The following is a 54,598-nucleotide window of genomic DNA, read 5'->3' on the forward strand; positions in this document are numbered from 1 at the left end:
GCCTCCCGGGCGCCCCAGGACGCCGCCGTTGATGCCACCGCCGGCGCCCGGAGAGTCCTTGGCGGCCTTCGCGCAGAGATTGATGCAGGTGTTCAAGGCGTCCCGATTGGCCCACTCCTGGCTCTCATTGGAGCAGCCCTGCGCCGTATCGAAGTTGGCGACGGTGGGAGGTGGGCAGTGACATGGGGCGTAGACCGCCGTGTACTTGCAGGCCAGCTGGACCCACTTCGGAGGGCCGATGTGGCCTTGATACCCGACGCCGATGAGTCCACCGGGGATCCGTGCCTGCTGAGCCGACGCGCTCCAGGGGACGACGCTCAGGGCGACGAGGAGCGCGAGCAAGGGGAGCCTTGACGCGAAACGAATCAGGCCAGTCTGCGAGGGGAACATGTGTAACCTCCGTCAAAGAGTTGCACATGCAGACTGACTGTCTTGAATGGTGTTCACAATGGGTGCTGATTGACTTCTCGGTGAGTGGCGATCTGTGTCACGGGCTGAGTAGCGTTTCATGTCACACGTGCTGAGACGGGGACCTCAGCCCGATGACCGGCCGCTGGAATACCCCTTGCCTCGTCCACGGGCGAACCCAGCGAACGCCTGCGAGGTGTGCCTGCCCGCGACGTCGACGGCGCGGTGGTCGGCGCGCTTGCGCACCGCTACTGGCTGCCGGGGCGCTACAAGGTGACCCTCTCCCTGGGCTACGGCGCCAGTCGCTCCAGCACGACGGTCCACGTGGTGCCGTGAGCGGCACCCCGTGGAGCGACGTGTGACCTCCGTCTCACGAGACGGAGTCAGTGGATGCCGCGCTCGCGCAGCAGGGCCTCGCTGGTGGCGTCCCGGCCGCGGAACGCGCGGTAGCCCTCGAACGGGTCCACGGTGTTGCCCACGGAGAACACGTGCTGTCGCAGCCGCGCCGCCACCTTGGGGTCGTGCAGACGCCGCGCCTGTCTGAAGGCCGCGAACGCGTCGGCGGCCAACACGTCCGCCCAGAGGTACATGTAGTAGCCAGCGGCGTACGAGTCGCCCTCGAAGACATGGGTGAAGTGCGGCATCCGGAAGCGCATGCCGACCTCCGCAGGGGCCCCGAGCTGCTGGAGCGTGTCGCGCTCGAACGCGTCCGGGTCCAGGGGCTGTTCCTTCGCCAGGTGCAACTTCATCTCGACCAGCGCGGAGGTGAGGTAGTCGACCAGGTAGAAGCCCTGGTTGAACGTCGCGGCCTTCTGGATTTTCGCCAGCAGCGCCGGCGGCATCGGCTTGCCCGTCTTGTGGTGCATCGCGAAGCGTCCCAGCACCTCGGGCGTCGCCACCCAGCGCTCCAGCAGCTTGCCCGAGAACTCCCCGTAGTCGCGCACCACGCGTCCGCCGCTCAGCGAGGGATGGGACACGTTGGAGTTCAGCACGTGCAACGCGTGGCCGAACTCGTGGAAGAGCGTCAGCGCGTCGCGCCAGCCGACCAGGGCCGCCTCGCCGGGCCCTGGCTTCACGAAGGGCAGGTTGTTCGTCACGATGGGGGTGGCTTCCCCCCGGAACCGCTCCTGGACACGGTACGGGTCCGTCTGGCCGCCGTTGTACTTGCCCTGGCGCGCATAGGGGTCGAAGTACAGGAGCCCCACGTGACGCCCGCTGGCGCGCTCCTTCACCTCGAAGACGCGCACGTCGGGGTGGTAGACGGGCACGCGGGCCGCGGGCGCGAAGGTGTAGTCGAACAGCTCGCCGGCCACCCAGAACATGCCCTCCCTCAGCTTCTCCAACTGGAGGTAGGGCTTCACCTCGGTGTCGTCGAAGTCGTACTTCGCCTTGCGCACCTTCTCCGCGAAGTAGCGGTAGTCCCACGGCGCGAGGTCCCCCGTGAGCCCGGAGCGCCGCGCGAGCGCTCGCGTCGCGGTGACGTCCGCGCGCACCTGCGCGACGGAGGGGGCCCAGGTGTCCATCAGCAGCTTCATGGCGCGCTCGGGGGTGGCCATCATGGTCCCCTCGAGCTGCCGGTGCGCGTAGGTCGGGAATCCCAGCAGCCGGGCCTGCTCGGCGCGCAGGGTGAGGATTTCGCGGACGATGGCGTTGTTGTCGTGCGCGTCGCCGTGGTCACCCCGGCTGTCGTAGTTGCGCCACACCTTCTCCCGCAGCGCCCTGTCGTCCAGGTACGTGAGGAAGTCCGCCACGGCCGAGCGGGTATTGGACACCACCCACCGGCCCTTCAGGCCGCGTGCCTCGGCTTCGGTGGCCCCGGCCTTGCGCAGGGCCTCCGGCAGTCCCGCGAGGTCCGCCTCGTCGTCGATGACCACCGCGTTCGCCTCGTCGGCGAGCACGTTCTGCCGGAAGGAGGTGTAGAGGGCGGCGAAGCGCTGGTTGAGCTCGGCGATGCGCTTGCGGCCCGGGGCGTCGAGCTTCGCGCCGGAGCGGGCGAAGTCCCGGTAGTAGTACTGGACGAGGCGCCGCTGCTCGGGCGTCAGCCGCGCCATCTCGGGCGAGTCATGGACGGCCCGGACTCGCTGGAAGAGGGCGAGGTCTTGCGACTGCTCGTCCCAGAAGGCCGCCAGTCTGGGCGACATCGTGCGCTCGACCTGCTGGAAGTCGGGCGTGTTCATCACCTTGGACCAGGCGCTGTAGACCTCGTAGACGCGGGTGAACGTCCGCCCCGCGTCTTCCAATGCGGCGATGGTGTTCTCGAATGTCGGGGCCTCCTTCGTGTGGAGGATGGCGGCGAGCTCGCGCCGGTTCTCCTCCATCGCGACCTCGAACGCCGGCTCGAACTGCTCGACCTTCACCCGGTCGAAGGGCGGCACTCCGCCATGGGGGCCCGTCCATGGCTCCAGCAACGGGTTGGCGGGCGTGGCCGGGGCGGCGGAGGCCAGGCCCGCCACGAGGAAGACGAGCACGCCGATTCTGTTCTTTGGCATGGAGACAGAATATGAGTGCGGATTATCGTCCATCCATCGAATGGAATTCGTCCGGGAGACCTCGATGCCCCAGCTCGACCGAATCGATCGCGCGATTCTGACCGCCCTCCAGAACAATGCTCGGCTGTCCAACAAGGAGCTGGCCGCGCAGGTGGGGCTCGCGCCCTCGTCGTGCCTCACGCGGGTGCGGAAGCTGGAGGAGGAAGGCGTCATCAAGGGGTATCAGGCGGACCTGGACGCGAACTCATTGGGGCTCGGCCTGCAGGCGCTCATCGCCGTCCAGCTCCGCCTCCATGCCGGCGAGGCCTTCGGCAACATCGGAGACCACCTGCGCTCGCTGCCGGAGACGGTGGCCGTCTACTGCCTGGGCGGCACCACGGACTTCCTCGTCCACGTGGTGTGCCGGGACACCGACCACCTGCGGCGGCTGACCATCCTGTCCTTCACCAGCCGGCCGGAGGTGAGCCGCATCGAGACGTCGCTGGTGTTCTCATACACGCGCCTGGGATTGCCGGTGGACCACGCGCATGGCGACGGCATTCCACCGCGCTGACGTCGGCGCCGCGCGGAAGGTGAGGGGAGTGGGCCCTCCTGGATTCGAACCAGGGACCAATCGGTTATGAGCCGGGGTGGGACCGGTTGGCAGGGGCTCGCAGGCACTGGCACTGGCTCGCAACCTGCGGAAAAGACTGAGGCTCCCGAGGGCGCGGGGGCGGCGCCCGTTGGCACTATTCCCACGGTTTCGACTGGGCGTGGTGCGCCGGAGGTGCGGAACGTGGTGCGGCCTGTGGTCCCGCAGATGCTCACGGTGCGCGAGGTGGCGGAGGCGTTGGCCGTTTTGCCGGGCCACCGTCTACGCGCTCCTCGAACGCGGGGAACTGGAGTGGGTGTGGGTCGGGCGGGCCATCCGCATCCCGGCTGCGTTGCTGGAGGCTCTTCTCGCCCGGGAGCGGCGCTGATGTTCGGGCCGGCGGTTCCCGGTTCCCGGTTCCCGGCCTTATGGGGGAACCGGAGCCGGTTGAGTCCTCATCAGGCCGGCAGACATGGCCAGCGTTCAGCGGAGGTCACGCTCTCGTGGCTCCGTTGACCCGGCCCGGCGCGGTGCGGAAGGCTGCCCGTCCGCCAACAGCGCGCGAAATTTGCGCGCGACGGGAGACGGAGGGAGCAGGCGTGGAGATCACACTTGGGTTAGCCGCGCTATTGGCGGTTTGGTGGGTTCGGAGCGCCATGCGCGCGAAGAGATTCCAGCGCGCGATGGCCCTCCGTCGCATGACAGTCCACAAGCGCCAAGATGTGTTCTCGGACACGTGGGAGTTCGATTTCGTCGAGATGGCGATGCTGTACGAGTACCGCGTCTTCGACTGGCCCCCAATTGAGTCAGATAGCCTCTATGCGTTGCGCAGGTGCGGCGACTCACATTGGGAGGTGCAGCTCTCACCAGATAGTGCTGAGGAGCGGCTGCGAGAGATCGAGCGTGATGCCCAAACATCCGCGACGATGAGCGCAGAGGACGTGAGCCGCCTTCGGGAGTCGATTCTCAAGCATCGCGACGGGTGGAGGCGACTGGATGACCACATGGCCGCGCAGCTCGACACGCATTTCAAGTTGTTCATCGCTGGCTACGAGCCGGTGACCCCGGACTTCAGCCTTGAAGTCCTGTGGAGGAGGATGCTCGCCCTCAAGCGCGAAAAGGAGAAACGGGGGTCCCTGAGACAGGTGAGGGCGGCGTAGGACGTAAGCGCCGCTGGGCTTTCGTGGTTGGTGCTCTATTCCATCGCGTAGTGGAGTGTCCGCGAAGTAATTAAACCGGGCGCAGGCAGCAGCGGCGCCACGTGCTGCCAGAAGGCGTCGAGAACGGGGTTGCGGACCATGCTCCTCAAATTGGAGATGGCCCACACTCCTAACCAGTCCGGCTTCCACTCTCGTTAGGTGTTGTAGGCACTGGGATGGCAAAAGGGCGGTGTTTGACAAAGGGCAGGAAGCCTGCGTAGCCCGCTGTCAGCACTATCACCACTGCAACGACGGCGGCGAAGCCGGACTGATCGTCCGATAGCCCGAGCACGACTGCCAGAACAAACGCGGCCACCAAAGTAATGACCGCGTAGACGCTTGTCAGCACGACTACCAGTGCGATGTTTCCCGGCTGAGCGCGCGAAGGAACGTAGCGGTGGTAAGCGAAGGCCGCTCTCACGCCGGAGACAGAGACCGCAACGAGCGCGAGTCCCAACCAGACATTGCGGCCCCCTGGAAAGGCCGCACCCATCCGGTTGAGCACCGTCGTCGCCAGCTCGGCCGACGCGAGCAGCAGCCCCCCAATAGCAAGGGCGCGACTCCGACGACGCGGCAGGAAGTAGGCCACGACTGCGAGTATTAGGGCGTCAGTGAGACCGTTGATGTGCCTCGCGGAATCACCCTCCGCCAAGAAGGCCAAGACCAGCAGAATGAGCGTCTGTAGTCCGGCAACGAACCAGAGCGCCTTTGATGCTTCCTTGAGTACCTTATCCGCGTCCTCCGCCGAGGAAATGGGGGAGGTGAAGCTGGCGATCAAGTCTTGCATTGGCCCTCCTTACCGCACGTGTCGCTAAGAATAGCCTGCCTGTAAAAGGTGGTCCACACAGTGAGGCCGGGTACTTGTCGGTGCTTCCCCGACGCCCCAGGAAATCGCCGAGGGGAGGCTGAACTTCGCAATCGCTATCCTTGCGATGAGGCGAGAAGGAGGCACATGCGTCGTGCCAATCGCCTGGAGCAGAGACCGCTGGAGCATCCGCGCCCGGCGGTCCCTTCGTCAGCCAAGCCGCGCGCCATCCGCTTCCACGACCTGCGCAACACCACGGCAACGTTGCTGCTCAAGGCGCGGGTGTAGCGTAACTCCTCGCCGGAGCCCGTCGTGACAAGTGAGGCATGAGGTGAGGAGGTTGTCGCTCCCCGGCAGAGGAGCGAGTGAATGGACATGGAGCAGATGAGGGAGACGTTGCGAGCGCAGGCGAAGGCGCGAGCGGGAGTGGGAGTGAAGCTGCGGTTCGACGAGGCCTTCCGCGCGCAGGCGGTGGAGTACGTGAGGGGCCGGCAAGCGCAAGGGGTGACACAGGAGGCGGCGGCCAAGGAGTTGGGGATGTCGTCCTGGACGTTGTCGAGGTGGCACCAGCAGGTGCGGCGAGGAGGGGTGAGTCCCGAGGGAGGCAAGGAGACGTCGCGGGTGTTCCGCCCCGTCGCGGTGAAGCGCGAGGCAGAGCAGGAGCGCCCGGTGGTGCACGCTGCCGGGGGCGTGCGAGTGGAAGGATTGACGCTGAAGCAGGTGGCGCGGTTGCTGCGGGAGTTGGGGGGATGATTGGCTCCACCCGGCGGCTGGCGGTGTACGCGTATGGACAGCCGTGCGACATGCGCAAGAGCTTCGACACGCTGGCCACGCTGGTGACGGGCCACATGGGCCGCGACTTGCTGTCGGGTGACGTCTTCCTCTTCGTGGGGAGGAGTCGTCGCCGGGCCAAGGCCCTCTTCTTCGATGGTACGGGGCTGTGCCTGTTCTCCAAGCGCTTGGAGCGAGGCCGTTTCGCGGCCCTCTGGAAACACGAGGCACCGGGCTCGCCCGTGCAGTTGGCGCTCTCCGAGCTCGCGCTCTTCTTCGAGGGCAGCGAGCTCGTCGGGCGCGCTCCCGCCTCGGCGACACCGCTGTCCCTCTTCGCGCGAGCGCGTGGCCAGCGCGCAGGCGCGGATGCCGACAGCGCGCCCTTCGTCGGCACCGGGCGCTGACGCTTGCCTCCGGACGCACCGCCATGGCACATGCACGTAAGTCATGGCGGTGCACCTCGCACAGGAGAAGGACGTGGAGCGGCTGCGACAGGCCGCCCTCCTGCTCGAAGCGGAGAATGCCCGGCTGGTGCGGCGCAACGTGGAACTCACCCGCGCGCTGCTGACGGCGCAGGGCACTGACGCCAGGCACCTCCAGCTACGACTGGCCGAGTTGGAGCGCCAGTTGGACAATGCGCGCGCCGCGCTCTTCGCGCCCTCCAGCGAGAAGCGCCCGGCCCCCAGGCCCGAGGCCGCATGCGCCCCCGAAGCGGTGCGGCGCGGCCATGGCCCGCGTGTGCAGCAGGCCCTCCCGCTGGTAGAGGTGGTGCACGTGCTGGACGAGGCCGACACGCAATGCCCCTCCTGCGGCGGGCAGCTGGCGCCCATGGAGGGCTGCTTCGAGGAGTCGGAGGAAGTCGACGTCCTCGAGCGCCGCTTCGTCCTCAAGCGCCACCGCCGGCAGAAGTACCGCTGCGCGTGCAACGCGTGCGTCGAGACGGCCCCTGGCCCCCAGAAGCTGCAGCCCGGCGGCCGCTACTCCCTCGACTTCGCCGTCGAGGTGGCCGCCTCCAAGTACCTGGACCACCTGCCGCTGGAGAGGCAGGTGCGCGCCATGGCGCGCGAGGGCCTCACCTGCGACAGCCAGACGCTGTGGGACCAGCTGGCGGCGCTGGTGCGTCTGCTGCTGCCCACCTACGACGCGCTGTGGGCCTACCAACTGCTGCAAGGCGTGCTGGGCTCGGACGAGACGCGCTGGCCGCTGCTGGGCAGCCAGGGCCAGGCGAAGTGGCACCTGTGGGCGCTCGCCTCGTCCACCGCCGTTGTCTACCGCGTGGCCGAGGGCCGCGGCGCCCAGGCGGCGCGCGAGCTGCTGAAGGGGTACTCTGGCCTGCTCATGACGGACGGCTACGCGGTGTACGACGCGCTGGCCGCCGCCAGCCAGGGGCGTTTCGGTGTCGCGCACTGCTGGGCCCACGCGCGAAGGAAGTTCCTGGAATGCGGGGCGCCCGAGGCCGACGTCGCACTCCACCTCATCGGCGAGCTGTACCGAATCGAGCGGGAGTACCGCACCGGGCCACCCGACGAAGCCCGCCTGCTGGCCCTCCGGCAGCAGCACAGCCGCCCTCTGCTGGAGCGCCTGCACGCGTGGGCCCTCGCGCAGACCGCGCTCCCCGAGTCGGGCTTCGGACGCGCGCTCGCGTACCTGGGCAAGCTGTGGCCAGGCCTCACCTGCTTCGTCAACGACGCGCGCGTGTCCCTGGACAACAACTCCACCGAGCGCGCCCTGCGGGGGCCCGTGGTGGGACGCAAGAATCACTACGGCAGCAGAAGCCGTCGTGGCACCCAGGCCGCCGCCCTCTTCTACTCACTGCTGGAGTCCGCGAAGCTGTGCGGCCTCGAGCCGAAAGCCTACCTGCGCGCCGCCGCGCTCGCCGCCCTGCGCGGGCAGCCGCCACTACTACCCCATCAGATGATGGCCCACTGAGGAGCTCCTCCATGGAGACGAAGATTTCGGCAACCCTCCTGGACTACGCCTCGCCGCTCTTCGAAGGCATGCCCCCCAGCGTGCCCCTCGAGCAACGTCGCAGCATCCTCCAGGTGGCCATCACCGCCTGGAATGCGCTCGTCACCGCGGCCTGGGGCGGGGAAGACTTGCTGCCGGACCTCTACCGCCGGCTCGACGCGCTACCAGAACCGGGCCGCTCCACCATGCGCGCTACCATCGACATGCTGGTGGCCCGCAAGCGCCAGCTCTTCGCCCGTGACTTGCGTGGCATCGGCGCCTGGGAACTCCGCCAGGCGCCGAACGGTGACGTCTCCCTTTGGGCAGAAGCTCGCGCCCCTCGCCGCTGATTCCCGCGCCGCCCCTTTCACGAATCTCCTCGCCGCACCAGACGGGGCGCGGCGAGGAGTTACTGCGGAACTCGGCGGAGGCGGCTCAACGCGCAGACGCCGCCGGGGAGATTCCCGAGGTTCTGGGCGGGGTTGAGGGGAGTGGGCCCTCCTGGATTCGAACCAGGGACCAATCGGTTATGAGCCGACAGCTCTAACCGCTGAGCTAAGGGCCCTCATGCGTGTGCAACCCGCGTGGGCCTGGGCATAACTCCGCGCACCGGGTCTGGCAAGCGCCACCCGGCCCTGTGTCAGCGTCTGGCCTTGGGCGCCGCGTCCTCGTCCCGTTTGACGCGGAACGTCTGCCCTCGCTGCTCCACCACGACGCCCTCGGCGCGCAGCCGCTTCGCCTGCTCCTGGGCCACCATGGGCGCGAGCACCCCTCCCGCGCGCGTCACCCGCCACCAGGGCACTTCCTTCCCCGTGGGCAGCATCGCCATCTCCCGCCCCACGCCGCGCGCCGCGCCGGGCCGCCCCGCATAGAGGGCCACCTGGGAGTAGGTGCGGACCTCTCCGCGCGGAATCGAGCGCACCGTGCGCCACACCGCCTCCGTGAAGGGCGCACGCTTCGGCGCTGTCTGCGCCTGCTTCACCCGCGTCTTCGTCCTCGGTCTCAAGAGCGCCATGCCGCGCGGGACTCTAGAAACACGAAGGCCCCCGGTCCACGAATGGGAGCGGGGGCCTTCTTGCTTCAGGCCTTGGGGCCTGTCGTCCGCGTCAGCTCTCCACGAAGGAGCGCAGACGCTTGGAGCGGCTCGGGTGGCGCAGCTTGCGCAGCGCCTTGGCTTCAATCTGACGGATGCGCTCGCGCGTCACCTCGAAGTCCTGGCCGACCTCTTCCAGCGTGTGGTCGCTCTTCTCGCCGATGCCGAAGCGCATGCGCAGCACCTTCTCCTCGCGCGGCGTCAGCGTGGCGAGCACCTTGCGGGTCTGCTCCGCCAGGTTCATGTTGATGACCGCGTCCGCGGGCGACACGAGGCTCTTGTCCTCGATGAAGTCGCCCAGGTGGCTGTCCTCCTCCTCGCCGATCGGCGTCTCCAGGGAGATGGGCTCCTTGGCGATCTTGAGGACCTTGCGGACCTTGTCGAGCGGCAGCTCCATCTTCTCCGCGATCTCCTCCGGCGTCGGCTCGCGGCCAATCTCCTGCACCAGGTAGCGGCTGGTGCGGATGAGCTTGTTGATGGTCTCGATCATGTGCACCGGGATGCGGATGGTGCGGGCCTGGTCCGCGATGGCGCGGGTGATGGCCTGACGAATCCACCAGGTGGCGTAGGTCGAGAACTTGTAGCCGCGCTTGTACTCGAACTTGTCCACGGCCTTCATCAGGCCGATGTTGCCCTCCTGGATGAGGTCCAGGAACTGCAGGCCGCGGTTCGTGTACTTCTTCGCGATGGAGACGACGAGGCGCAGGTTGGCCTCCACCAGCTCGCTCTTGGCGCGCTCGGCGCGCTTCTCGCCCAGGCGGATGGCGTCGTAGTTGCGGCGCAGCGCATCCACGGGGAGGTTGGCCTCCTCCTCGACCTTCTTGATCTTCCGCACCGCGGTGCGCACGTCGCGGTCCAGCACCTCGAGCTGCTCGGGCGTGAGGTTGAGCTGCTTCTGCAGCTTCTTGCCGATGTTGGGGTTCTCCCGCGACTCCTTCAGCTGCGGGCGAAGCTCCTTCATGGAGATGCCGTAGCGGCGCTCCAGGTCGCGCAGCTCGTCCTCGGCCTTCTCGACGCGCTCGATGAGCGACTTGAGATTCAGGACGATGCGGTCGACCTGCTTCTTGTTCAGCCGCATCTCCTCCAGGACCTCCATCATCTTGGTCCGGAGGTCCTTCATCTCCTGCTTGAGCTCCTTCTTGCGCACCTCGGTCAGCTTCTTCTTCGAGGCGAGCTCCTCCTCGAGGACGTCGCAGTCCTTGGCGAACTTGCGGAAGCGCTCGATCTGCTTGCAGATCTGCTCGATCTTGTTGAGCTCGCTCTGCGCCAGCTGCGCCGGGGCGTCACCCTCGCCGACCTCCTCGGGAGCCTCCTCGGCACCCTCGGACTGGGCCTCCTCGGGAGCGTCCTTGATGACGTCGCGCACGCGCAGCTTGGCCGTCTTCAGCTTGTTGCCGATGTCGAGGATCTCCTCGACGGCGACCTTGCAGGCGAGCAGGGCGCGCAGGACCTCCTTCTCGCCCTCCTCGATGCGCTTGGCGATCTCCACCTCGCCCTCGCGCGTGAGCAGGCTGACGCTGCCCATCTTGCGCAGGTACAGGCGCACCGGGTCGTTCGACTTGCCGCCCGGCTCGTCGTCCTCGTCCTTCTCGTCCTCGTCGACGTCTTCCTTCTCCTCCTCGACGGTGACGGTGGGCTTGATCTCGTTGTTCTGCGCGGCCTTCTGCGCGTCGACGATCTCGATGTCGTTGTCGCCGAACATGCTCATCACGTCGTCGATCTGATCGGACGACACGATGTCGGCGGGCAGCGCGTCATTCACCTCGTCGTAGGTGAGGAAGCCCTTCTCGCGGCCCTGGGCGAGCAGGTCCTTGACCTCCTTGCGCTCGGCGACGGGGTCCTCCTCGACGTCGTCCTCGACGGCGTCCGGGTCCACCTCGACGGCGGCGGCGGCCTCCTCGGCGGCCTCCTCGGGGTCCACGTCCTCCGAGACGGCGGCGACGCCCTTCTTCTTCTTCTTCTCGACGACGGCCTCGGCGGGGGCCTCCTTCGCCTCGAGGACTTCCTTCTCCTCCTCGCCCGCCTTCACCCCAGCGCCCTTCGCCGCGGGACTGTCCGGAGCCTTCTTCTTGCGGATCACCGGATCCACCTTCTTCTTGGTGGGCTTCACGGACGCCTTCGAGGGCTTCTGCGTCGGCATTCGGGTACTTCTCCTTAAGAAATTCAGGGGCTTGAGGCCTGGGGCGAGCCGGCCGATCTACCGCAAAGTCAGGGTTTCTTACAAACGCGAACTCAAACCGGTTGCATGGGCGCCTTTGTTCCCGCGGAGGCCGGCTTGAGCTCCTCCAGGACACGCTTCTTGAGCGCCAGCAGTTCCACCCGCTCCGCCTGGAGCTGGCGCGTCTCCTCCGTGAGGTCGAACGCGCCCAGCGTCTGCTCCGTCGCACGGGTTATATAAGCAAGACGCTCGTTGATGCGCCGCACCATGATCTCCTGGCAGATGGTGGAGAACGCCTGCTCCAGCTCCTGTCCTTCCGAGGGGAGCTGGCGCCAGGAGGTCTCGATGGCCCGCTTCACGCCCTCGGAGGCCTCATAGAGGGCGTCGTTGGAGCCCCGCCCGGAGGTGGCGTGCATGAGCGTCATTCGAAGGCCGGTGTGCGACAGCTCGTCACACACGCGGAAGAGGTCGCGGCCGAGCAGCCGGGGCTCCCTCAGCACGGCCGCCACGTAGAGCGCCTCCATGGGCGGCGGCGGCTTCTCGGGGAGCGGGCGGGCAGGCGCGGCGTCCTGGGCACCCAGGTGGGAGGAGGCGGGCTTGGGCGTGGGGACCTTGCTGCGCAGGGCGGCCTCCACGTCCGGGGCGCGCCAGCCGAAGTGCTCGGCCAGGGCGGCGAAGAGCGAGGAGCGCACCAGCCCCACCGGCACCTGCGCCGCCACGGGCTTGAGTCGCTCCAGAGCCGCCATCTTCTCCTCGAACGTCGCCGCCTTTCCCTGCGGGAGCAGGGTGGCGAACAGGTACGTGGTGAGGGATTGCGCCCCGTCGATGAGCGACTCCACACCGTCCTGCCCCACACGACGCGCGAAGGTGTCTGGATCATCCCCTTGCGGAAGCAGCGCCACACGAGCGGTCGCTCCCGCGGCGAGCAGGGGGCCCGCGAGCCGCTCCACGGCCGCGAGCCCCGCGGAGTCTCCGTCGAGCAGCAGCACCAGCTCCCGCGCCTCGGCCCGCTTGAGCAGCTGCATGTGGCCGGCGGTGAGGTTGGTGGAGCACAGCGCCACGGCGTGGCGCACCCCCACCTGGTGCAGGCCGATGCAGTCGAAGTAGCCCTCGACGAGGATGGCGGCCTTGCGCTTGCGCAGCTCGTCGCGCGCCAGGTCCATGCCGAACAGCGTCTCGCTCTTGTTGTAGAGCCGCGACTCGCGCGAGTTGAGGTACTTGGGGCCCTCGTCGGCGCCCACCAGCCGGCCACCGAAGGCGATGGGCCTGCCCTCCGGCGCGCGGATGGGCACCATCAGCCGGCTGCGGAAGAAGTCGAAGCAGCCATCCCCCGTGTTGCGCTTGAGCACGAGCCCGGCCTTCATGGCCCACTCCAGCATGCCCGACTTCTGGCAGCGCTCCGCGAGCAGGCTCCACGCGTGGGGCGCCCAGCCCAGCCCGAAGGCCTGCGCGGTTTCATCCGACACCCCGCGGCTGGCGATGTAGGCCCGCGCGGAGCGGCCTTCCTCCTGGTGCCACAACAGCGAGCGGAAGTGCTCGGCGGCCAGGTCCGTGGCCTCCTTGATCTGCTGCCGCTCCCGCATCCCGGGGTCCTGCTGCGCCTCCAGGTCGATGCCCAGCTCGCGCGCCAGGTCCCGCACGGCGTCCAGGAACGTCTTGCCCAGGTAGCGCTGGACGAAGGAGACCGCGTCGCCGCTGGCCCGGCAGCCATGGCAGAAATAGAAGCGCTTCTCCGGCACCACGTAGAACGAAGGCGTCTTCTCCTGGTGGAAGGGACAGCGCCCCTTCCACTCCCGGCCCGCCTTCTTCAGCTCCACGTGCCGGGAGATGAGGCCCACCAGGTCCACCCGCTCGAGGATTTCCTGGATCTTGTGCTCCGGGATCATGTCGCCCACCCCTGGGCCCGCGTCAGGGCGGGCGCACCGCCGGCATCCTGCCAGCCGGGCCTGACGTCGCCCGTCCGGCCGCCAACCCGGTGGCTCTCCCCGCCCACGAGGGCGGAGGACCGGAGGCGCGAGGCGTCGTGAGGGTGTGGGGACACGTTGGGGCTCCTACGGCCCGCTGGGTACCTCCCCTGGACAGGGGCGGTACGCCATGGGCTGGCCCAGGCACTTAATGACGGGGGGCCGGGGGAGCAAGTTTCCGCTCACCCCGGGCCTTCCACCCCAGGGGGTCACCGCCTGCGCCGGGTGGCCTCCAGAGGGGTGGGACAGGGGACTTCAGGCGAGCTTCGCGAGCTCCGCCTTGACGGCCTCGGAGATGGCGCGACCCTCGGCCTTGCCCTGGAGCTTGGGGGAGAGGTTCTTCATCACCGCGCCCATGTCCTTGGCGCTCTTGGCGCCCACCTCGGCGATGGCGGCCTGGACGGCGGCGACCAGCTCGTCGGGGGTGAGCTGCTGGGGCAGGTAGCTCTGGAGGACGGCGATCTCGGCCTCCTCCTTCTCCGCCAGCTCCGGCCGGCCCGCGGCCTTGAACTGGTCCGCGGAGTCGCGGCCCTTCTTGATGAGGCCTGTGATGACGCTCATCACGCCCGCGTCGTCGAGGGCGGAGGCACCGGGCTCCACTTCCTTGTACTTCACGGCGCTCTTGATCGCCCGAATGACGGTGGTGCGCAGCTCGTTCTTGGACCGCATCGCGTCCTTGAGGTCCGCGTCGATCCGCTCCTTGAGGGTGGCCATATTCGCAACTCCGCTGGCTGGGATTCGGGGGATTTCAGACGACGGGAGCCAGGGCACCTGACTGGGGGGCGCCCCGGCTCACACGCCGGCCTCGCAACTAGAACGACTTGCGGGCCTTCTTCACCGCGCGCTTCTTGGCGGCGAGGGCCTTCTTCTTCCGCTTCACGGAAGGCTTCTCGTAGTGCTCGCGCTTGCGGATCTCGGAAAGGATTCCGGCCTTTTCAGTGGCCTTCTTGAAGCGCTTGAGGGCGCTCTCAATGGACTCTCCCTCCTTCACTCGGATACCGGGCATGCGTTCACCTCCTTCCGCCATGCGTCAATGTGTGCGTACTTCGAAGGGGGAGCGGTATGTCCCAGTGGCCGGTAAAACGCAAGGACGCTGGCGGGAAAAGCCGCGCGCGGTTGGACTAGAGTGTCGCCTGCGTGAGCCCTGCCCTCCTCCTGATGGTGCTGCTGGCGACCGGTCAGCGTGGTGGCACCGGGACGACCGACTGCTGGAACTCCTGCCAGCGCCATGTGGCGGACCGCGCCCTGCGTGCCCGGGTGTGCGGCTCGTGCCTGTCCGGCGGGCGGGTGGACTCCTGGGTGGCGCCTTTGGGCAACATCCGGCCCGTCCCACGTGAGGCGCTGGCCTCCTCCCGCAAGGATGGCGACTGGCGCGTGCGCTGGGCCTCCGTGCGCGCCGACGCGAAGGCGCGGCAACTGACGGAGAAGCGCGTGCTGGCCGAGTGGGTGGCGGGGGCTCCCGCGTCCTCGGACCTGGCGGCCTGCCTCACCGCGGCGCGCGCGGCGGCGGAGGCGGGGCAGTCCACGGCCACCTTCCTGCGGGACGCGGGGGCCCGGGGGCCGGAGGCGGCGGCGCGGGTGTGGGCGCGGCGGGAGGCCATCCGGCAGGCGCTGGAGGTGGAGCTGTACTCGGAGGACCCTCGCGAGCGGGGCACCGCGCTCGCCCACCTGGGGGCCTTCCTGGGGCGGAGGCCCGCCCGGGTGCTGCTCGACGCGACGGCGTCGCGGCCCGAGGAGACGGATGGGATTGGCGCCTCGGCGCTCAAGGCGGTGGCGCTGCGCCTGGACTCCTCGGTGGGGCGGCTGCTCCTGGAGGAGGCGCGGCCCGCGGACGAGGTGCTGGTGAACCGGCTGTTCGCCGTGTACTCGCGCGAACTGGAGTCGCTCCAGCCGGAGCTCACGGCGCCCGAGCCCCAGCGGCGGGACGCGGCGGTGCTGGCCCTGGGCGTCTATGGGCCGCTGGCGCGCAAGGAGCTGGAGCGCGCGCTCACGGACGTGGACCGCAAGGTGCGGGGTTCGGCGGCGCGGCGGATGGCCCAGTCGGAGGGCACGTCCTTGCGCGTGGCCGCCGAGCGCCGGCTCGAGGGCAAGGACCTGGAGGTGGCCCGGCCGTGGCTGGAGGCCATGGAGCGGGAGAAGGGCTGTGGGAGCTTCTTCCTGGAGGCTGCCCGGGACTCGCGCATGCCCGCGCCGCTCAGGGGCCAGGCGCTGACGTCGCTCTCCGACTGCCGCGAGGGTGAGAGCCTGCGGCTGGACGCGCTGACGCCTTTCCTGAAGGACTCGCAGCCGGTGGTGCGGGCGGGCGCGGTGCGGGTGCTCGGCGCGCTGTCGGTGCGCAAGCCCGAGGTGATGGACGCCACCGAGCGCGCGCTGGATGACGGCTCGCCGGAGGTGGTCGCCGCCGCGCTGGACGTGGTGGCGGGGCAGCGCCAGTCGACGCGGGGGGACATGGCCGCGGAGCTGCTCGGCTCGGAGCACCCGGTGGTGCGCGCCGCGGCGGCCCGGGCGCTGGAGGCCATCGGCCGCGCGGCCCATGTGAAGGTGCTGGCCACGTGCCTGCGCGAGGACCCGGTGTCGGATGTGCGCGTGGCGGCGGCGCTCGCGCTGGGGAGGCTGGGCGGGCCCCATGCCGCGGCGGCGCTCTCCGACGCGGCGGCGCGCGACGCGGACACCCACGTCAAGCACGTGTCCCGCGCGGGCCTGCGCAAGCTGGGCTTCGGGAACTGACGTCAGAAGAGCGGCCAGACGTCCGGGCGAGAGCGGGAACCCCGCGCCTGATGGCGATGGCAAGCCAGGCTTCGGGCACCGACGTCAGCGGTGCCCGGGCGCGAGGGGGCGTCCCCGCGCCCGACGGTGACGACTCACGGGCCGCTGATGGCCTTGGCGTCGGCGCGGTTCCGGCCCGCGCGCTTGGCGCGGTAGAGGTACTTGTCCGCGGCGGCGATGAGGTCCTCGGGCTGGGAGAAGTCCGAGTCCAGGAGCGTCGCCACGCCCAGGCTGATGGTCACCTTGATGGGCGTGCCGCCAAAGACGAAGTCGGCCTTGTCCACCGCGTGGCGGCAGCGCTCGGCGCACGCCAGGGCCTGGTCCTCGGCGGACTCGCGCAGCATCAGCGCGAACTCCTCGCCGCCGTAGCGCGCGAGCAGATCCTCGGTGCGCACCGTGTCGGTCACCCGCTGGGCGATGCGCGTCAGGACGTAGTCCCCGGCCGGGTGGCCGTACGCATCGTTGATCTTCTTGAAGTGGTCCACGTCGAAGAGCACCAGCGACAGCGGCACCCGGTGGCGCAGGCAGTAGCTGAACTCCTTGCGCACCGTCTCCAGGAAGTACTTCTTGTTGTAGACGCGGGTGAGGCCGTCGCGGGTGGCGGACTCGTAGATGCTGCGCTGGTACTGCTCCTCCAGCTCGTCCTGGATGGAGAACTTGAGGACGGTGTTGGAGCCGATCTGGATCTTGTCGCCGTCGTACAGCGGGGCGGCGTTGACCTTCAGGCCGTTGAGGTAGGTGCCGTTGGTGCTCGCCAGGTCCATCAGCTGGAAGCGCCCGTCGCCGAGCGCCACCACCTTGGCGTGCTTGCGGGAGATGCCGTCGTCCTCCACTTGGAACTGCGCCTCTGAGCTGCGCCCCAGCACCACCTCGGAGCGGTCCAGCTTGAACATCCGGCCGATGCCCGCCGCGGACTTGGCGCTGATGACAATCAAATAAGCGCTCTGCCGCTGGGCGTTGCCCAGCAGGTCCGAAATGGAATGGACGGAAGTTTTCTCCTCGGACATCGCAACACCCATCTTATGGGCCGTTTTTTCATGGCGGCAAGCATGCTGCCGGCTTCCACGCGGCCCAATCGCTCATCCCGCGTGGATCCGCCGCGTCGTCCGGGGCCGGCTGGGCACCTCCGGCTCGACTGTCCTCCGTCCGACGCTCAGCTCCCCCGCCACCGGCGTCTGGATGAACCGCGCCAGCGCCTCCGGGGAGCGGGGGTGGTAGGCGAGCGCCTGCATCAGCTTCACCAGCGCCGCGGAGGGGGTCATGTCCGCGCCACCGATGGCCCCCTGCGCCAGGGACGCCGCCCCGGACTCGTACAGGCTCAGGTCCACGCCGTTGCGGTGGGCCTGGCTCACCACCACCACCGGCACGCCGCGCTCCTTCGCCTGGACGAACAGCGGCATGAGCGAGCGTCCGAGCTCGGGCGCGATGGGGAAGTTGCCCGCCCCGTACGCCTCCAGCACCAGCCCCCGGACGTGCGGCAACAGCTGCAGGGGCAGGGCCGGGTCCAGCCCGGGATAGACCTTGAGCATGAAGACGCGCGGGTCCAGCTTCTCGTAGAGCTTGAAGGGGCCCCGGGCGCGCAGCCCCGGCTCGAAGGTCGCGTCCACGCCCAGCGTCCCCAGCACCGGGCAGTTGGGGCTCTCGAAGGCGTCGTACTCGGACACCTTCACCTTGCGCGTGCGGTTGCCCCGGTACAGGTGCGAGTCGAAGCAGATGGTGACCTCGCGCGGCCCCTTCACCGCGGAGAGCACCGCGTCGATGAGGTTGAGCCGCGCATCCGAGCGCACCTCGCCCAGCGGCCGCTGCGAGCCCGTCAGCACGATGGGGCAGGGGGGATTTCGCAGCATGAAGGACAGCGCGCTGGCGGTGTAGGCCAGCGTGTCCGTGCCATGGGTCACCACCGCCCCGTCGAAGTCCTGGAGCTGGTGGTGCAGGTGGGTGGCCATGCGTTGCCACAGCTCGGGCTGCATCTCGGAGCTGTCCAGGTTGCTGAAGAGCTGCAGCTCGATGTCGGCGAGCTGGAACAGCTCCGGGACGCGGGCCTTGAGCGTCTTGAAGAAGGCGGCGGGGCGCAGGGCGGAGGGCCGACCTCCGGCCATCCCCAACGTGCCTCCGGTGTGCAGCAGCAGGACTCTGGGCATGGGCAAGGGGCCCTCCTTGGCAAGGCTTGCGTTGCTTTACAAGCCCCTCGCGCGTGGCTAAGACCCGCCGCGTGCTCCTCTCCTGCTGGAAGCCTGTCGTTCCCCTGCTGGTCGCCGTGGCGCTGACCGGCTCGGGTTGCAAGAACCCGGAGGGCTCCGCGCCCGCCTCCACCCAGGCGCCCGCCGCTCCGGCGGCCCAGGCCAAACCGCCCGCGCCTCCCCCGGAGCCCGCGGCCCCGCCGGCGGACCCCTCCCAGGCGCTCTTGGGCATCCCCGGCATGGACTTCTCCTCGCTGTCGGCGGCCTCCAAGCGGGAGCTGGCCACGGTCCTCAGCGATGAGTTCTGCTACTGCGGCTGCCCCCACACGCTGGGGGCCTGCCTGAAGTCGCACACCGGCTGCCGCCACGCCAAGCGCATGGCGCGGGTGGCCGCGCGCATGGTGTCCGAGGGCAGCCCGGCCACGGAGGTCATCGTCCAGCTGTCCCAGTACTACGGCGCCTTCCGCGAGCAGCGCGCGAAGTTCAAGGTGGACGAGCGCATGTGCATGGGCTCCGCGTCCGCTCCGGTGACGGTGGTGGAGTTCTCCGACTTCGAGTGCCCGTACTGCGCCAAGGCGCGGCCGGTGCTGGAGGCCTTCGCGAAGAAGAACGCCTCCCAGGTGCGCTTCTGCTACCTGCCCTTCCCGCTGTCCAACCACGTCAACGCCGTGCCGGCGGCCCAGGCGGCGCTGTGGGCGCGCGACCAGGGCAAGTTCTGGCAGATGCACGACGCGCTCTTCGAGAACCAGGACAACCTCAAGCCGGAGGCCCTGGTGGCGCTGGCGAAGAAGCTGGGGCTGGAGGAGGACCGGCTGGCGGCGGTGCTCAAGTCGGACTCGTACAAGCAGGAGCTGGAGGGCTTCCGCAACCAGGGCCGCGCGGCCGGGCTGTCGGGCACGCCGACGGTGTACTTCAACGGCCGGGCGCTGGACCTGAGCTTCATCCAGGAGGAGCTGCTCACCCACAGCATGGAGGATGAGCTGGAGTGGGTGACGAACAAGAACGCCTGGGCGGCTGACTGACGCGGCAGATGACGCAACGGTTCCGCATCGACGCGGGGCAGCTCGTCCCCGAGGATCGCCAGAGCCCCTCTCCGTTGGCGGGGCGCTCGGGGACGTACGCGCTGATGCCCACGGCGCCGGACCTGCTCATCTTCTCCCGGGGGCCCAGCGAGGGCGGCAGCATCCCCGCGCCCCGGGTGGTGCTCTCCGGCGACGCGGGCGGCTTCCCGCTGTCGGACCTGATGGCCTTCCTCAGCCAGTCGCGCTGGAGCGGCATCATCCGGGTGCACTCGCCCGGCGGCGAGCGCTCGGTGACGTTCCGCGACGGCGAGGTGCGGGGCGCGTCCTCGGATGACCCGGCGGACCGGCTGGGCGAGGTGCTGGTGCGCCTGGGCTACGTGGAGCGTCCCCAGGTGGAGGCCGCGCTGAAGGGCCAGCCTCCGTCCAAGGTGGGCCGCGCGCTGGTGGAGAAGGGGCTGTTGCAGGCGCATGACCTCTTCAAGTGCGTCACGCACCAGGTCAGTGAGATCTTCCACGCCATCGTGCTGTGCCGGGAGGGGAGCTTCTTCCTCATCGACCAGCCGGTGGACGAGAAGGCCAATCACTCCATCCAGCTCTCCACCCAGAGCCTGCTGATGGACAGCATCCGGAAGATCGACGAGATGGCGCACTTCCGGAAGCGCATCCCCCACGGCCGGCTGTACGTGGCCAAGAAGCGCGGCTCCGACGGCAAGCTGGAGGAGGACGAGGACCGGGTGCTGGGGCTGGTCGACGGGCGCCGCACCATCCTGGAGCTGGGGCACGCGGCGCGGCTGTCGGAGTTCGACATCACCAAGGTCGTCTTCCGCCTGCTCGAGGGCGGCTTCGCGTCGGTGACGGACAAGCCGCTGCTGGTGCCCGTGGCCGTCGCGACGGGGAGCGCTCCGACGCCGGGGCAGTCGGTGGGGCAGGGTGGCACCGCGCAGGGCAAGCCCGCGGCGAGCGCTGCGCCCGCGGTGGACCCGCGTCCGGCGGCGCGCGTGTTCAACTTCATCTTCCGGGAGATTCGCGACGAGGTGGCCAAGCAGGGAATGGACCGCGAGTTCATCGCCGCCGCCAACGCCGCGCTGTCCGGGCAGGCGCTGTCGTCCTCGCCGGTGTTGGAGGGGCTGTCCTTCCAGGCGGACGGCAGCCTGGCCGAGGCGAAGCTGATGGAGTCCTTCGAGCGGCACCACGCGCAGCTGGGCTCCGAGCCGCTGGCCTCCTTCAAGCAGGCGCTCAGCGACGTGATGTTCTTCTTGTTGTTCCAGGCCGGTGAGCTGTTGGAGTCGCGCGCGGACGAGGACCTCGCCCGTCGTGTGAAGAAGCTGCTGGCGACGCTCGAGGGCTCGTGACGACGGATTCGGATTGGCCGCGGTTGACGGCGGATGTCCCCGGCTGTGGTGGTGGTTTCAAGCTGGTCCCCGAGGACTTCGAGGTCGAGGAGCTCCCCGCCTATCAGCCGTCGGGCGAGGGCGAGCACCTCTACCTGTGGCTGGAGAAGCGGGGCCGGGACACGCGCGAGGTGGTGCGCGCGCTGTCCCAGGTGCTGGGCGTGTCCGAGGACGACGTGGGCGTCGCGGGCATGAAGGACCGGCAGGCCGTCACGCGGCAGCTCATCTCGGTGCCCGCGCGCGCGGAGCCCAAGCTGGGCGACTTCGCGCTGGAGGGCGTGCAGGTGCTGTGGTCGCGCCGGCACGGCAACAAGCTGCGGACCGGGCACCTGAAGGGCAACCGCTTCCGCCTGCGCCTGCGCGGCGTGCGCGACGTGGGCGCGGCGCGGGAGTCCTTCACGCGGCTGTCCGCGGGCGGCGTGCCCAACTACTTCGGCGAGCAGCGCTTCGGCCGCGCGGGTGACAACGCGGACCTGGGGCGCCTGCTGGTGCTGGGGCAGCGCCTGCCGAAGCGGCCGGAGCGCTTCCAGCGCAAGCTGTACCTCTCCGCCTTCCAGTCGCGCATCTTCAACCGGGCGCTCGCGGACCGCGTGCGCGCGGGCACCTTGTCCACGGCCCTGCTGGGAGACGTGCTGCGCAAGGAGGAGACCGGTGGCCTCTTCGTGTGTGAGGCGCCGGAGGTGGACGGGCCTCGCGTCGCCGCGTTCGAGGTGAGCCCGGCGGGGCCGCTGTTCGGCCCGAAGATGACGGCCTCCGCGGGCGAGGTGGCGGAGGTGGAGGCGAGGCTGCTCGCGGGCGAGGGCGTCACGCTGGACGACTTCAAGCGCGGCGGCGGCGAGACGGAGGGCGGGCGCAGGCCGTACCGCGTCCGCCTGGGCTCGCCCGAGCTGACGCCCGAAGGTGAAGACCTGTGGCTCACCTTCGAGCTGCCCCGGGGCGCGTACGCCACCGAGGTCCTCCACGAGCTGCTCAAGGACGACTGAACTGGAGGCGTCGAGGCGGCGCTGTCCGCCCTGTTCCGATATTGCCGCCGGCGCGAGAGCTGGCTTGCACCAGGCTTGATTCCCGGGCCATCGGGCCCTGTGGACAGGGGGCCCGCCCCGCGGCCACCGCGCTCATCCGATGACGGCCCCGATGTCGGGTTTGAGGCCCTTCTCATGCTCGGGCGCTCCAGCCAGCCGCTCGCCCGGGATGACGGCGCGGGCCCTGCCGTGGTCGCCGCGCCTGGAAGGCCCCGCGTCATCACCAGGGATGCCCGCCCCGCGCGGTGACGGGCCCCTGGACGCAGGCGCGGCGGCAGGCGCCTTTGTCCTCGCGAGGGGCGGTCCGTCCCGCGCGGTGACGCACCCCTGAAAGCCAAGCGCCTCCGCGGGACGAAGCCCGGGAGGCGCTGTGCCTGCTTCCGCGTGGAGCGGAAGGCTACTGCGTGATGATGTTGAACTCCGTGCGGCGGTTCTGCGCGCGGCCCGCCTTGGTGGTGTTCGGGCCGATGGGCCGCGTCTCACCGAAGCCCACCGCCTCCATCCGACCCGGGTCGATGTTGCGCCGCAACAGCTGCGCCATCACCGCGTCGGCGCGCTTCTGGGACAGCTTCAGGTTCGCCTCGTCCTTGCCCAGCGAGTCGGTGTGGCCCTCGATGCGGACCTTGGCGATCCACGGAGCGTCACGCAGCGCCTGCGCCACGTCGTCGAGGATGCCGTTGTTCTGCTTGTTGCCGAGGATCCTCGCGGAGCCTGAGGAGAAGAGGATCTGCTTCTTGATCTCGATGCGGTCCTTCTTGATGACCACGTTCTTGTACTGCTTCGGGCAGCCGCGCTGCTCCTTGGTGCCGGGCTCGTCCACGCACGCATCCAGGCGGTCCACCACGCCGTCGTTGTCCGTGTCCTTGTCCGGGCAGCCCGAGTTCTCCGGCGGGCCCGCCTCGTTGGGGCACTTGTCCTGGGCGTCCGCCAGACCGTCGGCGTCGTTGTCCAGGTCGGGGCAGCCGTCCTCGTCCTGGAAGCCGTCCTTGTCCTCGGGCTCGTCCGGGCACTTGTCCTGGCCGTCGTTGACGCCGTCGTTGTCCCGGTCCGGGCAGCCCAGGTTCTGGATGGGGCCGAACTCGTTGGGGCACTTGTCCTGCGTGTCCACGACCCCGTCATTGTCGTTGTCCAGGTCGGGGCAGCCGTCCTCGTCCTGGAAGCCGTCCTTGTCCTCGGGCTGGTCCGGGCACTTGTCCAGGTTGTCGTTGATGCCGTCGCCGTCGCGGTCCGTCGGCGCGAGCGCGGGGCAGCCCTGGTTCTCCAGCACGCCGGGCTCCAGCGGGCACTTGTCGTTGGCGTCGAGCACGCCGTCGTTGTCGTTGTCCGGGTCCGGGCAGCCGTCCTCGTCCTGGAAGCCGTCCTTGTCCTCGGCCTGGTCGGGGCAGGGGTCGTCCTTGTCCAGCACGCCGTCGCCGTCGCTGTCCGTCTCCTCGATGCGGACCACGACCTGGGGCGGCTTCTGGGGCTCGGGCGTCGTCGGCGTCGTCGCCTGCGGGGCCTCGGGGCGCTCGCGCACCAGCACCTGCCGGGGGCCGCAGCTCTTCGACAGCTCCAGCGCCCGGTCCACCGCCGTGTCGGCCAGCCGCACGTGCGAGGCGGCACGGCCGCTGTTGCCCTGGCTCAACTCGCCCTTGGCGAAGTCGAGGTGGGCCTCCGCGGTGGCCAGCTCCACCGGCGCGCAGCGCAAGGCGCCGCTGCGGCGGGCGCGCTCGACGTCCGCGGCGAGCACCTGGGTGTCCGCGCGAATCTTGCTGCCGCTCACGCAGCTGGCGAGCAGGAGGGACAGGAGCGCTACAAGACAGGGACGCGTCATCGGGAGCACTCGGAGCGTCACGGGTTCGGGGTCCTCTCGCCGGTGTCGCTGCTGCCCGACACGGACATGGCCTTCTCGCGCGCCTCGTTGGCGAAGCGCGACGCCTTCACCGCGAAGTCCACGCCGGCTTGGTAGTCGGAGTAGCCAACCTCCTCACGCGCCTTGTCGAGGTACAGGTTCGCGGCGGTCCACTCGTACGGAGCCAGCTTGTCGGCTCCGGCCGTGCGCGCGGCCTGAATCTGGACTTCGGCGTCGAGGATGTTCGCGGTGGACTTCACGGGGCCGCATGCGGCGAGCGCCCCGGCCACCGACACCAGCACCGTCAGCTTCTTCATAGCGTGGCGCCTCTAGAGGAGGGACAGAGGCATCGGTCGTATCAATCGCCTCTTGGGGGGTCAAGAATCGGGCAGACCCTGTTGGTGGGGGGGCGGCCCGGCGCCAGGGACTTTGACGGCCGGCGCATGGCTTGCCATCGTCCCCCTCCCGTGCGCCCGCCCGTCCTCCCCGCCCGCCTCCTGCTGCTCTTGACGCTGCTCGTGTCCCCCCTGGCCCTGTCCGCCCAGGCATCCGCCGCGAAGCGCGCCGAGCGCCAGGCCGAGACGGAGAAGGTGGTCCAGACCGTCCTGCAGGGCGGCGCCGTGCCCGCCGCCGTCTCCCGCCTGCGCTACCTGCGCGAGGAGCCCTTCGCCGCGGACCTCATCACCGAGGCCCTGCGCCGCGCCCTGGACGAGCGGGTCCGCCGCAACCTCGTCGCGGTGCTCGCGGGGCTGGACACGCGCTCGGCGGAGCCCGCGCTGGTGAAGCTCGCCGGCGACGGGGACAGCACGGTGCGCATGTACGCCGCGCAGGGCCTGGCCCGCCTCAAGAGCCGCAACGTGCAGGTGCTGCTGCCCCTGCTGAACGACAAGAGCAGCGGCGTGCGCCGGGACGCGGCCCGCGCGCTGGGCGCCTCGCGCAACCCCAAGGTGGGCAAGGCGCTGATGGCGGCCGCCAAGGAGGAGCAGGAGCTGGAGGTGCGCGCCGCGATGCTGGCCGCCGCCGGCGAGGCCGGGGACGCCAAGCAGGCAAAGTCCCTCAAGGAGTTCCTGGAGAACGACTCGGAGAGCACCCGCTTCGCGGCGGCGCGCGGCCTGTGCCGGCTGGGCGCCCCGGAGGGCTTCGCCTTCGCCAACAAGCTGCTCGGCGACTCGGACCGCTTCAAGCGGCGCCAGGGGCTGGAGCTGTTCGAGGGCGTGGTGGCGAAGAAGGCGAGCCCCGCGCTCAAGCCGCTCCTGGAGGACAAGGACCGCACGCTGGCCGCGGGCGCCGCGCGCATCCTCTACCAGGGCGGCGACCCGTCCATGCTGGACTGGCTGGTGCTGGCGTCGTGGAACGCCAAGAACGACGAGAAGCTGGCGTACGAGAAGGAGCTGGAGACGCTCCAGCTCCCGGATGATCGCCGCAAGGTGATCCTGCGAAGGGCGGGCGTGGCGCCATGACGTGGGCGGTGGTGCTGGCCTCGGCGCTGTTCACCCAGGCGCCGGGGGCCTCCTCGAAGCAGGACGTCGCGCCCGGAGCCGCGCGGCTGGTGGAATCCGGTTCGGCCGCGGCCCAGGCGGCCACGGCCACGCCCGCGCGCGCCAACGGCTGGACGGGCCTGGACGCGAGCGGCTTCGCGGCCCTGGTGGCCCAGGCGACGGAGGCGCCCCTCTCCGAGCGGCTCCTGTCGATGAGCGCGCGCTTCATCAACACGCCCTACGTGCTGTCCCCGCTGGGCGAGGGCTCGGGCGTGGACCCCGACCCGACCTTCCGCCTGGACGCGGTGGACTGCCTCACCTTCGTCGAGCAGTCGATGGCGCTGGGGCTGGCGCGCTCCGAGCCGGAGGTGGGCGCGCTGCTCGAGCACATCCGCTACGCCCGGACGCCCTCGTACGAGGACCGCAACCACCTGATGGAGGCGCAGTGGCTGCCCAACAACATCCGCAAGGGCTTCCTGCGCGACGTGACGCGCGCGCTCGGCGGTGAGGACACCGTCAGCGTGACGAAGACGCTGACGAAGACCACCTGGCAGTCGCGCTCGTCGCAGTCGCTCCAGCTGCCCCGGGAGCGTCAGCCGACGGGCACGTTCGCGCTGGACATGATTCCGCTGGAGAAGGTGATGGCGCACGCGCGCGACATCCCCTCCGGCACCATCCTCGTGGTGATGCGCGAGGACCTGCCCCTCAAGGCCACGCGCATCACCCACCTGGGCTTCGTGGTGCAGCGCAAGCACCGCACCTTCCTGCGTCACGCCTCGCGCGGCGGCTACAACCGCGTGGTGGACGAGGACCTGGAGACCTTCCTCACGCGCAACTCGCGCTACGCGAAGTGGAAGGTCACCGGCGTGAGTCTCTTCGAGGCGCGGAGGCCGGACAGCGCTCCTTCCAGCGCGGTGGTGCGCTCACCCTGACGGGGCCGTCAGAAGGCGGGCGGCGGGGGCGAGGAGCGCTCGGTCTCCCGCTCCTCCTCCTCGGCGGCCCGCGCGGCCTCGTCATTGGTGGCGGCCTCCTGGGCTCGCTCCCGCTCGATGAGCAGCGCCGCGCGCTCCCGCATCTCCTCGGGCACGAGAATCTCCCACCAGGGGAGCAGGTTCCCGGTGGTCAGCTTGTCCACCACGCCCGAGCGTCCCGCGCGCACGAGCACCGGGATGTCCCGCTCCTCGAGCATCCCGGTGAAGACCTCCACCATGAGCGGGTTGTCCGTCGTGCCCGCGCGCGCGAAGACGCGCTGGTCCAGCTCGTGGGGCAGCGGCAGGCCTCGCCGGCTCATCTCGCTGGCCTCGACCAACCGGGGGCTGCCCGGGCAGTCCGAGCATTGCTCGATGTCATCCCGGTACTCCGAGCCGCAGCTGGTGCAGTATCTCATGTCCGTCCCTCCTGCCCGTGGATGTCCTGGAGGGACATGGTAGGGCCGCTGTCCCGTCGCGGCACCTGGGGCCCATCCTTCCGTTCACTGCCGGGCGTCGTCGCCCGACCAGTGGCGGGCCTCCGCCCCCAACCTGCCCACGGCGCTGCTCAGCCGCTCCACGTCGATGGGCTTGCGCAGCATCAAGTCGCAGTGCTCGGCGCCATCCACCTGCGTGTAGCCCGACACCAGGATGACGCGCGTGCGCGCGGAGCGGGCCTTCACCCGCCGGGCCAGCTCCGTGCCCGTCAGTCCCGGCAGGGACTCGTCCGTCACCACCACGTCCGGATGCGTGCTCTCGAAGGCCCTCCAGCCCGACAGGCCGTCACTCGCCGTGACGACGTCGAAGTCGAACTCGAGCAGCTCCGCGAGGAGCTCCCGGCTGTCTGCGTCGTCCTCGACGAGGAGGACCTTGATTCGCTCGGCACCCATGCGTCTGGGTAACCCTGGCACCTGTCGGAAACGTCCGCCGCGAAGGCCGCGCCACCCGCGCCGCTCCGCTCGGAGGGCAGGCGGCCGGAAGAGCGCCCCTCACCGCGGGGCAATGGGCTGTCCATCCGCCGGGGACTGTCCATCTTTGGCCCCGGAGGTGATGCCATGAAGGTGTTGATGCGGGGCGTGCATCTGACCCTGACGGATTCCCTGAGGGACTATCTGCAGGAACATCTGGTGAGCCACATCGAGCGGTACGCGGACGACGAGGCGGCGGAGATCGACATCTCGCTGGTGGACATCAACGGCCCGAAGGGCGGGGTGGACAAGGAGTGTCGGGCGACGGTGCGCATGCCGAACTTCGCGGCCATCCACGTCACGGAGACGGCGGAGACGCTGTTCCAGGCCATCGACGCGGCGCGTGACCGGCTGGAGCGCAGCGTGCGCAAGGCCGTGGAGCGGCGCCGCGAGGTGCGCACGGACGGGCTGCCCGACGACGTGGCGGCGAACGTGCCCACCTATTAGCGCAACACGTATCAGGGTGTAGGGCCCGGTCTTCCTGGCTGTGGGCCAGGCGGCCGGGCCCCAGTTGTCCGCTGTCCGAATCTTGCTGGGTCCGAATGGTGAACGCTATAAGCGGAACCCTTCACCCATGGGCTAAAGGACGGCGATGGTCCGCCTCAAGTTCCTCCTCTTCGCGTTCCTGGTCATCGGACTGGGGCTTGCTCATCTCCCGATGTTGTCGGGACCGCTTCGCGCGCGCGCGGTGGAAGGAGCCACGGCTCAGTCCGCCTCGGGCGTGACGGAGGTGGCGCGCCGCGTGGATGCGCGTCGCGCGGAGGTCCAGGCGCTGGCGCTGAAGCTGGCCGCCACGCCGGACGTGGCGAGCGCGGTGCACGCGCTGCAGCCGCCCAAGCCCGCGACGCCCGCGCGTCCCCAGTACGGCGCCTCTTCTCGCGACAAGGACAAGGAGGACGACAAGGCCGGCTTGCAGCCGCTGACCGCCGAGCGCTTCTCCGCCGTTCGCACCGCCGCCGAGGCCGTGCTGCCCAAGGAGCTCAAGGGCGCGGTGGTGGCGCTGGCCGCTCCGGACGCGGCGTTCCACGCCGTTGTCGGCGGGGAGCCCTCCTCCGACAGCGCGAAGCTGGATGTCGCGGCGCTGGTGAAGGCGGGCACCACGGTGGTGGACGCGCTGGGGACGACCCACGTGTTCGCCGCGGTGCCGGTGTTGTGGGGCGGGGACTTCGGCGTGCAGCCGGCGGTGACGCTGGTGGTGGGCGCGCCGCTGTTCGACGAGGGCGCGCTGGAGGCCGCGGTGCAGGCCTCGGGCGTCACGGCGCTCGGTCTGGTGAAGGGGGATTCGGTGACGGCTTTCGGGCCGGACAAGCTCCTGGCGGAGGGCTCGCTCGCGCAGGTGGCCGCGAACACGAACGGCGTGGTGGTGCGCCGTGGGGCCGTGAAGAGCCTGGGGCCCGTCGCGCTGCCGATGCTCACGGACGGCGACGTCATGGGCGGTCAGGCGCCGCTGGCGGTGGCCTCTCGCCGCACGCTGGAGGGGACCTCGGTGGAGGTGTTCTCCGTGGCCGGGACGCAGGCGGTGCTGGGCGCGCTGGCGGACTATCAGCAGAGCGCGCTCTTCGCCCTGGCGGGCCTGCTGGTGCTGACGCTGGTGTGGGCGGCGATGATGGGCGGCGCTCGGGCCTCGGGTGACGAGGTCCAGGGCTCTTCCGACACGCTGAGCCTGTCGGCCGCGATGGCGGCGAGCGCTCCGGCGGCCATGCCCGCCGCGCATTCCACGCCGCCCCCGCCGCAGCCGGTGGCCGCGGCTCCGACGCCGGGACCGTTGCCGGACCCGTTCGCGTCCTCGCCGCTGCCTCCCGTGCCGACGCCGGGGCCGCTGCCCGACCCGTTCGCCTCCGCGCCGCCTCCTCCCGCGGCCCAGCCGTTCGGGGCGGATCCGTTCGCCCATGCGGCGCCGGCGCCCGCGGCGGCTCAGCCGTTCGGGGCGGATCCGTTCGCGCTGCCGCCTCCTCCCGCGGCGCCCGCGCCGATGGCGGACCCGTTCGCGCTGCCGCCTCCCTCGGCGGCTCCGTCCAGCCCGTTCGGTGGGGCGGACCCGTTCGCCCAGGCGGAGCCGTTCCCGTTCCCGGCGCCTCCTGCCTCGACGCCGCCTCCTCCGGCGGTGCCGCCCGCGACGCCGTTCGGCTCCGCGTCGTCCATGCCGTTCGAGCCGGAGCCCAATGGGGAGTCGCTGTCGCCGGCGTCGCCGCGTCGGGGGGCGTTCGCCTTCGAGGACCAGCCCACGGCGGCGTACTCGCTGCAGCAGGCGGCCAACCCGTTCGCGCTGGCGGCGGCGCAGTCTCCGGAGAACCCGGAGACGACGCGCGTCGCGGCGATTCCTCGCGAGCTGCTCCAGGCGAGCGCGCGTCCTCCCGACGCTCCGATTCCGTTGCCGGCGCGGGGTGGGGCGGCTCCCGCGGCGATTCCGCTGCCGGGCGCGGGGCCCTCGGGCAACTCCGCGGTGGCGCTCTCCGAGGAGCAGCACTTCCAGGAGGTCTTCCGCGAGTTCGTCACCACGCGCGAGCGCTGTGGCGAGCCGGCCGACGGCCTGACGTACGACAAGTTCGTGCAGAAGCTGCGCAAGAACAAGGAGCAGCTCGTCCAGAAGTACGCGTGCAAGACGGTGCGCTTCCAGGTCTACGTGAAGGAGGGCAAGGCCGCCCTCAAGGCCACGCCCGTCAAGGACTGAGCGCGGCGCTCACCGTGAGGTGACAGTCGGAGCCCGAGGCGCAGGTTGCCTCGGGCTTCGTTCGTTTCCGGGGCCGCGGCACGCGGCGGCTCGTGTCCGGTGCGTTGGGCTCCAGGCACGTCCGCGCGTTTCGTATCGATTCGAGGCAGAAGGCTCGCCGCCCCTTGTTCCACACATGCAGTGCGTCGCGAGGGCCACGCCTGCGCGAGGCCTCGTGTCCCAGGCCCGCGCGCTGGACGCCGGTTCGAGGCGCCTGGCCTACCGGGCGCTGACGGTCCCGATGCTCTCGGTGCGGGGGAGCACGACGCTGAAGCGCGCGCCCTGGCCCGGCTCGCCGCCGACCTCGAGCTTGCCGCCGTGCTCCTGGAGGATGCGCGCCGCGATGGCGAGCCCGAGCCCGGTGCCTCCGTCCTTCGTGGTGAAGTACGGCTCGAAGATGCGCGCCCGGTGCTCCAGGGGGATGCCCGGCCCGCTGTCCTCGACCTCGATGAGCGCGTCGGTGTCCGTGCCCTTCACACGCACGCGCAGGTTGCCGCCCTTGCCGGCCATGGCCTCCTCGGCGTTCTTCACGAGGTTGACCAGCACCTGCGTCAGCATGTCCCGGTCCGCCCGCGCCACCACGCCCGTCTGCAGGGCGGGAAGAATCTGGATGCCCTCGGGCGGCGTGGCGTAGAGCGCGAGCACGCTCTGCGCCAGCTCGGACAGGTCGACCGGCGCGAGCTGCGGCTTGGGCATCCGCGCGAACCGGCTGAACTCGTCGACGATGCGACGCAGCCGGTCCACCTCCTCCAGCACCACGCCCGCGCTCTCCTTGAAGAGCTCCGGGAAGCGCGGATGACGTGCCTCCTGCGCGGCGAGCAACGTCTCCAGCGACATTCGGATGGGCGTGAGCGGGTTCTTGATTTCATGCGCGAGCCGCCGCGCCACCTCCTGCCACGCGGCGATGCGCTCGCTGGCCACCAGTCGCTCCGTGGTGGCCTTCAGCTCGGACGTCATGTGGTTGAACGTCCGGACCAGCTCGCCCACCTCGCCCGTGGCATCCGCCGTCACCTGGACGTCCAGCGCACCCTCGGCCACGCGGCGGGCGCCCTCCGTGAGTGCCTCCACGGGCCTCGTCATCCACCGGGACACCAGCAGTCCCAGGAGCACCGCGAACGCACCGCCCAGGCCCGCGAGCAGGACGAACGCGCGCATGACGCCTTCCTCGGCCTCGCGCGCGGCGGCGCGACTGAAGACCAGCCGCACCGTGGCCGTGTCCCCCAACGGCAGCTCCCGAGCCACGGTGGGTGGCAGCGCGGTGCCGGCGCGCGCCAGCTCGTTCTCTCCCGAGACCAGCGTGACCTGGGCCTGCGTCAGTCGCGCCAGGTGCTGCGCCAGGCTGTCATCGAGCAGCACGCCGCCCACGGCCCACAGGCGCAGGTCTCCGTAGTCGATGGGCCGCGCGGTGACGAGCGCGGGCATCTGCCGCAGCCCCGACGACGTGCGCACCTCCACGCGGACGGGGACGGGCTTGGGGGACGACTCGCGGGTGACGGCGAAGAGGACGGGGTCCGGGTCTCCGCGCCGCGCGGGCAGGTGGCCCGAGGAGAGCACCGTGCCTCCTCGGTCGAAGAGCGCGAGCACCGTCAGGCCGCGCGTCTTCATCAGCGCTTCCGCCGTGCCGGCCTGGATGGCGCGGGTGGGGCGCTCGCGCGCCTCGCGGGCGAGGTCCTCCATGGCGGGGCTGTCGACCAGCTCCTCCACCGCGCGGCGGGCCGTCGCGGCCGAGCGCTCCAGCGACTCCTTCGCGCTGAGGGTGGCCGCCTCCATGCGGGCATCCAGCTCGCGCGAGAGCGTGTCACGCAGGCGCGACAGCGTGGGGAGGACGACCACCGCGAGAGGAACCAACGCGAGCAGCGCGAAGGCGAGCGCCAGCCGGGTCCTCAGTCTCAAGAGTGGCTCCTCCAAGCGTGTGGCTCATCCACGCCACTCGGGCATCGCGACATGTGCATGGATGCCGTCCTATCGCGGAGTCCTCCGTGGGCAGCAGGACCGCCCCCATGCACGTCCGCGGAGCTCGGTTGCCGCGCACCTTCGCAATGAGGAGGTCGTGCCGAGCGCACCGATGGCCTCTCTGCGCGACGCGCTCGGTGGACTGGGGCAATGCGCCACCGCATGTCGGCTGCGCCGGCTCGCCGCTCACCCGCGCGGAGAGCCCATCGCGTCACGCTCACGGGCGCCCTCCCATGGAGGCACTTTCAGCGGGCAGCAGGAACGCGCCGTCGAGCGTCGGCAGGCCCTGCGTGTCCATCACCAGCCCGCCGACCTCCGGCATGGCGCGCACGCCCAGACCCTGTGCATACAGCGGCAGCAGGGGCAGCGTCGCGGCCAGCGCCAACGCACGCTCACGGGCCCTCGCGTCGCGCGCCGCCATGTCCGTCAGGGCGCCGATGGCGGGCAGCTCCACGCCGAGCAAATCCTTGCGCCCACCCGCGTCCAGCACCACGGCCAGCGCGGGCCCCGGCGCGGGCGGCAGCATCAGCGCATGCAGCATCAGCTCGAAGTCGCCCTTGGCCCACCGCGCTCGCAGGGCCGCTCGAGACAAGGGCTCCAGGGCCACGGTGTAGCCCCGCTCATGCAGCTTCACCTGGATGCGCTCGGCCACCGCGCGCTGGTCCTCGAGCGCCGTGTCGTAGATGAGCGTCACCTTGCGAGACGGGCCCGAGGGAGGCGCCGTGGGCCGCGAGCGAGGACCTTGCGGCATCAGCGCGGGAGGCAGCAGGTGCGGCATGGGCACCGCGGGTCCATGCACGAACAGCCGCGTGAGGTCCTCGCGGTCGATGGAGCTCTCCACCGCCTGGCGGAAGTCGGCGGGGAGCCGACGGGGCGAGAACGCCAGGTACGTCGCGTACAGCATCGCGCCCGACACGGTGTCGGACTCGGACGAGACGCCCAGCTCCACCTGGACCTGTCGCGAGGACCACAGGCGCGCCAGCCCCCGCTCATCGGTGGCCGTGAGCAGCAGCCGGTCCAGGTACGGCCTCCCACGAGGCCAACGGGTCTGCGCATCGAGCGCGCCGCGCCCCGCCGACGAGAACGGCCCCGCCGGAGTGCCAGACACGGGCGCGGCCAGCGCCGGATGGCACAGCGCGCGCTCCATGTCGGGCCAGGGGAACGACAGCGCCAGCTCCAGCGTGGCGTCGCTCGCGTTGACCTGTCGCCCCTCGCCCCGCAGCGGGTAGAGCAGCGCACGGTACGGCGAGGCGCCCTCCGCGCTGGACAGCCGCATCCACGCGCGAGCCAGCGCTCCGGCCGTGGCGGCGTTGGGCAGCGTCAGGCGCGAGACCTGCGGCGTGGGACGCGACATCTCCCGGGCGAGCGCGGGATGGGCCTCGCCCTCCGGCGTCACCGTGCACACGGGGCGCGACAGCAGGCCCAGCAACGTGGCCTCCAGCGGCGTGTCCGCGAGCGACGGCTCCCCGACCTCGGGCGGCCCCGCGTGGGCCATGCGCACCTCTCCGCCATAACGCGTCCGCCCCGCCGCGAGCGAGGGCGAGGCGCCAAGGAGGACCAGACTGGCGAGCGCGAGACGCGGCGTCATGGGGCCCCCTGGCGAAGGAGGAACAGCTCACCGGTGCCATCCGGCTTCAACAGGCCCACCACCACCTCCCGACGCGCATCGCCGTCCAGGTTGGCCGTCACCACGTACAGCGCGCGCCCTGGAGGCAGCGCCCCCTGCCACAGCGGCTCATGCACGGTGGGGTCGGCGCCATTGAGCGCGTGCACCCGCAGCGCATCCGGTGAGGGCTGCAACAAGGGCGACGTGGTGAGCAGCTCCGGAGTGCCGTCTCCATCCAGGTCCCCCAGCGCGCTGCCAGCTCCCAGTCCGCTCAACCGCGTGGGCGCTGTCCCCGCGCGCGAATAGAGCGAGCCCGTGCCATCCGGGTGCACGAACAACATCCTCGGGGACGCGAAGCCGGCGGTGGTGAAGGGCGCGGAGAGCGTCACGGGCTTGCCGTCCGCCAGCCTCACCTCGGCCTGGAACGCCGTCTGTCCGGGGACGAAGCTCCCGCGCTCGGCGGGGCCCAGCGGGGCACTGTCCAAGGTCCCCACGGGCCGCAGCGTCCCACGCCCCTTGTCGAGCACGAGCAGCTCCCCCTGCGCCCGCCGGGTGCTCCAGGCGGCGAGGCGGGGCGGCCCCGGAAGCACCGCCAGCGCGCCGAAGGGCTCTCGCGTGGGCGCATTCGAGAAGGGCAGGCCGTCCAGCTCGCGTCGAGCCAACAGGCGTCCGTCCGCGTCGAAGACGGAGACCTCCGCCTCCGTCAGCACCGCGATTTCATCCCGCCCATCACCATCCAGGTCGCCCGCGGCGAGCGCGGCGATGGGCTGCTCCAGTCGCGCCAGCACGGCGCCCAACAACCGCACACTCCGAGCCCCCGCGGCGGGAGGCGTGGTCGCGGGAGCGCCCACCGAGGCCAGCGCGAGCACCTCCGCGTCCGCGTCCACCGACTCGACGAGCGCGCCCGAGGGCTTCGCCGGACGCGTCGGCACCCGGCCCGACCAGAAGTTCACCCACGTGCCCAGCGCATCGCCACGAGCTCGCAGGGCGCCAGCCTCCACATCCAGCGTCAGCCGCACCAGTGTGCGGGCACCCTGCGCCCGGGCCACGGACTCCGCGGCCTCGGCGCTCGGCGCATCCACCAGGACGGGGGCGAGGTTCGCCGAGGCGAGCCGTGAAGTGAGCACACTGCCCACCGCCCGCCGCAGCTCCGCCGAGCTTCCCGACAGGTACAGGCCCACGGGGGCCTCGGCGGGGAGCTTCCGCACGGCGGTGGCCAGCTCACCCGCGAGCCGCTGAACAGCGGATGTGCCCTCCGCGGAGGAAGACGCCGCGCCCGCCGCCAGCGAGGCCAGCAGCGGCGCGAGGACGAGAGTTCGGCTCACAGACCCTTCCTGCCGTCGTCGAGGAAGAACTCATCCGTCGTCACCTGTCCGGGCGGCGGCGCCTCGGCGGTGGGCTGCGTCCCCTCGAGGAACGGCTCCAGTCGCCCCGGCACGGACGAGCCGGCCAGCAGCCCCGTCGCGGGGTCGATGCGAACCTGGAGCACTCCAGGAGGCACCTCGAACTCGCGCGCGGGAAGTCCCTCGTGCGCCACGCGCATGAACTGCAACCAGATGGGCAGCGCGGCGCGACCACCCGTCTCACTGCCACCCAAGGGCGAGTTGTCGTCGAAGCCCACCCACGCGCTGGCCACCCAGTCCGCCGTGTAGCCGGAGAACCACGTGTCCTTGCTCTCCTGCGTGGTGCCCGTCTTGCCCGCGGCCGGACGGTTGAGCTCGCGCACCGCCTTGGCCGTGCCTTCCTCCACCACGCTGCGCATCAACGACGTGGTGAGGTACGCGACGGCCGGCGGCAGCGTCTCCTCGAACGCGGGCTGGTGGTCCTCCAGCAGCTTGCCGCGCGAGTCCCGCACGCGCAGCAGCATGAGCGGCTCGGCCAGCTTCCCGTTGGCCTGGAGCGTGGCGTACGCGTTCACCGCCTCCAGCATCGTCACCTCGCCCGTGCCCAGCGCCAGCGTGAGGTTCTCCGGCATCGCGGAGCGGATGCCCGCCCGGCGCGCGAAGTCGATGACGGTGGGCGGGGTGAGCGCCTCGATGAGCCGCACCGACACCGTGTTCTTCGACTTCGTGAGCGCCTGGCGCAGCGTCATCGGCCCCTCGAACTGGCGGTCATAGTTCTGCGGCCTCCACGCCTTGCCCGTGTACGGGTCGCGGATGGTCTCGGGGGCGTCGTTGACCTTGGAGAGCGGCGTGTAGCGTCCGCTCGCGAGCGCGGCGGCGTACAGGAACGGCTTGAAGGACGAGCCTGGCTGACGTCGGGCCTGCGTGGCGCGGTTGAACGACGAGCGCTCCGCGTCATACCCACCCACCAGCGCGACGACGTTGCGGTTGTCGGGGCGGATGACCACGAGGCCGCCCTGAACCACGGGCACCTGGTCCAGCGTCGCCTCCACGAAGGCTGGCGCGGGCGGGGCCTTCAGCACGCGCACGAAGACCAGCTGCCCCTTCTCGAACACGTCGCCAATCTTCTTCGGCGAGCCCTTGCCCTTCTGCCGCGCCCAGCTCACGCCCGGGAAGGCCACCTCCGCGGTGCGGCCCACCAGGTCCACGCGCGCCACGTTGCGCTTCTCGTCCAGCTCCGTCACGTAGCCCGTCAACCGCAGCCCTTCCTCCAGCGGCTTCAGGCGCACCGCGCGCACCAGCAGCTCCTCCTCGGACGGAGGCGCCTCGTCCTCGGGCGTCAGCTCCGGCCGCTGCTCCTCCGCGCCGTCCACGTCCGCCTCCGCGGTGGCCACCTCCTTGGGGGGCTCTCCCGGCGCGGTGACGCGCGCCAGGGGCTCCAGGTCCGCGACATAGCCCTGGTCCTTCTGCCGACGTCCGGCCTCCTCGATGCGGGTGAGCACCATGGCCCGAAGCCGCGTCCACTGCGCGTCCTCCAGCGTGCCCTTGGGACCGCGGTAGCCCTGGCGACGGTCCACCGCCTCCAGGCCCTCGCGCACCGCCTGCTCGGCGGCGACCTGGAGCCTGGGCACCATGGCGATGTCCACCCGCAGGCCCCCCTGCATCACCGCGTGCTCGCCGTAGCGCTCGATGAGCGTGCGGCGAATCTCCTCCGCGTAGTACGGGCCCACGGCCTGCTCCGGACGCGGCGCCAGGACGATGGGCTTGTCCAGCTCCTCGTCCACCACCTTGCGCGGCACGAAGCCCTGCGCGGCCATCTGCCCCAGCACATAGCGCTGGCGCGACTTCGCCCGCGTCATGTTCGTCACCGGGTTGATGCGGTGGGGAATCTGCACCGTGCCCGCCAGCACCGCCGCCTCGCCCACGCTCAAATCCTTGGCGCGCTTGCCAAAATAATAGAGCGCGGCCTCCTCCACGCCGTAGCGGCGCTGCCCGTAGTAGGACTGGTTGATGTAGAGGCTGAGGATCTGGTCCTTGGTGAGCGCCTCCTCGACGCGCGGGGTGAGGATCCACTCGCGAATCTTGCGCGACAGCTTGCGCTCGGGGGACAGCAGCAGGTTCTTCACCACCTGCTGGGTGATGGTGGACGCGCCGGACTTGCGGCTTCCGGGGATGAGGTTCTTGATGGCCGCGCGGAGGATGCCGAACGGGTCCAGGCCCACGTGCTTGTAGAAGTCCGCGTCCTCGGCGGCGAGGAATGCGTCGCGCACGTGCGGAGGCAGGTCCTGCACGCGCACCACGGTGCGCTTCTCGTAGGCATACTCGGCGCACACCTTGCCGTCCGCGCACGTCACCTTGGTGACCTGCGGCAGCTCGTACGTGCGCAGCGCGTCCACCGAGGGCAAATCCCGGCTGTAGTAGACGTACGCGCCCACGCACACGAGCAGGACCAGGACGAGCCCCACCACGCCGGTGATGAAGAGCCGCTTCGTCCACTTCCAGAGGCGCGCCCCCAGCCCGGGGCGGGGCGGCTCGGGCGCGGTCGGCGGCGTGGAGGGCTGCGGGGCTTCGGGCGGAGTGGGCATCACAGGGGCCAGGGTCATGTGCTTCTCGACGGGGGCTGCACGTTAGACCGATGGGCCGGCGGCGGGAACCGGCCCGACGCCCGCCTGGAGGTCGGTCTCCAGGCGGGGAGGCACTAATGCGGCTCGGGCAGGGGTGAAAGGGCTTCCGGCGTCCGGGTGTCGCTCGGGGCCAGGTCCGCCCGGGCGACGCGGCTCATCCGGTCCGCGTTGACGCGCGCCTGGACGTAGCGGGGCGACAGTCGGGTGGCCTGGGCATAGGCGCCCCGGGCCTCCTCCTTGCGGCCCAGCCGCTCCCAGGCCACGCCCAGGTTGTTGTGCACGTACGCGACGTGGGGCAGCAGCTCCGCCGCCCGCGCGAGCACCTCCGCGGCCTTCGCGTCCTCTCCCGCGCGCAGGTAGGCGAAGCCCAGGTTGTTGAGCGCGTAGCCGTGCTCCGGCTCCAGGTGCACCGCCTGCTGGAAGCGGAGGATGGCGGGGGACAGCTCGCCCGAGGCCAGGTGGGCCCGGCCGAGCGCCTGGTAGCCCTCCGCGTCCTCCGGCGCGCGCACCACCGCCTCCTCGCCCACGCGCACCGCCTCCGCGTGGCGCCCCAGGGACACCAGCAGGCGGGCCTGCTGGATGAGCGCGCCGGCCTCCTCGGGCATCAGGCTCCCCAGCCGCGCGTAGGCCGCGAGCGCCAGCTCCGACTGTCCCTGCAGCCGCGCCAGCCGGGCCGCCGTCATCAGCGCCTCCGTGTCGGACGGCTCATCGTGCAGGGCGCGGCGCACCTCGGTGAGCGCGCCGGACACATCCCCCAGCTCCCTGAGCGCGCGGGCGCGGCCCAGGTGGTCCACGCGGCGGGTGTGCTCGTGCGGCAGGGCCAGGGCGTCCTCGACCGCCACGCGCGGCGCGGGCGTGGACGGGAGCTCCTCGGCGGCCGGGAGGGTGGCCGGGATGGGCAGGGGCGCCTCGGCGAACGCCGGCGCGAGGTCCACGGGGATGACCGCATCGCGGGTGCGCGCGTGCTCGGCCAGGGCCAGCCAGGGGCGCAGCGTGGCGGGCAGGGGGACGTCGGTCCACGCGGCCAGGCCCAGGGCGGCGAGGCAGGAAGGCACCAGCGCCTTCTTGAGCGTGGGCGGCAGGGTGAAACCCAGGGTGCGGCGGGAGGTCTTCTTCGTCCTCGGGCTCATGGCGACCTCGACTCCAGGCGGGGCGTCCGGGAAGGGCGCTCCGGGAGGACACCTGTGGGCGTCCTCCCACCCGGAGTCATTGCGATGCGCGTGCCAGGGCCCTTGCCCCGGAGCATGGGACGGGGTGTGGCCGCGTAGCCGCACGAGGAGGGGAAAAGCGTGGCGGGGGCGTGGGTGCCGTGCGACGGTGCCCGCGATGAAAATCGCGACCTGGAACGTGAACTCGGTACGGGCCCGGCAGGAGCGCCTGCTCGAGTGGCTGAAGAGCGCGCAGCCGGACGTGGTGTGCTTGCAGGAGCTCAAGTGCACCGAGGCGGACTTCCCGCTGGAGGCGGTGCGCGACGCCGGCTACCACGTGGCCCTCCACGGGCAGAAGACCTACAACGGCGTGGCCATCCTGGCGAAGGAGGAGCCGCGGGACGTGGTGAAGGGGCTGTCGGACGGCGTGGACGACACGCACGCGCGCCTCATCGCCGCGACGGTGAAGGGCGTCCGCGTGGTGAGCGCGTACGCGCCCAACGGGCAGTCGGTGGACTCGCCCCAGTACGAGTACAAGCTCGAGTGGTATGGCCGGCTGCGCCGCTACCTGGACACGCGCCACAAGCCGGACGAGCCGCTGGTGCTCGGCGGTGACTGGAACGTCGCGCCCGAGGACATCGACACCTACGACCCGAAGCTGTGGGAAGGACAGACGCTCTTCACGCTCAAGGAGCGCGACGCGCTCCAGCGCCTGCGCGCCTTCGGCCTGACGGACGCGTACCGCAAGCTGCACCCCGACACGCAGCGCTTCTCGTGGTGGGACTACCGCAACCTTGGCTTCCCGAAGAACCTGGGCCTGCGCATCGACCACCTCTACGTGTCGGCGCCGCTGGTGCCCCGGCTGACGGGGGCGGACACGGACCGCGACGCGCGCAAGGGAAAGCAGCCCTCGGACCACGCGCCGGTGTGGCTGGAACTCCAGGATTGAAGCGGGTGGGGGACATCATGATGACGCGACGATGGATGGCGTATGTGGGGCTGAGCCTGTTCCTGGCGGGTTGCTCCGTGCGGCGGATGCCACCCGTCGCGCCGGAGCCGGTGCCGCCGCATGAGCTGTACCTCCTGTCCTCCTCGGTGCTGAAGGAGGAGCGGCGCATCACCGTCTACCTGCCGCCCGGCTACGAGACGGCGAAGGACGCTCGCTTCCCGGTGCTGTACATGCCCGACGGTGGGCTCCAGGAGGACTTCCCGCACGTCGCCTCCGCGGTGGACGCCGCCATCCGCGCGGGGGAGATGCGGCCGCTCATCGTCGTGGGCATCGAGAACACGGTGCGCAGGCGCGACATGACGGGGCCCACCGAGCTCGCGAGTGACCGGGAGCTCATCCCTGTCTCGGGTGGCTCGGCGGCGTTCCGCGCGTTCATCCGCGACGAGCTGCTCCCCGACATCTCCCGGCGCTATCGGGTGACCGAGGAGCGGGCCATCATCGGCGAGTCGGCCGCGGGCCTGTTCATCATGGAGACCTTCTTCCTCCAGCCCGAGCTGTTCGACACGTACCTGGCGCTGAGTCCGAGCCTCTGGTGGAACGGCGAGGCGCTGGTGAAGCAGGCCGGGACGTTCTTCGCGCAGCACCCGTCGCTGCGCGCGCGGCTGTATGTCTCCTCCGCGAACGAGACGGAGGACATCGTCCCGGCGGTGGCGCGGCTGAACGACATCCTCCAGGCGAGCGCACCCGCCGGGCTGACGTGGGAGGTGGAGCCCCGACCGGACCTGCGTCACGACAACATCTACCGCTCCACCGCGCCCGCCCTGCTGCGCAAGTGGCTGCCCCCGGTGAACACCGCCGGGGACGCACGGTAGGCCGCGGGCCTGGGTTCGCCGTAGAGTCGGCGGGCCATGTCCGTCCTCCGACTCGACTGTACGAAGTGCGACCGGACGTATGCGCCGGGCGCCGTGCTGAACCTGTGCACCACCTGCGACGCGCCGCTGTTCGCGCGCTATGACCTGGAGCGCGCGGCGAAGACGCTGCGCCGCGAGGCCCTGGCGACGCGGGAGCGCTCCATGTGGCGCTACCACGAGGTGCTGCCCGTGGCGGACCCCGCTCAGCGGCTCAGCCTGGGCGAGGGCTGGACGCCGCTGCTTGCGACGCCCCGGCTGTCGGCGCGGCTGGGGATGAAGCAGGTCTGGGTGAAGGACGAGAGCGGCAACCCCACCGGCTCGTTCAAGGCGCGCGGCCTGTCGGCGGCGGTGTCGATGGCGAAGGTGCTGGGAGCGAAGGCGGTGTGTCTGCCCTCGGCGGGCAACGCGGGGAGTGCGCTGGCGGCGTACGCGGCGCGCGGTGGCCTGGAGGCGCATGTCTTCGTGCCTCGCGACATCGCGAGCCTCTTCCTCCTGGAGACGCGGGCCTATGGCGCGCACGTCGAGACGGTGGACGGGCTCATCACGGACGCGGGGAAGGTGTGCGCGGGGCTGGCTCGCGAGCATGGGTGGTACGAGTGCGCCACGTTGAAGGAGCCCTACCGCGTGGAGGGCAAGAAGACGATGGGCTACGAGGTCGCGGAGCAGCTCGGCTGGACGCTGCCCGACGTCATCCTGTACCCGACGGGCGGCGGCACCGGGCTCATCGGCATGTGGAAGGCGTTCGAGGAGATGGAGGCGATGGGCCTCATCGACTCGAAGCGGCCGAGGATGGTGGCGGTGCAGGCGGAGGGCTGCGCGCCCATCGTGAAGGCCCACGAGGAGGGCAGGCCCGATGCGCCGATGTGGCAGGGCGCGACGACGCATGCGCACGGCCTTCGCGTACCCAAGGCCCTGGGCGACTTCCTCATCCTGCGCGCGGTGAAGGAGAGCGGGGGGACGGCGGTCTGCGTCACGGAGGCCGAAATCGTCCAGGGGACGAAGGACCTGGCCTCGGCCGAGGGGCTCTTCGCGGCGCCGGAGGGCGGCGCCTGCGTGGCCGCGCTGCGCAAGCTCCATGCGTCCGGGCAGGTGACTCCCGAGGAGTCCGTGGTGGTCTTCAACACGGGCACGGGATTCAAGTACGTGGAGAACATGGCGCCGCTCTGGTGAAGGGCGTGGCAAGGCGCGGCGCGCCATGCGCGTGGGTGTCCTCCCTGGCGCAAGGACCGCTCGGGCCCGCGCTCCCGGAGGGCGCATGCTGGGGCTCGCGGTGGCTCACCGGCCCGCGGATGAGAGACGAAGTGTTCGTGGAGCCCGTGGGCTCCTGTGTTGGATGGGAAGCATCGCCCGCTGTGTTCGCTGCCCCTGACCGAGGACCTGCTGATGACGCGTTCGAGGAACCCCTCCGCCCGGAGTCGGAACCGCGAAGGAGGCGCCGTGAAGATGCCGACGAGGAGGTCTCGGGTCCGCTCGCCGCGAGAGCCCTCGCTGCGTGGGCTCGTGGTGGTGATGTGCCTGGGGCTCGTGGCTTGTGTGGCGCCCCGGAGCGTGGCGCCAGCGGGTGAGGCCACGGCGACGGGGCCCATCGCCCACGTGTCCACGGATGGGCGGGTGCGCTCGCGTCCGGGCCCGGTGTCGGACGTGTCCGCGGCGGTCGGGGAGCAACCGCTGGGGCTGGGAGGCGCGCGTGACGGGCTCGTGTACGTGCCTCGCACCTATCGTCCGGAGCAGCCCGCGCCGCTGATGCTGTTGCTGCACGGCGCGAAGGGGAACGCGCGGCAGATGCTGCAGGCGCTGGCGCCCGTCGCGGAGTCGGAGGGATTCCTGCTGGTGATTCCGGAGTCGCGCGGCGTGACGTGGGACCACAAGCTGGCCACGGGCGGCGCGGACCTGGACTTCATCGACATGGCGCTCGCGCGGGTCTTCTCCCGCTACGCGGTGGCGCCCGAGCATGTCAGCGTCTCCGGGTTCTCGGATGGCGCGTCCTATGCGTTGTCGCTGGGCATCCTGAACGGTGACGTGTTCTCCCGCATCGTGGCCTTCGCGCCGGGCTTCGTGGACGCGGCGGAGCCTCGCGGTGTGCCGCGCGTGTTCATCGCCCACGGCGACGCCGACCAGGCCATCCCCGTGGAGGAGGGGCGCCGCATCGGCGCGGAGCTGCGCTCGGCGGGCTTCGACGTGCGGTTCCACGAGTTCACCGGAGGCCACTCGATTCCGGCCGACGTCGCACAGGCCGCCGCGCGGTGGCTTCGTGAACCGAACCCACCGGCGGACAGCCCCGCGTCAGGCGCGGTGCCGTAAGCCTCAGCGCCAGGGGAGCCGGTCGAGGATGCCGTCCTTGACGCGCTCGAGCGGCTCCGTGACGGTGTCCCAGACCTTCTTCCCGGCGTCCTTCACGCCGTCGACCACCGCGTCCTTGACCTCGTTCCACTTGCCCGTGGCCTTGGAGAAGTCCCAGTTCGGGTCTCCCTTGCCCGCGCGCATCTGCTTCACCGCCTCGTCGAGATACGCGGTGTGGTCCTTGCCGCTCTCTCCGATGAAGGGGCGCTTGCCGTCGAAGTAGCCCTGCTTGTACGCGTCCTGGATGAGCTCGCCCTGCTGCTCGGGGTTGAGGTCCGCCCACTTCTTGCCGGAGTCGATGCCCTTCTCCCAGTCGTAGCCCTGGCCCGCGCCCTGCGCGACCAGCGCCTTGGCCGCGTAGTCCGCGCTATAGCGGCTCACCTCCCGTCGAGAGCCCATGACGCCCCCCCCTCCCGAGTCGCTCCCGTTCCCGGACAGCCTCTGCCATCGCTGCGCCGCGCCACCGCGCTACGTCCAGTCACGGACCTCGGTGTTCATCATGTGCCCGCTGTTGCCGGGGAAGTACCCGCCGCAGCCGGTGCGGGCTTGCGCGCTCTTCCGCCCCGCGGCGCTGGCGGGTGTGAAGGATTGAACTGGAGCGAGGGCAGGAGAGGGAACGTGCCCTCGTCGCGAGGAGCAGGCGGCAAGACAGGGTGATTGCGAGGTGCGCTGGCCGTCCCCAACTGAGGCGCGCAGTGCAGTCACTGAGGGGGAGAGACTGGATGGTCGCCAAGAAGAGCTCGCGCGCTACGTCGCGCGCCCGTGGGATGCCCAAGAAGCGGATGGTTTCTCGTACGCGCATGTCGAAGCCTCGACGTGCCGCCGCCACGCCCCGGCGTCGCGTGGCGTCCGGGGCGCGTGCCTCGACGAGCAGCCGGTACACCCGGCCCGCGCTGAGGGATCGCCTCAAGAAGCGCCTCATGGCGGGGACGCGAGGCGGGCGCGCGGGACAGTGGAGTGCGCGCAAGGCCCAGCTGCTGGCCGCTGAATACGTGAAGGCCGGCGGTGGATATCGCGGACGGAAGGCCACGAGCCAGAAGTCGCTCACGACGTGGACGCGCGAGGCCTGGCAGACGAGCACCGGTGGCACGCGTGCGCGCCGCGGCGCGACGACGGCGCGCTATCTGCCGAAGAAGGCGTGGTCACGGCTCAGCGCGCGTCAGAAGCAGGCCACGGAGCGCCGCAAGCGCACGGCCTCGCGGAGAGGTCGGCAGTACGTGGCGAACACGCCCGCCGCGCGTCGTGCTCGTAAGGCGGCGACGCGGCGGTAGGCGTACCGGCTCCCCGTCGCGCTCGCGTTGTGGCGGCGCGGCGGTGGGGGACTACGTCACCCGCCGTGCTCGCACCTCACGGCGGGTGACCCGCTCGGGCTCCCTGGGACAGGGTCGCCCGGTGGCGCGCCGCCATTCGCTCGTCGAAGAACTCCTCGTAGGTCATCATCGGGCGCTCGGATGATGCGCACGCAGGTGCGGCGCATACGCCTCGGAGTCCGGCACCCCAATCATCAGCCGAGCCACCCGGACGGCCTGCCGCCAGCCACGTCGCGGCACCTCCACCCAGGTCGTCATCTCAGGGCCCCTCCACCGCCGTCACGGGGACGTACGGCGTCTCGTTCGCCGTGGGTGTCGCCGAGCGCCGGGCCGCGAGCGCGGAGCGCTCCCCGAACGCCACCGTCGCCAGCAGCAACATGAAGGAGACGGTGAGCCCGGCATCCAGGTCGTCGTTGGAGAAGCTCCGCCGTATCTCCTCCATCCCTCGAAGGGTACGCCGTCACTTCCTCGTAGTGGCGCGCCTTGAGCAGCCGGCTCACCAGCTCGCTGGCGCAGACGACGGCCTTCTTCGCCTCCGACCTGGAGCGCCGCCGCGCGCAGGGCCTGCATGCCGCTGGAGCAGATGCCATGCAGTGACGCCACCTCACACGCGGGGCCACCCAGCGCGCGGCGCACCTGGCTGGCGAAGCCCGGCAGTACCCGGTCGCCCTGGGGGACGCCGTGACGAGCAGGTCCATCTCTCCCAGGGTGATGGGCGAGCGCGACAGCGCATCCTGGACGGCGTTCGCCGCGAGGTCCCAGTTGCACAGCACGGTGCGCTGCTCGCGGTCGAGGGCGTAGTGGCGCTGGGTGATGCCGTTCTGGACGAGGACACGGGCGCGGGCCCGGGAGGGCTTGCCCCGGACCTTGCCGAGGTCGTCCTCCATCTGGTCGTGGGGATGGGCTCGCCCGGGAGGAACTTCCCCAGGCTGGTGATGAAGACGTCGTGGGCCATGCGCCGACCGTAGGCCGTCCGCCCGAGCCACTTCCCCGGGAGGGAAATGACCCGCGGGAATCTTTCGCGCCCCTCTTGTGGTGAGCCATCCCGGCAAACACAAACTTCGCGCGCCCAGCCGCAGGCGGGGGGCTACCGCTTCTGGACGTGGACGACCTTGTTGATGATCTTCCAGCCCCCGTCCGTCTTGATGACGGTGAGGTAGTCCGTCATGAAGGCGCCCGGGTAGTCGAGCTCGACCTTGGCCACGCCCACGTCGCCGGTGACGTCCAGGCTGACCAGCCGGCGCTTGCGCTTCGCTTCGTCGTCGGCGGGCTTCCCGCTGACGCCGGCCAGGTACTCGGCGGCCGTCCTGCGCACGAGCACGCCGTCCCGGTTGAGGAACATCTTCATCTCGTCGTGCATCGCCTCGCGGAAGGGGGCCACCTGGCCCGTCGCGTGACCCTCCAGATACAGCTCCACCGCGCGTCGGGCGCCCACCACATCCTGCGTGCTCGCGGGGGTTCCACGCGCGCTCCCGGAAGCGAGCACGCCTCCCACGAGGACCGCGCCCACCGCGACTGCGCTTCTGAAGTGCTGCTTCATGGCTCTGTGCCTCCAAGGTCCTCGGTACGTCGGTGCTCTTGGTAGCGCGCCCCTGGAGGGCCGTGTGACGTCCTCTTCGGACGGTGGCGGGAGTCGCCGAGCGGCCCAGGGCGTCGGTGAGTGGCACAGCCGTGACGCGGGCCTGGGCAGGAGAGCGTCCCGGAAAACCCGCTTCGTGGCGCCGGCCCGGAGGACGAGCGGGCGCCACGGCGGCGGCAGCGTGCTTCGCGAGTCGCGGTTCCCCAGCGTGTTTCGCATAGAGTGCCCTCGGCGAGTGCCGATGCCGGGGAATGCGAAGGACGGGAGACGCATGGACTGCGACTGGCTCATCATCGGCTCGGGCTTCGGCGGCAGCGTCAGCGCGCTGCGGTTGACCGAGAAGGGCTACCGCGTGGTGATGCTGGAGAAGGGGCGGCGGCTGGCTCCCTCCGACTTCCCGAAGACGAACTGGAACCTGAAGCGCTGGATGTGGATGCCCCAGCTCGGCTGGCGGGGCCTGTTCCAGATGAGCTTCTTCCGCCACGTCACGGTGCTGTCCGGCGTGGGCGTGGGAGGCGGCTCGCTCGTCTACGCCAACACGCTCCCCATCCCGAAGGACGACTTCTTCCAGGCCTCCTCGTGGGGACACCTGGCCTCCTGGAAGGACGAGCTGGCGCCGCACTACGCCACCGCGCGCAAGATGCTCGGCGCGACCACCAACCCGCGCGGCACCGTGGCGGACCGGGTGCTCGAACAGGTGGGCCAGGAGCTGGGCCGCCCGGGCTTCGAGCCGTCCACCGTCGCCGTGTACTTCGGTGAGCCGGGCGTCACGGTGAAGGACCCGTACTTCGGCGGAGAGGGCCCCGAGCGCACCGGCTGCACGTCCTGCGGCGGGTGCATGCTCGGCTGTCGCCACGGCGCGAAGAACACGCTGGACCGCAACTACCTCTACCTCGCGGAGAAGCGCGGCCTGACGCTGCACGCGGACACGGAGGCCACGTGGGTGCGGCCCCTGCCGGACGGTGGCTACGAGGTGGAGGCGAAGAAGGGCGCCGGCCTCTTCGGACGCGAGACCCTGCGCCTCACCGCGAAGAACGTCATCTTCGCTGGAGGCGTGCTGGGCTCGCTGTCGCTGCTGCTGCGGCTCAAGGAGCACAAGGACGGACTGCCCCGGCTGTCGGACCGGCTGGGCGACGGCGTGCGCACCAACTCCGAGGCGCTCATCGGCATCGTGAGCGGTCGCCCGGAGCACGACTTGTCGAAGGGCATCGCCATCGGCTCCATCCTGCACACCGACGAGCGCTCGCACCTGGAGCCCGTGCGCTTCTCGGAGGGCTCCGGCTTCTTCCGCCTGCTGATGGCGCCGCAGGTGCCCGGCAAGTCGATGCTGGGTCGGATGGCGCGGCTGGTGGGCCTGCTCGCGCGCCACCCGCTGCGCTTCCTCAAGGCGTGGTTCGTCCCGGACTTCGCCAAGCGCACGCTGATCCTGCTCTACATGCGCACGCTGGAGGGGCACCTGCGCATGCGGCGCGGTCGGCTGCTGAAGAGCGGGCTGTCCACCGGGCTGCAGTCCGGCCCCGCGCCCACGTCCAACATGCCCGAGGCGTTCGACCTGGCGCGCCGCGTGGCGGACAAGCTGGACGGCTATCCGATGACGATGGTGAGCGAGACGGTGCTGGGCATCCCGACGACCGCGCACATCCTCGGCGGCTGCTGCATGGGAGACTCGGCGGCGACGGGCGTCATCGACCATCGCCACCGGCTCTTCGGCTACGAGGGACTGTACGTGGTGGACGGCTCGGCCATCTCCGCCAACCCGGGCGTCAATCCCTCGCTGACCATCACCGCGCTGGCCGAGCGAGCCATGACCTTCATCCCCCACGCGCGGACCGGGGAAGACGAAGCGCCGCGACCCGCCCGGCGGTCGTCCTGAGTCCGTGCGCTACAGGCGGACCTGGAGCTCGTAGCGGCGGTTCTTCGCCTTCTTCGCCTCGGTGTTGTCCGGCTTCACCAGGGGACGGTCGGAGCCGAGGCCCACGGCGACGATTTCACCGCGGGGGATGCCCCGGGCGACCAGCTCCTTGACGATGACCTCCGCGCGCTGCTCGCTGAGCTTCTTGTTCTTCGCCGCGTCGCCCGTCGAGTCGGTGTGGCCGGAGACCTCGAACTTGTAGCTCTTCACCCCGCCGGCGGTGAGCTGCTTCTTGGCGTCGATGAGGGCGTTGGTCAGCTTCTTGAGCTTGTCCTCGCAGCCGGCGGCCAGCTCCGCGGTGCCCGTCTTGAAGCTGCACTGGTTCTTCTGGCCCTCCTCGAGGAGCTTGGCGTTGACGCGCTTCTCGACGGTGGACTTGCCCGCGTCACCCGCGGCCTTCTTGAGGTTGTCGAAGGGGCTCTGCGCGGCGGCCACACCCGGGAGGGCCAACAGCGACACGGCGATGCACAACGCCTTGAGCTTCATACGGTGAGACTCCTTGGGTTCCGCTGGAGGAGGGAACCGGGCGCAGGCTGCCCAGGGCACGCGCGTCCGTCCAGCGTCACGAGGCCCGGCGAGCGACCCGGGCGCCGTCCGCTCGCCGGGTGGGACAATGGCGCCGTGCCCACCCGTCCCATGAAACTTGCCTCCGCGTACGGGCGGAGCAGCATGCTCCCGTCGTCCTTCTCCAAGGGACGGCAGCGAGGCACTTTCAGTGGGCGGCAGCAGTCGGACGGAGCGGTGGCAGCGGTTCTTGTCGGGGCACCGGGTGGGCTCGGAGCCGAAGCCCGTGGAGGCGCGGGTGGAGAAGGCGCCCGCGGGTGAGGTGTCCCTGCCGCTGGATGAGCGCACGCCGTTCGACGTCGACTACGACCGCATCGTCTTCTCCAGCGAGTTCCGTTGCCTGCACGACAAGACGCAGGTCTTCCCGCTGTCGACGAGCGACTACACGCGCACGCGGTTGACCCACAGCATCGAGGCGTCGTGTGTGGGGCGCTCGTTGGGACAGCTGGCGGGGCTGGGGCTGAAGTCGCAGGGGGTGAAGGTGGAGCCCTCGCACCTGGGGACCATCGTCGCGGCGGCGTGCCTGGCGCACGACATCGGCAACCCGCCTTTCGGCCACTCGGGCGAGGCGGCCATCCAGCATTGGGTGTCGCAGCGGTTGGCGAAGCCGGGTGAGACGCTCGCGGGCAAGCCGAGCCCCTTCACGAAGGCGGAGGAGTGGAGGGATTTGGAGAGCTTCGAGGGCAACGCGCAGGGCTTTCGCATCCTCAACCGGCTCCAGTCGCGCGAGCGGCGGGGCGGGCTGCGCTACACCGCGGCGACGCTGGGGGCGATGAGCAAGTACCCTCGGCCGTCGGTGCTCCCAGGCGGACGCGAGGCGAACAAGGCGCGCGTGTCGGAGAAGAAGTTCGGTTACTTCCAGGACGACCACGTGCTGGCGCTGGAGACCTACCGTGCCGCGGGGCTGCCCGAGCGCGAGGAGGGCGTCTTCTCCCGCCACCCGCTGGCCTTCCTCGTCGAGGCGGCGGACGACATCTGCTACGCGGTCATCGACCTGGAGGACTCCGCGAAGCTGGGGCTGGTGCCGATGGATGTGGCCTGTGAGCTGTTGGACCAGGTGCTGCCTCCCCCGGAGAAGTCGACGCGATTGCCACCCGCGCACCTGGAGACGCGCCTGGCGCAGGCGCGCGCGCGGGTGATTGGCGTGCTCATCCAGGCGAGCGTCCGCGTGTTCCTGGAGCACGTGGAGCAGATGGAGGAGGGCGAGTGGGAGAAGCCGCTCGTCTCCGCTCGAGAGGACATCCGTGGGCCGCTCGACGCCATCAAGAAGCTGACGCGTCGCAAGGGCTACGAGAGCGAGCGGGTGCTGCAGATCGAGAGCGCCGGCTTCAAGACGCTCGGCGGCCTGCTGGACATGTTCGCGCAGGCGGTGGTGACGGACACGCCCAACCGGGAGGAGAAGAAGCTGCGGCAGCTGCTGCCCCTGGAGCTGTTCCAGCGGCCGGACAAGCCGCTGACCAGCGAGGACATCGGTGACGCGCTCGCGCGGCTGTCCATGTACCAGCGGCTCTTGTGCGTCACGGACTACATCTCCGGGATGACGGACGGCTTCGCGGTGGCGCTGTACCAGCGGCTGTCCGGCATCAAGCTGCCGACCTAGCGGGGTGCCCGGTGCCGCTCAGGCGTGCAGCCCTTCCGAAGGAGCGCTCGTGTGCGCCTGCCGTCCCCGTCGCTCCATCAGGGCGAGCGAGTCGTCGATGGCCAGGATGTTCCCCGACGGGTCCCTGAACCACGCCGACTTGAAGTCGCCCATGGTCGCGATGCCGTTCTTCGTCTGGATGCCCATCTCGGGGATGTCGTATTCCTCGAGCTTCACGCCCGCCTGTCGCAGCTCGTCCACGCTGGCCTCCACGTCCTCCACGGCGAAGGAGCACGCGGTGGCGGTGGAGCCGGACGGCGTCGAGCGCTCGTAGACGAGGAGGAAGGACTCACCGCCCACGCGGTACATGGCCGCGCCCTCCTCGGAGATCTCCTTGACCTCGTCGAACCCGAGCACCTCGCCGTAGAAGCGCCGGGCCGCCTTCAGGTCCGTCACCGCCAGCGTGGGCACCGCCTTCGTTCTTCCCAGTCCCATGTGTCAGTCCTCCTCGGAGGACAAGTGGGCACCGGCCGGGCGACTCGCAAGCGAGGGTGCGTCGCGGCTGCCGCCTCCCGGCTCGCGTGGATGGACATGGGTGGCGCGGTGCGACTCCGCTAGACTCGGGGCACCGTGACGCCGATGGAAGAGACACCTGCCCCCCTGTGGCGGCGAGCGCTGGGGCTCGTCGCGGTCTGGAGCGTGCCGGGGACGCTGTCCGCGCTGGAGACGTACTTCTTCAGCCTGTCGTCGCCCCGGCCGATGGAGCCGTGGCGCGCGTTCCTGTCGCAGCTTCCCGGCTGGTATGTGTGGGTGCCCGCCACGCCGTGGGTCTTCGCGCTGGCGCGGCGGCTGCCGCTGGGGCGGCCGTTCCGCGCGGGGGCCTGGGCGGGGCACGTGCTGGCGTGCCTGGGCGTGAGCGGGCTGTTCGCGCTCGTGTACACGGTGTGCCAGCGGGCCTTCGGCGCGGGAATGGGAGGCGCGTCCTTCGGGGGGATGCTGGCGCGCTATGCGCTGGGCTGGTTGCCGATGATGGCGATGACGTACGTCGCGACGGTGGGGGTGGCGCAGTCACTCGCGGCCCGGCGGCGTGAGCGTGAGCGGGAGCGGCAGGCCGCGGCGCTCGCCGTCGAGCTGGCGGAGGCCCGGCTCCAGGCGCTCCAGGTGCAGCTCCATCCTCATTTCCTGTTCAACACCCTGAACGCCATCGTCGTGCTGGTGCGGGATGGGGAGAAGGACACGGCCGCGAGGATGCTGGTGCTGCTGGGGGACATCCTGCGCCGGCTGCTCCAGCAGGGCGCGACGCAGGAGGTGTCCCTCCGGGACGAGCTGTCGGTGCTGGAGCGGTACCTGGAGATACAGCGGCTGCGCTTCCAGGACCGGCTGCGTGTGGACTGGGATGTGGACGAGGCGTTGATGGACGCGCGGGTGCCGCACCTGGTGCTCCAGCCGTTGGTGGAGAACGCCATCCGGCACGGTGTGTCGGCCCGCACGGCGGCGGGAGCGCTGCGCATCCGGGCCCGGCGCCACGGCGAGGCGCTGGAGCTGATGGTGGCGGATGACGGTCCGGGGTTGCCTGTCGGCTTCGATATGGAGAGAAGCCCGGGTATCGGGCTGTCCAACACCCGGGCGCGGCTGTCCCAACTCTACGGGGCGGCGGGGCGAGTCAGCGTGGCGGTGTCGCCGGAGGGCGTGGGGACCGTGGCCACCGTGTGGCTGCCCTTCCAGCGCGAGGACGCTCCTTCAGGGCGGGGGGCCGCGCATGGCTGAGCTCAGTGTCCTCCCCATGGGCAGCGGAGGCATGAACGCCGTTTCTGAAACGCGGCCGCGCGTCGTTGGGCACAGCGTCCTCCCGAGAAGGAGCGTTGGCATGGGCACGGCGCCAGGGGACGGGGGCGCGCATCGCGGGGCCATGGTCTTCGGAGCGGAGATTTCGCGTGGCTGAGCTCGCCGTCCTCCTGGTGGATGACGAGCCGCTCGCCCGACGTGGCCTCCGGCAGGCCCTGTCGCGGCATCCGGACGTGACGGTGTGCGGCGAGTGCCGCGACGGGCGCGAGGCGGTGGACGCCATCCACGCGCTGAAGCCCGCGCTGGTGCTGCTCGACGTGCAGATGCCGGAGCTGGATGGCTTCGGGGTCATCCGCGAGGTGGGCGTGACACGGATGCCCGCGGTCATCTTCATCACCGCGTTCGACTCCTTCGCCGTGCGCGCCTTCGACATGCACGCGGTGGACTACCTGGTGAAGCCCTTTGCGGACGAACGCTTCGACGAGGCGCTGAGCCGGGCGCGGCAACGACTGCGCCAGGACGAGGCCTTGGCGTTGGGACGAAAGCTCGCGGCCCTGCTCGCGGACACGGGGCACGCTCCTCCCAAGGAGGACGACACTCCGCCACAGGACGAGCACCCGAGCCGACTGGTGGTGAAGGTGGGGGCGCGCTCGGTGCTCGTGCCGGTGTCGGACATCGACTGGATTGGCGCGGACGACTACTGCGTCACGCTGCACGTGGGCGACAAGGAGCACGTGCTGCGCGAGAGCCTGGCGTCACTGGAGGCCCGGCTCGACGGGGAGCGCTTCGTGCGCATCCATCGCTCGGTCATCGTCAACGTGGAGCGCATCCGCGAGCTGCATCACGACTCGGCGACGGAACTCGTGGTGGTGCTGAGCACCGGCCAGCGCCTGCGGGTCAGCCGGAGTCGACGCGAGGAACTGGAGCGCAGGCTCGGACGGGCTCGCTAGGCGTCCCGTCGATACGCGGGAGGAATCTGCTCTCCTTCGAGTGTCACCCGCGTCCCGATATCCCGCTCGCCGAAGAGGATGAGCCGGATGACGTCGTTGAAGTCCCTCAACCGGATGTAGAGGATCCACGTCTCATCCAGGAGCCACCAGCCGCCCTCCGCCGTCACGAAGAGGATGGCGAAGTCGCTCGTGGCCACATCCGTCGATGCCATCCGCCGCATCGCTCGCGCCGAACTCCAGGTGGCGATGGTCGACCCCGCGCACGTCGAGCCCGTCCATGAACGACATCACGGCCTGGGCGTAGTCGTGGACCTGGTAGCCCAGGCCCTCCAGCTCCGCGCACACGGTGTCGATGGGCACCGTGCGCGACTGGAGGACACCGCGCTGCTGGAGGAAGCCCCGGACCTTGGGTTCGAGGACTCCCATCCACGGCGGAGTGAACAGCATCGTGTCGTTCATGGCGGATGCGCCCCCGTGCGTTCTTCGCCATCCTCGCACACGCGCCTCACTTCAGGGCTTCACCTCGGAGACCACGGCGTTCTGCTTCTCCACCGCGGCCGCGAGCGCGGACACGTCCGTGGCGCCCAGGTGCATGCCGAAGACACGGGCCACCTCCAGCCGCTCACGCGCGATGACCTCCATCGTCTCGGAGACCTGTTGCACGTTGAAGAAAGTCCCGTCCGGGCGAGGCTGGACCAGGTCGCTGGTGTAGAGCAGCCGGTGCTCGGGAAGCGCGACGAAGAGCATCCGCTCCCCGGTCTCCGTGCGCACGGGGACCAGCTCCAACCGGTTCCTCCCGGCGCCGAGCTTCACGCGTTGCCCCACGTTGACCAGCGAGGCGGCCCGAGGCGCACGGGCGAGCGCGTCCGGCGCGAGGGTCCGAGGCGCCGTGAGCACCCCCTGCAGGAGCGGCCGGTTGAGGTCCAGCACGTGAAGCGGGATGCCGCGCGCGGCGTACTCCCGGACCCCGCCCACGTGAGGCCATGCATCGCTCGTGGACACCACCGCCTTCACCTTGACGCCCGGGAAGCGACGCTGGGCCTCCTCCAGGATTCGCGCCGAGTAGCCCGAGGAGATGGGCGCCTCGATGATGACGAGCCCATCGTCCTGCTTCACCAGCGTGACATCCCACGCGCCAGGCAGATGCACGACGCCCGGCGCCAGCTCGACGGCCGGACGGTCGGGGCGACCCAGCGGCAGGTCATCCGCGGTCATCCGCCCCCGCGCCGCGAAGCCCTTCTTCACGTCCTCGGGAATGGCGAAGTCCTCCTCGGAGACCTTCGGAGCCAGCTCCAGCCGCGTCACGGTGAAGCTGTGGTAGGCCTGCCCCTTGCGCTCCCACTCCCAGTGGCGTGGATGGCGCAGCCCGCCCGGCTCCAGGGACCACGCCTGGAAGAACCACCGCGTCGTCACATCACCCCAGACACTCCAGAAGAAGTCCGACGGGTGCGCGTCCAGCGTCTCCACCATCGTGGGCAGCCGCGTCCGCGCGTTGAGATACAGCTTCACCCGCGCGTGGCCATGGCGGAACGCCACCACGTGGTGCGGCACGTCCTGCAGCCGGGTGTCCGCCAGCGCGCGCAGCTCCGGCGCGGCCAGCGCGGTGAAGAGAATGCGCTCGGGCGCGAAGTCGAGCCGCTCGTTCAGGTCCTGCAACTGGGCCCCTCCCGCGGGACGTCGCTGGCCGCCGCGCTCCATCATCACCACACCGTCGGACAGCACCATCGTCGCGCCCTGCCAGTCCTCGAGCCCCGGGGAGCCACGGCCCTCGGTCTTCATCCGCAGCCGACGCTGTCGCAGGTCTCGCACCTCGTCGACCTGCTCGTAGCTGACGAGCCACGGTGGGGCAGGGCGCTCGGACTGCTCCATCAGGTTCCAGTGGCCGATGCCCTGGATGCGCAGCGCGCAGAGGGCCTGGAGCTTCGCTTCGCCCCCCATGGCCTCCAGCGAGGCCCGCAGGTGGGCACGCGCGACGTCCTCGGCCGCGAGGGCGGAGGACGCGAGGAACAGGCCGAGGAGCACGAGCAGCGGAGTGGTTCGTCTCATGCCCCCAGGATGCCGAGGCGCCCGTGGGCTCCCGGTGCCTTTGCAGCCAATGGCGGGACGGGCGCGGCGAAGTGCGCGCCCGGAGCGGCGAGTGGTGGAGCGCCGGGCTCAGTCGCCCGCGACCGCGAGCTGCCAGTCCCCGTCCTTGTCGATGCCGACGCGCAGGCCCAGGTAGCTGCCCAGCTCCTTGCGCATGCTCTCGAGGTCGGCCTTCGGGTAGACGCCGGCGAGCATCTTCACGTCCTTCTCCGTCTTGAA

General features: G+C 70.6%; 54 protein-coding genes and 1 tRNA gene (2 of these 55 running past the window's edge). 25 read left to right on the forward strand and 30 right to left on the reverse strand.

Going from position 1 to position 54,598, the window contains the following annotated elements:
- Nucleotides 1-342, reverse strand: the beginning of a protein-coding gene (locus VZQ01_RS32250; protein WP_426745560.1) for a hypothetical protein. Its footprint begins 651 nt before the window's first position; the window shows 342 of its 993 coding nt (coding positions 1-342); its start codon is at nt 340-342; its stop codon lies off the left edge, out of view.
- A gap of 449 nt (nt 343-791) precedes the next feature.
- Complete coding sequence (locus tag VZQ01_RS32255) at nt 792-2,897, reverse strand: M3 family metallopeptidase (protein WP_426745562.1); 2,106 nt, start codon at nt 2,895-2,897, stop codon at nt 792-794.
- A gap of 64 nt (nt 2,898-2,961) precedes the next feature.
- On the opposite strand from VZQ01_RS32255, the gene VZQ01_RS32260 reads away from it, so the two are divergent.
- Complete coding sequence (locus VZQ01_RS32260) at nt 2,962-3,450, forward strand: Lrp/AsnC family transcriptional regulator (RefSeq protein ID WP_426745563.1); 489 nt, start codon at nt 2,962-2,964, stop codon at nt 3,448-3,450.
- A 674-nt stretch (nt 3,451-4,124) separates the two neighbouring features.
- Nucleotides 4,125-4,628 carry a hypothetical protein gene (locus tag VZQ01_RS32265; RefSeq protein WP_426745564.1) on the forward strand — a complete coding sequence of 168 codons (504 nt, stop codon included), beginning with the start codon at nt 4,125-4,127 and terminating at the stop codon, nt 4,626-4,628.
- A gap of 169 nt (nt 4,629-4,797) precedes the next feature.
- On the opposite strand, the gene VZQ01_RS32270 is transcribed toward VZQ01_RS32265, so the two are convergent.
- Nucleotides 4,798-5,454, reverse strand: coding sequence for a hypothetical protein (locus VZQ01_RS32270; protein WP_426745565.1), 657 nt, complete (start codon nt 5,452-5,454; stop codon nt 4,798-4,800).
- A gap of 165 nt (nt 5,455-5,619) precedes the next feature.
- Between VZQ01_RS32270 and VZQ01_RS32275 the strand changes: the two genes are divergently transcribed.
- The 5 genes from VZQ01_RS32275 (at nt 5,620) to VZQ01_RS32295 (ending at nt 8,540) form a co-directional block, all read left to right on the forward strand.
- Nucleotides 5,620-5,760 carry a hypothetical protein gene (locus VZQ01_RS32275; RefSeq protein ID WP_426745566.1) on the forward strand — a complete coding sequence of 47 codons (141 nt, stop codon included), beginning with the start codon at nt 5,620-5,622 and terminating at the stop codon, nt 5,758-5,760.
- Nucleotides 5,761-5,847: 87 nt separating this feature from the next.
- Nucleotides 5,848-6,225, forward strand: coding sequence for a transposase (locus tag VZQ01_RS32280; RefSeq protein ID WP_426745048.1), 378 nt, complete (start codon nt 5,848-5,850; stop codon nt 6,223-6,225).
- Nucleotides 6,222-6,647, forward strand: coding sequence for an IS66 family insertion sequence element accessory protein TnpB (tnpB, locus tag VZQ01_RS32285; protein WP_426745047.1), 426 nt, complete (start codon nt 6,222-6,224; stop codon nt 6,645-6,647). Before VZQ01_RS32280 ends, tnpB begins: the two co-directional genes overlap by 4 nt.
- A 43-nt stretch (nt 6,648-6,690) precedes the next feature.
- Nucleotides 6,691-8,172: an IS66 family transposase gene (tnpC, locus tag VZQ01_RS32290; protein ID WP_426745567.1), complete on the forward strand. Its 1,482-nt coding sequence runs from the start codon at nt 6,691-6,693 to the stop codon at nt 8,170-8,172.
- Between the two features lie 11 nt (nt 8,173-8,183).
- Complete coding sequence (locus VZQ01_RS32295; RefSeq protein ID WP_426745568.1) at nt 8,184-8,540, forward strand: hypothetical protein; 357 nt, start codon at nt 8,184-8,186, stop codon at nt 8,538-8,540.
- Nucleotides 8,541-8,682: 142 nt separating this feature from the next.
- Here the strand turns inward: VZQ01_RS32295 and VZQ01_RS32300 are convergent.
- The 6 genes from VZQ01_RS32300 to rpsU all read right to left on the reverse strand — a co-directional run bounded on the left by VZQ01_RS32300 (nt 8,683) and on the right by rpsU (nt 14,411).
- Nucleotides 8,683-8,755: transfer RNA gene (locus VZQ01_RS32300), tRNA-Ile, on the reverse strand.
- 75 nt (nt 8,756-8,830) lie between these two features.
- Nucleotides 8,831-9,205, reverse strand: a complete 375-nt coding sequence (locus VZQ01_RS32305; RefSeq protein WP_426745569.1) for an MGMT family protein — start codon at nt 9,203-9,205, stop codon at nt 8,831-8,833.
- A gap of 91 nt (nt 9,206-9,296) precedes the next feature.
- A complete protein-coding gene (gene rpoD, locus VZQ01_RS32310; protein WP_141325686.1) occupies nt 9,297-11,423 on the reverse strand; it encodes an RNA polymerase sigma factor RpoD in 2,127 nt (708 codons plus the stop codon).
- 92 nt (nt 11,424-11,515) lie between these two features.
- The gene (gene dnaG, locus VZQ01_RS32315; protein WP_426745570.1) at nt 11,516-13,327 is read right to left on the reverse strand and encodes a DNA primase; all 1,812 of its coding nucleotides are present in this window, start codon (nt 13,325-13,327) and stop codon (nt 11,516-11,518) included.
- A gap of 333 nt (nt 13,328-13,660) precedes the next feature.
- Nucleotides 13,661-14,119 carry a GatB/YqeY domain-containing protein gene (locus VZQ01_RS32320; protein WP_141332843.1) on the reverse strand — a complete coding sequence of 153 codons (459 nt, stop codon included), beginning with the start codon at nt 14,117-14,119 and terminating at the stop codon, nt 13,661-13,663.
- Nucleotides 14,120-14,216: 97 nt separating this feature from the next.
- Nucleotides 14,217-14,411 (reverse strand): 30S ribosomal protein S21, encoded by a 195-nt coding sequence (gene rpsU, locus VZQ01_RS32325; RefSeq protein WP_002614080.1) that lies wholly within the window; start codon nt 14,409-14,411, stop codon nt 14,217-14,219.
- Between the two features lie 131 nt (nt 14,412-14,542).
- Between rpsU and VZQ01_RS32330 the strand changes: the two genes are divergently transcribed.
- Entirely contained in the window at nt 14,543-16,132 is a 1,590-nt protein-coding gene (locus tag VZQ01_RS32330; RefSeq protein ID WP_426745571.1) for a HEAT repeat domain-containing protein, read from the forward strand.
- A gap of 134 nt (nt 16,133-16,266) precedes the next feature.
- Here the strand turns inward: VZQ01_RS32330 and VZQ01_RS32335 are convergent, their stop codons facing one another.
- Entirely contained in the window at nt 16,267-17,178 is a 912-nt protein-coding gene (locus tag VZQ01_RS32335) for a GGDEF domain-containing protein (protein WP_046715247.1), read from the reverse strand.
- A gap of 72 nt (nt 17,179-17,250) precedes the next feature.
- Nucleotides 17,251-18,312 (reverse strand): asparaginase, encoded by a 1,062-nt coding sequence (locus VZQ01_RS32340; RefSeq protein ID WP_223745455.1) that lies wholly within the window; start codon nt 18,310-18,312, stop codon nt 17,251-17,253.
- Nucleotides 18,313-18,365: 53 nt separating this feature from the next.
- On the opposite strand from VZQ01_RS32340, the gene VZQ01_RS32345 reads away from it, so the two are divergent.
- The 3 genes from VZQ01_RS32345 to truD are packed head-to-tail and all read left to right on the forward strand — an operon-like array spanning nt 18,366 to nt 21,747.
- Entirely contained in the window at nt 18,366-19,373 is a 1,008-nt protein-coding gene (locus VZQ01_RS32345; RefSeq protein WP_267700105.1) for a DsbA family protein, read from the forward strand.
- Nucleotides 19,374-19,381: 8 nt separating this feature from the next.
- Complete coding sequence (locus VZQ01_RS32350) at nt 19,382-20,725, forward strand: DUF4388 domain-containing protein (protein WP_223745456.1); 1,344 nt, start codon at nt 19,382-19,384, stop codon at nt 20,723-20,725.
- On the forward strand, nt 20,722-21,747 hold the full coding sequence (gene truD / locus VZQ01_RS32355) for a tRNA pseudouridine(13) synthase TruD (RefSeq protein WP_141333014.1): 1,026 nt from the start codon (nt 20,722-20,724) through the stop codon (nt 21,745-21,747). The genes VZQ01_RS32350 and truD overlap by 4 nt, the downstream gene beginning before the upstream one ends.
- Nucleotides 21,748-22,183: 436 nt before the next feature.
- Here truD and VZQ01_RS32360 read toward each other — a convergent pair whose 3' ends face one another.
- Together VZQ01_RS32360 and VZQ01_RS32365 are read right to left on the reverse strand one after the other, a co-directional pair.
- Nucleotides 22,184-23,599 carry an OmpA family protein gene (locus tag VZQ01_RS32360; protein WP_248546803.1) on the reverse strand — a complete coding sequence of 472 codons (1,416 nt, stop codon included), beginning with the start codon at nt 23,597-23,599 and terminating at the stop codon, nt 22,184-22,186.
- A 17-nt stretch (nt 23,600-23,616) separates the two neighbouring features.
- The gene (locus tag VZQ01_RS32365; RefSeq protein ID WP_223745458.1) at nt 23,617-23,934 is read right to left on the reverse strand and encodes a DUF4398 domain-containing protein; all 318 of its coding nucleotides are present in this window, start codon (nt 23,932-23,934) and stop codon (nt 23,617-23,619) included.
- Nucleotides 23,935-24,060: 126 nt separating this feature from the next.
- On the opposite strand from VZQ01_RS32365, the gene VZQ01_RS32370 reads away from it, so the two are divergent.
- Together VZQ01_RS32370 and VZQ01_RS32375 are read left to right on the forward strand one after the other, a co-directional pair.
- A complete protein-coding gene (locus VZQ01_RS32370) occupies nt 24,061-25,077 on the forward strand; it encodes a HEAT repeat domain-containing protein (protein WP_223745459.1) in 1,017 nt (338 codons plus the stop codon).
- Complete coding sequence (locus tag VZQ01_RS32375) at nt 25,074-26,027, forward strand: N-acetylmuramoyl-L-alanine amidase-like domain-containing protein (RefSeq protein ID WP_223781996.1); 954 nt, start codon at nt 25,074-25,076, stop codon at nt 26,025-26,027. Before VZQ01_RS32370 ends, VZQ01_RS32375 begins: the two co-directional genes overlap by 4 nt.
- Nucleotides 26,028-26,035: 8 nt before the next feature.
- On the opposite strand, the gene VZQ01_RS32380 is transcribed toward VZQ01_RS32375, so the two are convergent.
- Together VZQ01_RS32380 and VZQ01_RS32385 are read right to left on the reverse strand one after the other, a co-directional pair.
- Nucleotides 26,036-26,482 (reverse strand): putative signal transducing protein, encoded by a 447-nt coding sequence (locus VZQ01_RS32380; RefSeq protein ID WP_223745461.1) that lies wholly within the window; start codon nt 26,480-26,482, stop codon nt 26,036-26,038.
- An 84-nt stretch (nt 26,483-26,566) separates the two neighbouring features.
- Nucleotides 26,567-26,953, reverse strand: coding sequence for a response regulator (locus tag VZQ01_RS32385; protein ID WP_223781997.1), 387 nt, complete (start codon nt 26,951-26,953; stop codon nt 26,567-26,569).
- Nucleotides 26,954-27,118: 165 nt separating this feature from the next.
- Here VZQ01_RS32385 and hpf point away from each other — a divergent pair, with 165 nt between their 5' ends.
- Complete coding sequence (gene hpf, locus VZQ01_RS32390; RefSeq protein ID WP_223745463.1) at nt 27,119-27,478, forward strand: ribosome hibernation-promoting factor, HPF/YfiA family; 360 nt, start codon at nt 27,119-27,121, stop codon at nt 27,476-27,478.
- A 145-nt stretch (nt 27,479-27,623) separates the two neighbouring features.
- Nucleotides 27,624-29,702 carry an MXAN_5187 family protein gene (locus tag VZQ01_RS32395; RefSeq protein ID WP_426745573.1) on the forward strand — a complete coding sequence of 693 codons (2,079 nt, stop codon included), beginning with the start codon at nt 27,624-27,626 and terminating at the stop codon, nt 29,700-29,702.
- A gap of 258 nt (nt 29,703-29,960) precedes the next feature.
- Here VZQ01_RS32395 and VZQ01_RS32400 read toward each other — a convergent pair whose 3' ends face one another.
- The 5 genes from VZQ01_RS32400 to VZQ01_RS32420 all read right to left on the reverse strand — a co-directional run bounded on the left by VZQ01_RS32400 (nt 29,961) and on the right by VZQ01_RS32420 (nt 38,397).
- The gene (locus VZQ01_RS32400; protein ID WP_426745574.1) at nt 29,961-31,634 is read right to left on the reverse strand and encodes an ATP-binding protein; all 1,674 of its coding nucleotides are present in this window, start codon (nt 31,632-31,634) and stop codon (nt 29,961-29,963) included.
- A 277-nt stretch (nt 31,635-31,911) separates the two neighbouring features.
- Nucleotides 31,912-33,282 carry a peptide ABC transporter substrate-binding protein gene (locus VZQ01_RS32405; protein ID WP_426745575.1) on the reverse strand — a complete coding sequence of 457 codons (1,371 nt, stop codon included), beginning with the start codon at nt 33,280-33,282 and terminating at the stop codon, nt 31,912-31,914.
- Nucleotides 33,279-34,625, reverse strand: coding sequence for a VCBS repeat-containing protein (locus tag VZQ01_RS32410; protein WP_426745576.1), 1,347 nt, complete (start codon nt 34,623-34,625; stop codon nt 33,279-33,281). The genes VZQ01_RS32405 and VZQ01_RS32410 overlap by 4 nt, the downstream gene beginning before the upstream one ends.
- Entirely contained in the window at nt 34,622-37,246 is a 2,625-nt protein-coding gene (locus VZQ01_RS32415; RefSeq protein ID WP_426745577.1) for a penicillin-binding protein 1A, read from the reverse strand. Before VZQ01_RS32415 ends, VZQ01_RS32410 begins: the two co-directional genes overlap by 4 nt.
- A 95-nt stretch (nt 37,247-37,341) precedes the next feature.
- Complete coding sequence (locus VZQ01_RS32420) at nt 37,342-38,397, reverse strand: tetratricopeptide repeat protein (RefSeq protein ID WP_426745578.1); 1,056 nt, start codon at nt 38,395-38,397, stop codon at nt 37,342-37,344.
- A gap of 196 nt (nt 38,398-38,593) precedes the next feature.
- Between VZQ01_RS32420 and xth the strand changes: the two genes are divergently transcribed.
- The 4 genes from xth to VZQ01_RS32440 all read left to right on the forward strand — a co-directional run bounded on the left by xth (nt 38,594) and on the right by VZQ01_RS32440 (nt 42,576).
- On the forward strand, nt 38,594-39,364 hold the full coding sequence (gene xth / locus VZQ01_RS32425) for an exodeoxyribonuclease III (protein ID WP_426745579.1): 771 nt from the start codon (nt 38,594-38,596) through the stop codon (nt 39,362-39,364).
- A 20-nt stretch (nt 39,365-39,384) separates the two neighbouring features.
- On the forward strand, nt 39,385-40,236 hold the full coding sequence (locus VZQ01_RS32430) for an alpha/beta hydrolase (RefSeq protein ID WP_141325605.1): 852 nt from the start codon (nt 39,385-39,387) through the stop codon (nt 40,234-40,236).
- 36 nt (nt 40,237-40,272) lie between these two features.
- A complete protein-coding gene (locus VZQ01_RS32435; protein ID WP_426745580.1) occupies nt 40,273-41,445 on the forward strand; it encodes a threonine synthase in 1,173 nt (390 codons plus the stop codon).
- Nucleotides 41,446-41,718: 273 nt separating this feature from the next.
- Nucleotides 41,719-42,576: an alpha/beta hydrolase gene (locus tag VZQ01_RS32440; RefSeq protein WP_426749006.1), complete on the forward strand. Its 858-nt coding sequence runs from the start codon at nt 41,719-41,721 to the stop codon at nt 42,574-42,576.
- 3 nt (nt 42,577-42,579) lie between these two features.
- Here the strand turns inward: VZQ01_RS32440 and VZQ01_RS32445 are convergent, their stop codons facing one another.
- Nucleotides 42,580-43,014 carry a hypothetical protein gene (locus VZQ01_RS32445; RefSeq protein WP_223745472.1) on the reverse strand — a complete coding sequence of 145 codons (435 nt, stop codon included), beginning with the start codon at nt 43,012-43,014 and terminating at the stop codon, nt 42,580-42,582.
- On the opposite strand from VZQ01_RS32445, the gene VZQ01_RS32450 reads away from it, so the two are divergent.
- Together VZQ01_RS32450 and VZQ01_RS32455 are read left to right on the forward strand one after the other, a co-directional pair.
- Nucleotides 43,013-43,207 (forward strand): hypothetical protein, encoded by a 195-nt coding sequence (locus VZQ01_RS32450; protein WP_426745581.1) that lies wholly within the window; start codon nt 43,013-43,015, stop codon nt 43,205-43,207. The two genes, VZQ01_RS32445 and VZQ01_RS32450, sit on opposite strands and share 2 nt — an antisense overlap.
- A gap of 208 nt (nt 43,208-43,415) precedes the next feature.
- Nucleotides 43,416-43,886: a hypothetical protein gene (locus tag VZQ01_RS32455; protein WP_426745582.1), complete on the forward strand. Its 471-nt coding sequence runs from the start codon at nt 43,416-43,418 to the stop codon at nt 43,884-43,886.
- 165 nt (nt 43,887-44,051) lie between these two features.
- Here VZQ01_RS32455 and VZQ01_RS32460 read toward each other — a convergent pair whose 3' ends face one another.
- The 3 genes from VZQ01_RS32460 to VZQ01_RS32470 form a co-directional block, all read right to left on the reverse strand.
- On the reverse strand, nt 44,052-44,183 hold the full coding sequence (locus VZQ01_RS32460) for a CstA-like transporter-associated (seleno)protein (protein WP_274622654.1): 132 nt from the start codon (nt 44,181-44,183) through the stop codon (nt 44,052-44,054).
- Between the two features lies 1 nt (nt 44,184).
- Nucleotides 44,185-44,367: a hypothetical protein gene (locus tag VZQ01_RS32465; RefSeq protein ID WP_223782004.1), complete on the reverse strand. Its 183-nt coding sequence runs from the start codon at nt 44,365-44,367 to the stop codon at nt 44,185-44,187.
- A gap of 645 nt (nt 44,368-45,012) precedes the next feature.
- Nucleotides 45,013-45,465: a nuclear transport factor 2 family protein gene (locus VZQ01_RS32470; protein WP_194869192.1), complete on the reverse strand. Its 453-nt coding sequence runs from the start codon at nt 45,463-45,465 to the stop codon at nt 45,013-45,015.
- A gap of 310 nt (nt 45,466-45,775) precedes the next feature.
- On the opposite strand from VZQ01_RS32470, the gene VZQ01_RS32475 reads away from it, so the two are divergent.
- Nucleotides 45,776-47,377 (forward strand): GMC oxidoreductase, encoded by a 1,602-nt coding sequence (locus tag VZQ01_RS32475; protein ID WP_426745583.1) that lies wholly within the window; start codon nt 45,776-45,778, stop codon nt 47,375-47,377.
- Between the two features lie 9 nt (nt 47,378-47,386).
- On the opposite strand, the gene VZQ01_RS32480 is transcribed toward VZQ01_RS32475, so the two are convergent.
- Entirely contained in the window at nt 47,387-47,902 is a 516-nt protein-coding gene (locus VZQ01_RS32480) for an OmpA family protein (protein WP_141325585.1), read from the reverse strand.
- Nucleotides 47,903-48,185: 283 nt separating this feature from the next.
- Here VZQ01_RS32480 and dgt point away from each other — a divergent pair, with 283 nt between their 5' ends.
- Nucleotides 48,186-49,580 carry a dGTP triphosphohydrolase gene (gene dgt / locus VZQ01_RS32485; RefSeq protein WP_141325604.1) on the forward strand — a complete coding sequence of 465 codons (1,395 nt, stop codon included), beginning with the start codon at nt 48,186-48,188 and terminating at the stop codon, nt 49,578-49,580.
- Nucleotides 49,581-49,598: 18 nt separating this feature from the next.
- On the opposite strand, the gene VZQ01_RS32490 is transcribed toward dgt, so the two are convergent.
- Entirely contained in the window at nt 49,599-50,054 is a 456-nt protein-coding gene (locus VZQ01_RS32490) for a VOC family protein (protein WP_426745584.1), read from the reverse strand.
- Between the two features lie 144 nt (nt 50,055-50,198).
- Between VZQ01_RS32490 and VZQ01_RS32495 the strand changes: the two genes are divergently transcribed.
- The gene (locus tag VZQ01_RS32495) at nt 50,199-51,326 is read left to right on the forward strand and encodes a sensor histidine kinase (RefSeq protein WP_305070861.1); all 1,128 of its coding nucleotides are present in this window, start codon (nt 50,199-50,201) and stop codon (nt 51,324-51,326) included.
- 167 nt (nt 51,327-51,493) lie between these two features.
- Nucleotides 51,494-52,294 carry a LytR/AlgR family response regulator transcription factor gene (locus VZQ01_RS32500; RefSeq protein WP_426745585.1) on the forward strand — a complete coding sequence of 267 codons (801 nt, stop codon included), beginning with the start codon at nt 51,494-51,496 and terminating at the stop codon, nt 52,292-52,294.
- On the opposite strand, the gene VZQ01_RS32505 is transcribed toward VZQ01_RS32500, so the two are convergent.
- From VZQ01_RS32505 to VZQ01_RS32520, 4 genes are all read right to left on the reverse strand, one after another.
- Complete coding sequence (locus tag VZQ01_RS32505; protein WP_426745586.1) at nt 52,291-52,491, reverse strand: hypothetical protein; 201 nt, start codon at nt 52,489-52,491, stop codon at nt 52,291-52,293. The genes VZQ01_RS32500 and VZQ01_RS32505 overlap by 4 nt on opposite strands.
- On the reverse strand, nt 52,427-52,753 hold the full coding sequence (locus VZQ01_RS32510; RefSeq protein WP_426745587.1) for a hypothetical protein: 327 nt from the start codon (nt 52,751-52,753) through the stop codon (nt 52,427-52,429). The genes VZQ01_RS32505 and VZQ01_RS32510 overlap by 65 nt, the downstream gene beginning before the upstream one ends.
- A gap of 51 nt (nt 52,754-52,804) precedes the next feature.
- A complete protein-coding gene (locus VZQ01_RS32515) occupies nt 52,805-54,340 on the reverse strand; it encodes an MBL fold metallo-hydrolase (protein ID WP_426745588.1) in 1,536 nt (511 codons plus the stop codon).
- Nucleotides 54,341-54,448: 108 nt separating this feature from the next.
- Nucleotides 54,449-54,598 carry the end of a hypothetical protein gene (locus VZQ01_RS32520; RefSeq protein WP_426745590.1) on the reverse strand. The gene runs 570 nt beyond the window's last position, so 150 of the gene's 720 nt are visible here — the last part of the coding sequence; the start codon falls outside the window, past its right edge — the gene reads right to left on this strand; it ends in the stop codon at nt 54,449-54,451.

The organism is Myxococcus faecalis, from assembly GCF_050039385.1.
GTDB lineage: Bacteria > Myxococcota > Myxococcia > Myxococcales > Myxococcaceae > Myxococcus > Myxococcus fulvus.

Bases quoted from the DNA above. Each gene is read 5' to 3' on its own strand.
- VZQ01_RS32475 (WP_426745583.1), top strand. From the start codon at position 45,776: ATGGACTGCGACTGGCTCATCATCGGCTCGGGCTTCGGCGGCAGCGTC.
- VZQ01_RS32265 (WP_426745564.1), top strand. From the start codon at position 4,125: ATGCGCGCGAAGAGATTCCAGCGCGCGATGGCCCTCCGTCGCATGACA.
- VZQ01_RS32455 (WP_426745582.1), top strand. From the start codon at position 43,416: ATGTCGAAGCCTCGACGTGCCGCCGCCACGCCCCGGCGTCGCGTGGCG.
- VZQ01_RS32470 (WP_194869192.1), bottom strand. From the start codon at position 45,465: ATGAAGCAGCACTTCAGAAGCGCAGTCGCGGTGGGCGCGGTCCTCGTG.
- rpsU (WP_002614080.1), bottom strand. From the start codon at position 14,411: ATGCCCGGTATCCGAGTGAAGGAGGGAGAGTCCATTGAGAGCGCCCTC.
- VZQ01_RS32480 (WP_141325585.1), bottom strand. From the start codon at position 47,902: ATGAAGCTCAAGGCGTTGTGCATCGCCGTGTCGCTGTTGGCCCTCCCG.
- VZQ01_RS32380 (WP_223745461.1), bottom strand. From the start codon at position 26,482: ATGAGATACTGCACCAGCTGCGGCTCGGAGTACCGGGATGACATCGAG.
- VZQ01_RS32340 (WP_223745455.1), bottom strand. From the start codon at position 18,312: ATGCCCAGAGTCCTGCTGCTGCACACCGGAGGCACGTTGGGGATGGCC.
- hpf (WP_223745463.1), top strand. From the start codon at position 27,119: ATGAAGGTGTTGATGCGGGGCGTGCATCTGACCCTGACGGATTCCCTG.
- VZQ01_RS32280 (WP_426745048.1), top strand. From the start codon at position 5,848: ATGGAGCAGATGAGGGAGACGTTGCGAGCGCAGGCGAAGGCGCGAGCG.
- VZQ01_RS32270 (WP_426745565.1), bottom strand. From the start codon at position 5,454: ATGCAAGACTTGATCGCCAGCTTCACCTCCCCCATTTCCTCGGCGGAG.
- VZQ01_RS32320 (WP_141332843.1), bottom strand. From the start codon at position 14,119: ATGGCCACCCTCAAGGAGCGGATCGACGCGGACCTCAAGGACGCGATG.
- VZQ01_RS32295 (WP_426745568.1), top strand. From the start codon at position 8,184: ATGGAGACGAAGATTTCGGCAACCCTCCTGGACTACGCCTCGCCGCTC.
- VZQ01_RS32260 (WP_426745563.1), top strand. From the start codon at position 2,962: ATGCCCCAGCTCGACCGAATCGATCGCGCGATTCTGACCGCCCTCCAG.
- tnpC (WP_426745567.1), top strand. From the start codon at position 6,691: ATGGCGGTGCACCTCGCACAGGAGAAGGACGTGGAGCGGCTGCGACAG.
- VZQ01_RS32490 (WP_426745584.1), bottom strand. From the start codon at position 50,054: ATGGGACTGGGAAGAACGAAGGCGGTGCCCACGCTGGCGGTGACGGAC.
- VZQ01_RS32465 (WP_223782004.1), bottom strand. From the start codon at position 44,367: ATGGAGGAGATACGGCGGAGCTTCTCCAACGACGACCTGGATGCCGGG.
- VZQ01_RS32335 (WP_046715247.1), bottom strand. From the start codon at position 17,178: ATGTCCGAGGAGAAAACTTCCGTCCATTCCATTTCGGACCTGCTGGGC.
- VZQ01_RS32435 (WP_426745580.1), top strand. From the start codon at position 40,273: ATGTCCGTCCTCCGACTCGACTGTACGAAGTGCGACCGGACGTATGCG.
- VZQ01_RS32370 (WP_223745459.1), top strand. From the start codon at position 24,061: ATGGCTTGCCATCGTCCCCCTCCCGTGCGCCCGCCCGTCCTCCCCGCC.
- tnpB (WP_426745047.1), top strand. From the start codon at position 6,222: ATGATTGGCTCCACCCGGCGGCTGGCGGTGTACGCGTATGGACAGCCG.
- VZQ01_RS32420 (WP_426745578.1), bottom strand. From the start codon at position 38,397: ATGAGCCCGAGGACGAAGAAGACCTCCCGCCGCACCCTGGGTTTCACC.
- VZQ01_RS32445 (WP_223745472.1), bottom strand. From the start codon at position 43,014: ATGGGCTCTCGACGGGAGGTGAGCCGCTATAGCGCGGACTACGCGGCC.
- VZQ01_RS32255 (WP_426745562.1), bottom strand. From the start codon at position 2,897: ATGCCAAAGAACAGAATCGGCGTGCTCGTCTTCCTCGTGGCGGGCCTG.
- VZQ01_RS32305 (WP_426745569.1), bottom strand. From the start codon at position 9,205: ATGGCGCTCTTGAGACCGAGGACGAAGACGCGGGTGAAGCAGGCGCAG.
- VZQ01_RS32375 (WP_223781996.1), top strand. From the start codon at position 25,074: ATGACGTGGGCGGTGGTGCTGGCCTCGGCGCTGTTCACCCAGGCGCCG.
- VZQ01_RS32415 (WP_426745577.1), bottom strand. From the start codon at position 37,246: ATGACCCTGGCCCCTGTGATGCCCACTCCGCCCGAAGCCCCGCAGCCC.
- VZQ01_RS32405 (WP_426745575.1), bottom strand. From the start codon at position 33,282: ATGACGCCGCGTCTCGCGCTCGCCAGTCTGGTCCTCCTTGGCGCCTCG.
- VZQ01_RS32510 (WP_426745587.1), bottom strand. From the start codon at position 52,753: ATGAACGACACGATGCTGTTCACTCCGCCGTGGATGGGAGTCCTCGAA.
- VZQ01_RS32430 (WP_141325605.1), top strand. From the start codon at position 39,385: ATGACGCGACGATGGATGGCGTATGTGGGGCTGAGCCTGTTCCTGGCG.
- VZQ01_RS32365 (WP_223745458.1), bottom strand. From the start codon at position 23,934: ATGAAGAAGCTGACGGTGCTGGTGTCGGTGGCCGGGGCGCTCGCCGCA.
- VZQ01_RS32450 (WP_426745581.1), top strand. From the start codon at position 43,013: ATGACGCCCCCCCCTCCCGAGTCGCTCCCGTTCCCGGACAGCCTCTGC.
- VZQ01_RS32350 (WP_223745456.1), top strand. From the start codon at position 19,382: ATGACGCAACGGTTCCGCATCGACGCGGGGCAGCTCGTCCCCGAGGAT.
- rpoD (WP_141325686.1), bottom strand. From the start codon at position 11,423: ATGCCGACGCAGAAGCCCTCGAAGGCGTCCGTGAAGCCCACCAAGAAG.
- VZQ01_RS32495 (WP_305070861.1), top strand. From the start codon at position 50,199: ATGGAAGAGACACCTGCCCCCCTGTGGCGGCGAGCGCTGGGGCTCGTC.
- VZQ01_RS32395 (WP_426745573.1), top strand. From the start codon at position 27,624: ATGGTCCGCCTCAAGTTCCTCCTCTTCGCGTTCCTGGTCATCGGACTG.
- dnaG (WP_426745570.1), bottom strand. From the start codon at position 13,327: ATGATCCCGGAGCACAAGATCCAGGAAATCCTCGAGCGGGTGGACCTG.
- VZQ01_RS32460 (WP_274622654.1), bottom strand. From the start codon at position 44,183: ATGACGACCTGGGTGGAGGTGCCGCGACGTGGCTGGCGGCAGGCCGTC.
- VZQ01_RS32515 (WP_426745588.1), bottom strand. From the start codon at position 54,340: ATGAGACGAACCACTCCGCTGCTCGTGCTCCTCGGCCTGTTCCTCGCG.
- VZQ01_RS32360 (WP_248546803.1), bottom strand. From the start codon at position 23,599: ATGACGCGTCCCTGTCTTGTAGCGCTCCTGTCCCTCCTGCTCGCCAGC.
- xth (WP_426745579.1), top strand. From the start codon at position 38,594: ATGAAAATCGCGACCTGGAACGTGAACTCGGTACGGGCCCGGCAGGAG.
- VZQ01_RS32385 (WP_223781997.1), bottom strand. From the start codon at position 26,953: ATGGGTGCCGAGCGAATCAAGGTCCTCCTCGTCGAGGACGACGCAGAC.
- VZQ01_RS32275 (WP_426745566.1), top strand. From the start codon at position 5,620: ATGCGTCGTGCCAATCGCCTGGAGCAGAGACCGCTGGAGCATCCGCGC.
- VZQ01_RS32440 (WP_426749006.1), top strand. From the start codon at position 41,719: ATGCCGACGAGGAGGTCTCGGGTCCGCTCGCCGCGAGAGCCCTCGCTG.